This window comes from Streptosporangium nanhuense (assembly GCF_059358815.1).
Genome location: NZ_JCADBG010000033.1, coordinates 1 through 56369, shown reverse-complemented (window position 1 = coordinate 56369; position 56369 = coordinate 1). Strand labels below are relative to the sequence as shown.

Here is a 56369-nt window from a genome sequence, read left to right as displayed (position 1 = left end):
GATGTACTTCACCGATCGGGGCATCGAGGAGCTCGTCGCGCGCCGGGGCGAGGAGGAGGTCACCGTCGTGTGGCTGGCCGAGCGGCTGCGCGAGTTCGTCGACCTGAACCCGGACTTCGAGACGCCGGTGGAACGGCTGGCCACCTGGCTGGCCCGGCTGGACGACGAGGACGACTGAGAAAAACGCGATATATCTTGACCTTCCGGATGACGCGACATATCGTGTTCATTATAAGGAGGTCACTCACATGCGGCAATGGACGATCGAGAAGCCGGAGCAGCTCACCTTCGACTCCGTCAGGAAACTCAACGTACGCATCGTGGCGGGAAAGCTGGCGGTGCTGGCCAGCGACGGCCCTCCCAGGCTCGAGGTCACCGAGATCGACGACCCCCCGCTGCTCGTCACCCACGACGACGACGGCACGCTCACCGTCACCTACAAGGACCTCACCTGGGACGGCCTGCTGGGCTGGCTGCGCTCCGGCCGCCGCCGGGCCACGCTGACGCTGACCGTGCCGAAGGACTGCCCGGTCAACGTGGGGGTCGTCTCCGCGTCCGCGGTCGTCGCCGGGTTCGAGGGCCGCACCTCCGTCAGGAGCGTCTCGGGCGGGATCGTGCTCGACGGGGTGAGCGGCGAGATCGTCGCCGACACCGTCTCCGGCGCCGTGGAGAGCCGGGGCCTGGTCGGCGACCTGTCGTTCAAGAGCATCTCCGGTGATCTGACCGTCGCCCAGGGCACGCCCCGGCGGCTGAGCGTCACCACCGTCTCCGGCCGGATCACCGCCGACCTGGAACTCCCGCCGACCGGCCACGTCACGATGAACAGCGTCTCCGGCGACATCGTGCTCCGGCTCCCGCACGCGGTCGAGACCGACGTCAAGATCCGCTCCACCTCGGGCAGGATCGACGCGGCCTTCCCCGAGCTCGACCACTCCACCCAGCCCGGCGCGAAGACACTGGGTGGCCGGATCGGCGGCGGCATGGCGTCGCTGACGGCCAACACCGTCTCCGCCGACGTCACGCTACTGAAGGGAGCCCAGGCATGAGCCCGGTCTTCGGCCACGGAAGGCTCCGGCTCTATCTCCTGAAGCTGCTGGAGGAGAGTCCGCGCCACGGCTACGAGGTGATCCGGCTGCTCCAGGATCGCTTCCTCGGCGTCTACTCGCCCTCCCCCGGCACGATCTACCCGCGCCTGGCCCGCCTGGAGGAGGAGGGACTGGTGACCCACGAGGTCGTGGACGGCAAGAAGATCTTCACCATCAGCGACCGGGGCCGCGACGAGCTCAACGAGCGGCTCGACGAGCTCGCCGACCTGGAGCAGGAGATCTCCGACTCCGTCCGCGACATCGCCCGCGAGGTCAAGGAGGACGTGCGCGACACGGTCAAGTCGCTGCGCGAGGAGCTCACCCAGATGGCGCGCGACGTGCGCCAGGGGTCCGAGCAGGACGCGCGCAAAACCTGGCGCGAGCAGAAGACGGAGTGGCAGCGCCAGAAGCACGAGTGGCAGCGCCAGACCGACGAGTGGAAGGACGAGTGGAAGCGCGTCTGGGCGAACGGCTTCACCGGCGAGGGGTCACGCGCCGGAGACGCCCAGCTCGGGCAGATGCTGGCCGAGTTCGTCGAGGAGGTCCGCAGGGACGCGGCGGCCGCGCGGGTCAGCGAGGAGACCCTGGCGACCGCCCAGGACGCCCTGTACGACGCGGCCCGCCGCATCCGCGACGCGCTCCGGTGAGCCCGGCGATCCTGACCGACGCGCTCCGGTGACCCGGCGATCCCGATCGACGCGCTCCGGTGAGCCCGGCGTCCTGATCCTCCGTACGACGCCCGCCGGGCTCATCCCGGCAGGGTGAAGACGACCTTTCCGAAGAGCTCGCCCTCGCGCATGGCCGCGAAGCCCTCGCGAGCCTCGGCCAGCGGGAGGGAGCGGTCGATCAGCGGGCGAGTGCCGGTCTGCTCCAGGAAGCGGGCCAGTCTGCCCAGCTGGTCGCGGGTGCCCATGGTGGAGCCGATCACCGACAGCTGCAGGAAGAAGACGCGGTTGAGGTCGGCCGGTGGGACGGCGCCGCTGGTCGCACCGGAGATCACGATCCGGCCGCCGGGGCGCAGCGCCTTCAGCGAGTGCCCCCAGGTGGCCTGGCCCACGGTCTCCATCACCGCGTCGACCCGCTCGGGCAGCCGGGCACCGCTCTCGAAGACCTGGTCGGCCCCCAGTTCCAGGGCCCGTGCCCGCTTCTCCTCCGAGCGGCTGGTCGCCCAGACCCGGTATCCCCCGGCCCGGCCCAGCAGGATCAGCGCGGTGGCCACGCCGCCGCCCGCCCCCTGGACCAGCACGGTCGAGCCCGGCTCGAGCCCGGCCTTGTCGAACAGCATGCGGTAGGCGGTCAGCCAGGCCGTCGGCAGGCAGGCGGCCTCCTCGAAGCTGAGCGCGGCGGGCTTGGGCACGAGGTTGCGCCGGGGCACGACGACCCGCTCGGCGAAGGTGCCGTCGTGTTTCTCCGAGAGCAGCGAGCGTTTCGGATCGAGCGTCTCGTCGGCCCCGCTGCCGATCACCGAGTGCACGATGACCTCGTTCCCGTCCTCGTCGAGCCCGGCGGCGTCGGTGCCGAGCACCATCGGGAGCTGCTCCTGCCGGAGGCCCATCCCCCGCAGGCTGAACAGGTCGTGGTGGTTGAGCGAGGCGGCCCTCACCGTGACGGTGGTCCACCCTTCGGGAACCTCGGGCTCCGGGCGCTCACCGAGCGTGAGACCGTCGAGGGGGTTGTCGGGATCGATCCGCGTGGCGGTTACAGCGAACATGGCCGCACCCTACGCCGTCCACGCGACGATCACGGTAAGCGGGCCGCCTCACCGTCCACCGTCCGCGTGACGACCACGGTGAGCGGGCCGCCTCCTACGCCGTCCGTCTGACGGTCATGCCCGCCATGGTCCTCTCGACGTGGCCCCGCTCCCCGGAGGCCGCGACGTACACCCCGTCCTGGCAGCTCTCGGCGGAGAAGCGGCGCCGCTGCTCGATGACGGAGAGTTCGATCGACGCGACGTCGCAGCCCGACACCGGAGCCAGCACCAGCAGTGTCTCCCTGGCCCCGCCGAACCACAGCTGCGGCCCCAGCGGCTCGCCGTCGAGGATCTCCCCCTGCGTGGCCAGCCGTACCGGGGAGGTGGCGTCGAGCACGAGGTAGCCGCCCTTGGTGACCTTGCCGCGCAGGTTGCGCGCCCAGAGCATGCGCTGCTCGAAGGGCATGCCGTCCTTGAGGTCGCGCAGTGCCACGAACCACGGGTCGAACGCGAACAGCAGCACCTCTCCCTCGGCGGGGCTCATCGGGCGCCAGAGGGAGACCTGCTCGGTCAGCTTTCTGATCATCGGCTGTCCCCGGGCGACCCCCGCGGGACCTCCGGAGGGCACGGTCAGCTGCCGGTACGGACCGGAGTCCCCGTCGAGCCGGCCCGAGATCGCGGGCCGCAGCCCCAGCTCGGCCAGGCCCAGCTCCGCCGGGTAGCTCACCTCCGCGGCCGAGCCGTCGGGGAAGACCACGTCGAGGATCCGCCTGCCGCCCTTCTGGCGGTACTTCGGGTGGAGCACGTTCGGAACCTGCTCCGCGACGACCCCCGCCCGCGTGGGCACCGGCGGCGGGAACGACGGCGAGACCTCTTCCGGCCGTTCCCGGCCCGTCAGGTTCCACACCACGAGCGCCACCAGCGCGGCGACGCCGATCCAGCGCCACGGCCCCGTCCTGGACCTCGCCTCGATGATGTCGTGCTGACCACCGGCCACGTCTTCGGCCGCCTCTTGCAGAAGGTACGGTTCTCGGCCCCATCTTCGGGGTCCGGCGGTCTCGGCGCCCGCGTCAGTACCGTCACGAATCAGAATCGATGCCCGGGGAGCCCGGAACTCCCGCACGGCGGCGCCCGCGTTCCGGCCGGGTCCCGAGATCCGGGCCTCGGTGTCCTGTGGCGTCGCGGTGCGCGTGTTCCGAGGGTCGCGTCGCGGGGCCCGTGGTGCGGCGCTCACATCTCGGGACCGGTGTTCCGATATTCACCTCGCCATCCGCGATCACCCGTGACACTCTCGCGGAAAATGACCAAGGAATGCCCCGGAACAGCGCCGGGAAGGTCGGTTGACCCAACGGCCCAAAGGTGTCCGAGTTGCTTGAGGAACCCCCGGTAATCGCTGTTACCACTGATGACGGCGATGCCCCTGAGATCGCCCTACAGCCGCTATGAGCTGCGGAAATGCCTATTCGTTAAGCTATAACAAATTGCTATTCAAATAACAAGACAGCATCGGATGGAACCGTCTCAGACTTTTTCCCGTCAATTCCTGCCCGCCGCTCGAATCAGTCAGTAACGTTCCGATCGTTTTCCCGGCGAGGAGAAGTCCCGTCTCCACGCTGAGAACGAAAGGAGCTTCATGAATTCCCGAGCACGGCGCCTCACGATCCCCCTCACCGGCGTTCTCATGATCGCCGGAGTGATCGGCGCCACCACCGGTGCCAACGCCGGTACGGCCCCCAAGGACGTGGTCAGTTCCCAGGCCTCGGAGACGGCCAACCAGGCCACCTCCTTCTGGTCGCCCGAGCGGATGCGCAAGGCCACGGACGCCACCGGCGACCTCGACCTGAGCGTCAAGGGCGGCAAGGCCTCCACGGCCGCGGGCCCCGACGGCCCCGGCGGGTCGGTCCCGCCGATCGGCGCGGAGGGTGCCAAGTCCTCCAAGAGCAAGCAGGTGAACCTGCCCAACACCGTCGGGCGCGTCTTCTTCACCCTGCCCGGCGCCAACCCGTCGGACCCGAAGAGCTGGAAGTACTGCTCCGGCAGTTCGGTCCAGGGCAAGTACCGCAACGTGGTCGCCACCTCCGCGCACTGCGTCTACGACGTGAAGACCAACCAGTTCTACGACAACTGGATCTTCATCCCGTCCTACTGGGACGGCAACCAGGCGTGGGACGGCAAGAACCCCTACGGCATCTACGCGGCCAAGTGGTTCAACGCGCACGACGACTTCGTCGTGAAGGAGGACTACGACTACGACTACGCCTTCGTCAACGTCCACTCCGGGTTCAAGGTGAACTGGGAGAAGGACAAGGACAACAAGTGGAAGCCGGTCATCAAGAACGTCGGCCGTCTCGGCGACAACGTCGGCGGCCAGGGCTTCGCCTGGAACCAGAAGGTCAAGAACACGGTCTTCTCCTTCGGCTACCCGGCCGGCCTGCACCCCGACGGCGACAAGCCCTTCTCCGGCCGCACGATGAAGTGGTGCTACGGCAAGACCGGCGCCATGCCGGCCGCGCCGAAGTACAACGTCCAGGAGCACGTCGGCTTCAAGTGCGCCTTCACCGCGGGCGCGAGCGGCGGCCCCTGGCTCTACAAGTACAAGAGCTCCAGCCGGACCGGCTACCTGGTCGGCGTCAACAGCATCGCCTGGGACACCGACAAGAACGACCGGTACGACAAGATCTCCTCGCCGTACTTCAACAGTGACACCTACAAGGTCTACAAGGCCGCGGCCAACCGCTGGACCAGCTGACCCGTACGACCGGCCGACCGTAAGGCCATTCGGCCGGCCGGGGCGAACGAGCCCGGAGTGAACGAGCGGGGCCCGGTCCTGGGACCGGGCCCTTTCTCACAGGCGACCGCGAGGAACGGCGGTCAGGACCCCGGCCACTCCCGCGAAGGGTGGTGGCCACCGACCCGGCCGTTCTCGAAAAGGGCGTCAGGCTGCGAACCCTGCCGCCGGATCGTCCCCGGGAACGTTCCGGGAGGCGGTCCGGAAAGCACTCCGGGAGGGCCGGTCATCCCGTCGGGGACGTTCCATTCGGTTCCCGGCCCCCGGGGGGCGCCTCCCAGGGCGAAGACCCCGCCGGTGGCGGCCCTCAGCGCGCAGGGGTTGCCGTAGGTGCGTTCGAACCGGATGAAACGGCTGTTCCAGATCCCGCTGGCGGTCACCGTGACCGGGTCGTACTGCAACGTGCAGGCCACACCCGTCCTCGGCCTGAGCCTGGCGGGATCGCCCCGCACCTCGGCCAGCGCCTCGCAGGCGCGGACCGCGTCGGGGTGGGTGCCGCCGGGCCGGTCGCACAGCAGCAGGGCGTGGCCGGCCACGGGCAGGGGCTTGTCCCCCCGCGCGAGGCTCAGCACGAGCGCCCTGGCGCTGCGCGGGGGCCGGGCGCTGGGAAACGGTTCGATCGGCCCGTGCATGACAGGGGCGGGCCCGCCCGGATGAAGTGAGAGCGGCCCCGGGTCGCCGGAGCGGGGGTACGGCCTCGTCTCCTGCCACCTGGGGCCCGGATCGTGGAGCGGCTCCGTGGACGCCGCGGCCGTACCTGAGAGCTGGAAGAGGCCGACAACGGCCAGACAGAGAAGACGCCGCATGAGATCCCCCGATGACGTGTGACGCGGATGCCGGCTCAGCCTGCCCCCGGCCGCTCTCGCGGGACAACGACAAGCCTGGGTGTTTCCGCAGTTCATACGGTCACATGACTCGCACGGGAGTGCTCGATCAAGTTCAGGTAGATCAGACGGGCCCTGAGGATTCCTGGTTCCACGGATTTGATAACAAAAATATAACGGTCCGACCGCTTGCCCGATTTATAGCTTTTTAACCCATCTTTGCCGAGTACGGTCACCTCTTGTCTCTTTACGCATGCGTGGGTTGCGTCCCGAGTGACCCATGACAAAGAAGGAGCTCCATTGAACTCCCGAGCCAAGCGCCTCGCTCTCCCCCTCGGTGGCGTCCTCGCCGCCGCCACGATGGTCGGCGCCTCCCTCCCCGCCACCGCCCAGGCCAGCACGGCCGACCCCGACATCAAGTCGTCGGCGCTCACCCCCTCCGGTAACGCGAAGGCCATCGCGGGCTACTGGACCGCCTCGAAGCTGAAGTCGGCGACGACCTACCTCTCCGACTCCACCGTCTCCGCCAAGCTGAACAAGACCGGCGCCGCCAGGGCCGCCGCCGACGGCAAGCCCGGCGTCGTCGCCCCGACCGGCGAGGAGGGCAAGACCGCCGGCAAGTCGCGGAACGTGAACCTCCCGATCACCGTCGGCAAGGTCTTCTTCGTCGACGACAAGGGCAAGGAGCGTTGGTGCTCCGGCACCTCCGTGCAGTCGAAGTACCACAACCTGGTCGCCACCGCCGGCCACTGTGTCTACGACACCGACACGAACAAGCCCTTCAGCAACTTCGTGTTCATCCCCGGCTACTACCAGGGCAAGGCTCCCTGGGGCATCTACGTCGGCGCCAAGGTCAACACCCACGACGACTTCACGGTCTACGAGGACTACGACTACGACTACGCCTTCGTCAACGTCTACAACGGCATCAAGCAGGCCGGTGTCAAGGAAGTGACCGCGCCCACGTACGCGGCGACCAAGGGTCACAAGTACACCGAGGACAAGGAGATCTCCAAGTCCGAGTACGAGCTGGGGATCGAGAAGTACGGCGAGAACGGGCCGTACTGGAAGAAGACCCTCGACCCCAAGGTCGAAACCGTCGCCAAGCCCTCCGACGCCCAGCAGCACATCGAGCAGTACGTCAAGGACGGCCGCAACGGCGTCAAGCTGACCGCGGTCGAGGTTGTCGAGAGCGTCTACAAGGCCGCCCCCGACAACCTGGAGAACAACGCCAAGTTCACCCGCTTCAGCGACGACAAGGGCAAGGTCGCGATCAGCCAGGAGGAGTACAAGCAGCTCCTCAAGGAGAAGGCCGAGGGCAAGTTCCTCGGCAAGCTGGAAGCCACCAAGGACGCCAACGGCAACGAGATCGCCTGGTTCAAGACGCGGTACTTCATCAAGAAGTGGGTGAAGACCAGCGTCAAGGAGGTCTACTACTACACCCGGTTCTTCGTGGTTCTCCTCACCGACGCCGGCCGCCTGGGTGACAACGTCGGCGGCCAGGGCTTCAGCTGGAACCAGAAGCTGGGCAAGAAGGTCTTCACGTTCGGCTACCCGACCTCGGCCCACCTCGACGGTGACAAGCCCTACTCCGGTCACACCCAGAAGTGGTGCTACGGCACGACCGGCGCCGCGCCCGTCGTGTCGGCCTACAAGGCCGAGGAGCACCAGGCGATCAAGTGCGCCTTCACCCCGGGTGCCAGTGGCGGTCCCTTCCTGCTGCAGTACAAGAACAGCAAGCGGACCGGCTACCTCAACGGTGTCGTGAGCCTGACGGTCGACAGCGACGGCAACAAGCGCTACGACCGCGTCACCACCCCGTACTTCAACGGTGACACGTACGGCATCTACAAGCACGCCGCCAACCTCTGGACCGGGAAGCTCCCGGCCTAGACACGGGCTCCGTGAACGAGGAAGGGCCCGGTACGCACCGGGCCCTTTCTGGCCTTCACGGGGTGCTTATACACCTTCAGCCACACTGACCAGATAACAGAGTATGAGCGGATCGGTCCAACGAACTGCCCAAAACTAAGTTGATCTGGAAAAATCATCCCTTGCGCCTCCGCTAGCTCCCCGGTCCCCGAAAGGAACCCCCATGTCCTCCCGCGCCCGGCGCCTCACGGCCACACTCGGCGGGCTGATCGCCGCCTGTGTGACCATGACGTCCGTGTTCGCCGGGAGCGCCGCCGCCAGTCCGCTGGACGGGGTGCCCAACGGGATCACCTCGATCACCCTGACCAAGAGCGGCGCCGACATGAGGCGGATCGCCGAGTACTGGAGCCCGGCACGGCTCAAGCAGGCCATGGACAACGTGCCCGCCACGCCCGAGATGAAGAACGACGGCCCCCCGCCCTCCGCGTCTCCCACCTCGAAGGCCACCCCGGGAAGTGCCACCGCCACAACCGCCGCCGCGTCCACCTCCGGGGAGTCCACCGCGACGGCCGTGGCCGCGGAGACGGGCTCGGCCGCCGACGGTAAGGGCACCACCGCGTCGAAGGGCTCCGCACCGGTCGTCAAGCCGACCCTGCCGAAGAAGCGGGCCCAGGCCTCCGGCGGTTCACCGGTGACCGTGGGCAAGGTGTTCTTCAGGATCGGCGCCAAGGACTACTGGTGTTCCGCCTCCTCGGTGGCGGCGGCCAACCGCAACCTGGTCGCCACGGCCGGACACTGCGCCTACGACGCCAAGACCGGCAGCCCGGCCGAATACTGGATCTTCATCCCCGGCTACGACAAGGGCAACACCCCGTACGGCATCTACATCGGCCACTCGCTCAACCTGCACGAGGACTTCGTCGGCAGGGGCGACTACGACTACGACTACGCGTTCGTCACCGTGCACGACGGCTTCAGGTGGAAGGCCGGCAAGACGTCCGGCAGCTACGAGATGGAGAGCGTCGGAAGCCTGGAGGACAACGTCGGCGGGCAGGGCCTGGCGACCAACCGCGGTGCCGGCCTGTCCGCCCTCGCCTTCGGCTACCCCGCGGCCCCGCACCCCGACGGCAGCAGGCCCTACAACGGCCAGCAGCTGAAGTCGTGCCGCGGGCTCACCATCAAGGTGAAGTCCCCCACCCGTCTGGTCGAGCAGGGTGTCGCCCTGACCTGCGCGTTCACCAGCGGCGCGAGCGGCGGCCCCTGGCTGATCTTCTTCGACACCAAGAACTCCGTCGGCTATCTCAACGGCGTCAACAGCTTCGCCTGGGACGTCGACACCGACCGCAAGTACGACAGGATCTCCTCCCCGTACTTCATCGCGTCGACCTACGCCGTCTACCACTGGGCCGCGACCCAGCGGGCGCCCCGATCATAACGTCGCCTTAAGAGATCCTTAAGGAACCCTTATGAGGGGTTTGCTTCATCTCTCCCTGCATAGGTTCGTAGCTTGTCGTCCCGCAGTTCCCGGATGTCCGGGAACGTTGCAGCGCAAGGAGCTCCTGTTTATGAAGCACTCTCTTCTCCCCCTCGGTGGCGCCGCAGCAGCCACCGCCCTGCTCGCCACCGGCCTGACCGGAACGGCCCAGGCCGCTCCCGACTGGGCGACCGACCCCCTGGCCAGGAACAACTCCTCCGCGGTCTCGGTCATCGACTTCTGGGCCGCCTCGAACTTCGCCGCCCTGAAGAAGGCCACTGTCTACAACCCCGACCCCGGCGGCCCGAAGATGAAGGTCGGCGGCGGCTTCTCCCCTGACGGCAGGCCCGGCACCGTCGGCCCCACCGGCTCGGGGAAGGCTCCGACCGGCCGCGTCAAGAACGTCAACCTGCCCAGGACCATCGGCAAGGTGTTCTTCGTCGTGAACGGCCAGTACCGCTGGTGCTCGGCCACCTCGATCCAGGGCAAGTACCGCAACGTGGTCGCGACGGCCGGACACTGCGTCTACGACCCGGGCAGCAACAGCGACACCCTCGACAAGTGGGTCTTCGTCCCCGGCTACTACCAGGGCAAGGCCCCGTGGGGCATCTACGTCGGCAAGTCGGCGTGGACGCACTACGACTTCGCCAACTACGAGGACTACGACAAGGACTACGCCTTCGTCACGGTCTACAACGGCGTCGCCTTCAACGGGGTCAAGCAGGTCACCAGGCGCGAGTACAGCGGGTTCACCGGGCCCAAGTGGTCACGTGGCTCGCACTACTACATCCTGCTCTCCAAGGACGTCGGCCGCCTGGGCGACAACGTCGGCGGTCAGGGCTTCACCTGGAACCAGAGCACAGGCAAGACCGTCTACGTCTTCGGCTACCCCTCGGCCCCGCACCCCGACGGCGACAGGCCCTACAGCGGGGTGACGCCCAAGTACGTGTACGGCAAGACGTCGGGCAAGGAGTACGTCTCGGCCGCCGAGAAGGTGGAGGAGCACGTCGGCCTCAAGGGCGCCTTCACGCCGGGCGCCGACGGCGGCCCGTGGATCTCGCAGTACAGCAGTTCCAGGCGCCTGGGCTACGTCAACGGCGTCACCAGCCTCTTCGGCGACCAGGACCAGAACGACCGCTACGACCTGATCACCTCGCCGTACTTCGACGGCGAGACCGCCGACGTCTACCGCAAGGCCGCCGGCGTGTGGTCCGGCAGGATCGTCGGCCCGAACGGCGAGCTCTACAGGTAGTTCGCGGGCCCCGAGAGGGCCTTCCACCTTTGGATCACAGCGGGACCCGGCGCGCGGCGCCGGGTCCCGCACCTGTTTTCCGGGGTGTTCCCAGGACGTGGCGGGAGTGTTCCCGGGGCTTTCCCGGGCGAGACGCCGGTTTCCGGAAGGGTGGGAGGGCCTGTGGCGGGGCGGCGCGGAGGGCGATCCGGCAGGGGAAGGACGCGTTAGACGTGCCTACTCCGGAATCGGTGCCATCAAGTTGATGTGATCTGCATCACACAAGGCGTGTAACTCCCCGCAGTCGACCAAACACGCCACATCGGCCACTTTCGCCACAGGCTTTCATCCACCTGTGGAAACAGTCTTGGTCGACCCCGATCACAACATCAACACTAGATGCCTTCAAACATCACGAAACGGTCTCGCCCCACCAATCCCGCTTCTTCCTTCTCGAACCGGCTTCCGGTCACCAAGATCGGCGCTGTATGTTTCTGGCATTCCCTTTACTGACGCATGGGACGCAAGAAGCGTTCCACATCAGACCAAGGAGCTCCCCTTGAAGCGCATTCTCCTCCCCGCCGGTGGCGCCGTTCTGGCCACCGGTCTGCTGGCCGCCGGCCTGGCCGGCACCGCCAACGCCGTTCCGGACTGGGCCTACGACACGATGGCCAAGGACGCCCCGTCCGCGGTCGACGTCGCCGAGTACTGGACCAAGATCAACGGCGCCACGAACAACCTGGCCAAGGCCACCCCCTACACCTGGGAGGCCAAGGCCACGCCGAAGCTGAACGTCGGTGGCGGCTACACCGCCGACGGCAAGCCCGGCAGCGTCAAGCCGATCGGCGAAGAGGGCAAGGCCGCCGCGAAGGTCAAGAACATCAACCTGCCGCGCAGCATCGGCAAGGTGTTCTTCGTCGACGCCAAGGGCGACCTGAAGTGGTGCTCGGCCACCTCGATCCAGGGCAAGTACCGCAACCTGGTCGCGACCGCCGGTCACTGCGTCTACGACGACAAGGCTGACGCCAGCGTCATGGACAACTGGGTCTTCGTCCCCGGCTACTACCAGGGCAAGACCCCGTGGGGCATCTACGTCGGCAAGACCGCCTACACCCACTACGACTTCGCCAACTACGAGGACTACGACCGCGACTACGCGTTCGTGACCGTGTACAACGGTGTCCAGATCGGTGGCGGCAAGGCCACCCAGGTGACCCCGAAGGAATTCGCGGAGCACAAGGGCGCCAAGTACGTCGACGAGAAGGCGATCACCGCTGACGAGTACACCGCCGGCGTCGAGAAGTACGGCCAGGACGGCCCCTTCAAGTCGAAGCTGGTCGACCCCAAGGTCGAGACCGTCGCCAAGCCGGCTGACGCCAACTCTTGGGGCGCGGTCCAGAAGTACCTGGACGACGACGGCCACAACGGCGTCAAGCTCGTTGGTGCCGAGGTCGTCAAGTCGGCCTACCTCGCCGCGCCGCACTTCTCCAGCTTCGAGAACAACTCCCAGTTCTTCTCCCTCAGCGAGGTCGTGGACATCAGCCTTGAGGAGTACAACTCCCTCAAGGCCGCCAAGTCCGAGGGCAAGTTCCTGGGCGAGCTGCTCGAGGTCAAGAAGAACGACGTCGTCGTCGGCTGGACCAAGCAGCAGTTCTACATCAAGAAGTGGACGAAGAGCACCGCTCAGGTTAAGTACTGGGTGGAGTCCTACTTCATCGTCGACGGCTACATCAAGGACACCGGCAAGCTCGGTGACAACGTCGGTGGCCAGGGCTTCACCTGGAACCAGAAGCCGCAGCAGACGGTGTTCGTGTTCGGCTACCCGGCCGACGCGCACCCCGACGGCAACAAGGCCTACACCGGCGTTACGCCGAAGTGGACCTACGGCAAGACCACCACGAAGTCCTACGTGCAGGCTGCTTCCAAGGTCGAGGAGCACATCGGCCTGAAGAGCTCCTTCACCCCCGGCGCCGACGGTGGCCCCTGGCTCGCCAAGTACAGCAACGCCAAGCGTCTCGGCTACGTCAACGGTGTCACCAGCCTCTTCGGTGACCAGGACAGCAACGGCCGTTACGACCTCATCACCACCCCGTACTTCGACGGTGAGACCGCTGCGATCTACAGCAAGGCCTCCAACGTCTGGTCCGGCTCGATCGTCAAGTAGTAGTAGCTCCCTGACGATCACCCGAGCCTGAGCGTCCAAACCTCAGGCTCACAGCACCACCAAGCTTCACCAGCTCCACCCGAAGGGGCCCGGCACCAGCCGGGCCCCTTCGGCCGTTCGCACCGGTGTCACAAGGATCGCGATCGCACAGAAGACGATCGGTCACAAGAACGTGGAAGGGCCCGGCATCGGCCGGGCCCTTCCACGTTTCTCATTGCGGTGCCGCTCGCTCCACCGGGGCGTGGTCGCTCTTCGCGCCGGCGCGCAACATCGTCCTGTCATCGTCCTGTCGCGTGAGACGGAGCCTTCCAGCCGGGGGTATCGCCCTGGGCGTCACGGCGCCACAGCGGAAGAATCAAGCCTGCGAGAGAGGCGCGGAGCGATCACTGACGGCCGGCACCACGCGGCTCCGGCGCACCCACGCGCCTCGGACTCCGACTTGCCGGGTCTTTAGACGTGACGATCGCCGAAACGGTGCCATCAAGTTCGTGTGATCTACGTCACATATGATCGGTAACCCCGCGTGGCGGCCCACTCACAACACATCAGCCACTTTCGCCACAACCATACGCCTGCCTGCGCAAACACGACACTCGACCCTTGGGGCAGACAACCACTCCGAGAGGAACCAAACATCACAGAATCGCATCAAGGCGATCATGGGCGGTTTTGGCCCTGGAACCGGCTTCCGGTCACCAAGATCGGCGCTGTATGTTTCTGGCATTCCCTTTACTGACGCATGGGACGCAAGAAGCGTTCCACATCAGACCAAGGAGCTCCCCTTGAAGCGCATTCTCCTCCCCGCCGGTGGCGCCGTTCTGGCCACCGGTCTGCTGGCCGCCGGCCTGGCCGGCACCGCCAACGCCGTTCCGGACTGGGCCTACGACACGATGGCCAAGGACGCCCCGTCCGCGGTCGACGTCGCCGAGTACTGGACCAAGATCAACGGCGCCACGAACAACCTGGCCAAGGCCACCCCCTACACCTGGGAGGCCAAGGCCACGCCGAAGCTGAACGTCGGTGGCGGCTACACCGCCGACGGCAAGCCCGGCAGCGTCAAGCCGATCGGCGAAGAGGGCAAGGCCGCCGCGAAGGTCAAGAACATCAACCTGCCGCGCAGCATCGGCAAGGTGTTCTTCGTCGACGCCAAGGGCGACCTGAAGTGGTGCTCGGCCACCTCGATCCAGGGCAAGTACCGCAACCTGGTCGCGACCGCCGGTCACTGCGTCTACGACGACAAGGCTGACGCCAGCGTCATGGACAACTGGGTCTTCGTCCCCGGCTACTACCAGGGCAAGACCCCGTGGGGCATCTACGTCGGCAAGACCGCCTACACCCACTACGACTTCGCCAACTACGAGGACTACGACCGCGACTACGCGTTCGTGACCGTGTACAACGGTGTCCAGATCGGTGGCGGCAAGGCCACCCAGGTGACCCCGAAGGAATTCGCGGAGCACAAGGGCGCCAAGTACGTCGACGAGAAGGCGATCACCGCTGACGAGTACACCGCCGGCGTCGAGAAGTACGGCCAGGACGGCCCCTTCAAGTCGAAGCTGGTCGACCCCAAGGTCGAGACCGTCGCCAAGCCGGCTGACGCCAACTCTTGGGGCGCGGTCCAGAAGTACCTGGACGACGACGGCCACAACGGCGTCAAGCTCGTTGGTGCCGAGGTCGTCAAGTCGGCCTACCTCGCCGCGCCGCACTTCTCCAGCTTCGAGAACAACTCCCAGTTCTTCTCCCTCAGCGAGGTCGTGGACATCAGCCTTGAGGAGTACAACTCCCTCAAGGCCGCCAAGTCCGAGGGCAAGTTCCTGGGCGAGCTGCTCGAGGTCAAGAAGAACGACGTCGTCGTCGGCTGGACCAAGCAGCAGTTCTACATCAAGAAGTGGACGAAGAGCACCGCTCAGGTTAAGTACTGGGTGGAGTCCTACTTCATCGTCGACGGCTACATCAAGGACACCGGCAAGCTCGGTGACAACGTCGGTGGCCAGGGCTTCACCTGGAACCAGAAGCCGCAGCAGACGGTGTTCGTGTTCGGCTACCCGGCCGACGCGCACCCCGACGGCAACAAGGCCTACACCGGCGTTACGCCGAAGTGGACCTACGGCAAGACCACCACGAAGTCCTACGTGCAGGCTGCTTCCAAGGTCGAGGAGCACATCGGCCTGAAGAGCTCCTTCACCCCCGGCGCCGACGGTGGCCCCTGGCTCGCCAAGTACAGCAACGCCAAGCGTCTCGGCTACGTCAACGGTGTCACCAGCCTCTTCGGTGACCAGGACAGCAACGGCCGTTACGACCTCATCACCACCCCGTACTTCGACGGTGAGACCGCTGCGATCTACAGCAAGGCCTCCAACGTCTGGTCCGGCTCGATCGTCAAGTAGTAGTAGCTCCCTGACGATCACCCGAGCCTGAGCGTCCAAACCTCAGGCTCACAGCACCACCAAGCTTCACCAGCTCCACCCGAAGGGGCCCGGCACCAGCCGGGCCCCTTCGGCCGTTCCCGGCGAAACCTCACCGGAAACTCAGGCGGGATTGAGCTCCCCCACCCGCTCGTTCAGCTCCACCACCGGCCGCTCGGCCGCGTGGGGATGCAGCCGCCGCCGCAGATCCGCGACGTACGACCGGGTCCTGACCGATTCCAGGCCCCTCGCCAGCTCCAGCGCCTCCACCGCGACGGAACAGGCCTCCTCCAGCTCCCCCGAGGCGAGCAGCCCGGCCGAGAGCAGCGACAGGTTGAACATCCGCCCGCGCACGTAGCGCCCGTCCATCTCCAGCGAGCGCCTGGCGTGCCGTACCGTCCCCGGCCCGTCGCCCAGGTCGCGGAAGCAGTGCGCGAACTTCGCCGACAGATAGGCCTCGTCGAAGTAGGCGATCCAGTCGGGCTCCTGGCCGGTCCTGCGACGGTCGAAGGACAGCTCCGCCTCGTGCAGGGAGCTCGCGCACGCCGCGCGGTCGTCCAGTGCCGCGTGCGCGTGGGCCTCCAGCACGTGCGTCTCGGCCAGCAGGGCGAAGATCCCGGCCCGGCGGGCGGAGAGCTGGGCGGCCCTGGCCAGGTCGAGCGCGTGGGCGGGTTGTCCTATATATATGGCCTGATGGCTCATCCCGGCGAGGATCTCGCCGCCGAGCCCGTGGTCGCCCGCCCCGCGCGCCAGGCGCAGCGCCTGGATCAGGTAGCGCTGGGCCAGGCCGTGCTGCTCCAGGTCGTAGGCCATCCACCCGGCCAGCCGGGTCAGCTCGGCGGCGGCCGACGCCAGCGCCTTGCCGGTGTTCTCGGCGTACGAGCCGTCGGCGAGCAGCGGCCCCACCGCCGTGTCCAGATATTTCACGACAGCAGGACGGACCCTCCCGCCACCGAACCTGTTGTCCAGCTCGCCGAAGGACCGGGTGACCTCCCGGATCGCCGCGATGTCGTCCATGCCGACGCGCCGGGTGCCCCGCCCCTCGGGGCGGCCCTCCAGCGGGAGGGTCAGCCAGCGCACCGCCCCGGCGGACCCGGCCCCGATCGCGAAGGTGGAGTCGAGTAGGAATTTCCGTCTCTCCACGTCCCCGCGCCACAGTGCTGTCACGGTCGAGATTCCCTCCTGCCACGTGTGGTTGAACTCCTGCCCTAGGTCGAGAGGCGTCAGGACGGCCGGCAGGCCGAGATCCTCCGGACTCACGGCCCTGCCGAGCCGGAGCGCGAAGATCTCGGCGAGCAGCCCGGGGACCGGGTCTCTCGGCCGCTGGCCCGCGATCCAGCGCAGCACGGAGCTGTGGTCGTATCTCAGACCCGACAGGCCCCGAGCCGCGCCCAGCTCGTTGAGCCGGCGGGCCAGCCCCTTGTGGGTGAAGCCCGCCTCGGCGATGAGCTTCTGGAGTAGTCGGTTGGGCTCGCGTTTCATAGCTCCCCTCACCGCGAGAACCATCTGCGTGCCGGCAGCGCGCGCGATCCGGTCGTGCGCGCACTGTTGCCTGATGCACACCTTACGTACATAGGTAACTGAGGGCTCTTTTTATAGCACGATCCGTGACGAACATTGGGGTTTCCGGAAAGCACGGACGCCCCTCGCCGGTCGGGCGAGGGGCGTCCGTGGTCACATGCCTGGTGGGCACGGGATGAGTGTGGGGGCATACAGAGAGCCGGCGAGCCGGGAAGGTCTCCCCGAGGCGGCGGACGGCTAGAGGCGGGCGACCCCGTCGGCGCGGGCCTGCGCCGAGACGGCGGCGACGACCGCCGGTGCGACGCGCTCGTCGAACGGGCTGGGGATCACGCAGTCGGCCGACAGCTCGTCGTCCCCGACCACCCCGGCCAGCGCCTCGGCCGCGGCCACCTTCATGTTCTCGGTGATCGTGGTGGCGCGGACGTCGAACGCCCCGCGGAAGACGCCGGGGAAGGCCAGCACGTTGTTGATCTGGTTGGGGAAGTCGGAGCGGCCGGTCGCGACCACGCGGGCGTACTTGCGCGCGACGTCCGGGCGCACCTCGGGCGTCGGGTTGGACAGCGCGAAGACGATCGAGTCAGAGGCCATCGACGCGATGGCCTCCTCGGAGACCGTCGAGCCCGACAGCCCGACGAACACGTCGGCCCCCACCAGCGCCTGCTCGATGGAGCCGCGCAGGCCCGCCCTGTTGCTGTCGCGCGCCAGGGCCTCCTTCACCGGGTTGAGCCCGTCGCGGCCCTCGTGGATGAGGCCCTTGGAGTCGGCCACCGCGATGTCGCCGATGCCCGCGTTGAGCAGGATCCGGCTGACCGCGATCCCGGAGGCGCCGGCCCCGGCGACCACGACGCGCAGCTCGCCCAGCGAGCGGCCGGTCAGCCGCGCGGCGTTCCTCAGCGCGGCCAGCGTGACGATCGCGGTGCCGTGCTGGTCGTCGTGGAAGACGGGGATGTCGAGGAGCTCGCGCAGGCGCGCCTCGATCTCGAAGCAGCGGGGCGCGCTGATGTCCTCGAGGTTGATCCCCCCGAAGGAGGGGGCGAGCCGGACGACCGTCTCGACCAGCGCGTCCACGTCGGTGCAGTCGAGGCAGATGGGCACCGCGTCGACGTCGGCGAACTGCTTGAACAGCAGGGCCTTGCCCTCCATGACCGGCATGGCGGCGGCGGGCCCGATGTCTCCGAGGCCGAGCACGGCGGTGCCGTCGGAGACGACGGCGACCACGTTGGAGATCCAGGTGTAGTCCTTGGCCAGCTCGGGCTCCTCGGCGATCGCGCTGCAGACCCTGGCCACCCCCGGCGTGTAGGCGAGTGCCAGGTCGTCGGCGTCGCGGACCGGGACGGTGGAGCGGACCGCCAGCTTGCCCCCGCGGTGCAGGGCGAAGGCCGGATCCAGATCGAGGGCTTCGAGAGCCTCTGGGGAGATGGAGGATGGCGTGACAGCCACAGCGACCCCTGTAGTTCAGTCGAACAGACGGATGTTTCCTTCGGAGGCGGCCGGAGGAAGCGTGTCCCGGGCTTCGGTAGCCGCTCGGGACCTGCCCACTGAGCACGGTCGCCTGGAGGGGTACGGGGGTCACCCGTTGCTCGATTGTGCCACATGTTGAGACTGCCTCCACGAAAGGAAGTCGCTCACTTTCGCCGTCCCGGTGTTAACCTCACCGCATCGTGTAATACTCAAAATCCATGCCGCCTCTTACATCGACGGATCCCCAGATGGACCTGACCTCCTACGCGGAGCTGGCCGTACTACTGATCAACAGCCCCGACCGGCTGACCGGCCTCGAGGGGCTGCGCCTGCTCCTGGAAGAGGGCGGCCGCTACCGGCCCGGCTGCCGCATCACCAGGAGCGACCTGGAGGCCCTGCGCGACCTGCGCGAGGAGCTGATGATCGTGTTCGAGACCGCCGAGGCGGGCGACGAGGAGGCGGTGGTCGACCGGCTCAACTCGCTGCTGATCCACCACCCGGTCCAGCCGCAGATCTCCGGTCACGACGGCGAGCGCTGGCACCTGCACCTCACCGAGGGCGGCCGGATGGCCGACCAGTACGCGGTGGGCGCGGTGATGGGTCTCGCCACCATGATCACCGATCTCGGCGTCGACCGGCTCGGCCTCTGCCAGGCTCCGCCCTGCCGCAGGGCCTACCTCGACACCTCCTCCAACCGGTCGCGCCGCTACTGCTCGGAGCGGTGCGCCAGCCGGGCCAACGTCGCCGCCTACCGGGCCCGCCAGAAGGTCGTCCAGTAGGCCCGGCCGCACCCGGCGTCATGGAGCGCCATGGAGCAGGCCTACCGGACCCGCCGGAGACCCGGCCAGTAGCGCAGCACCACCCGGCCGACGATCGACGACGGCGGCAGCGCCCCGAAGTCCCAGCTGTCGCGCCGGCCGGAGGCGCGCTGGTTGTCGCTCTCCAGCCACCAGCCACCGTCCGCCTCCCACACGGCGCGCTTGACGATGAGCACGGCGGGATCGGACGGCAGCCGGGCGACGACCAGGTCCCCGGGCCGCACGGCCGCGCCGCGCCGCACCCAGAGCCAGTCGCCGGGCCGCAGCGCGGGCAGCATCGACTCGCCCGCGACACGGACTCTCATGGAGCGTAACCCCCTCCCACGCGGGCATTCGGAGACGAGTAAGGTCGTTAACCGGACCATACTGAACCCGGCATCAAGGAAGGATTTCCGATGCTCGCACGACTTATGCGCCCCAAGCACACCGTCTCGGCGCACTGCGACCTGCCCTGCGGCGTGTACGACCCGGCCCAGGCCCGCATCGAGGCCGAATCCGTCAAGGCCATCATGGAGAAGTACGCCGGAAACGAGGACCCGGTGTTCCGCGCCCGCGCGCTCAGCATCAAGGAGGAGCGGGCCGAGCTGGTCAAGCACCACCTGTGGGTGCTGTGGACCGACTACTTCAAGCCCCCGCACCTGGAGACCTACCCGCAGCTGCACCAGCTGTTCTGGGAGGCCACCAAGCTCGCGGGCGCGGCCGGCGGCAAGGGCACGGTCGACGTCGGCAAGGCGGACGAGCTCCTCGGCAAGATCGACGACATCTCCAAGATCTTCTGGGAGACCAAGGCCGCCTAAAACCCTCACAACGATCTCGTGATGGGGCACCGGTAGTCCGGATCAAGGAAACGTCGCCGCGACACTCCCTTGATCCGGATCGGGGGTCCGCGAGGACGCGCCGCGGCGGGCACGCCGTCCGGCCGCGACGCCTCGGTTCGCCTGCCAGGCCGGATCCCGGCGCGTCGGCGTCACCCGGCACGGACCGGATCGCGACGCGCCGGAGTCACCACAGGTACAGTGCCCCTTTTGCGTATCTTCAGGGGTTCTTGACGGTGGCAAATCGCCTCGATCGCGAGTCCAAGCGGGCCAACTACCGTCTCAGGGCTGTAGGTTGCAGTCAGCGACTCTGCGAGGAGGAACGTGACCGAACACACCGAGGCGCCCGCGGTCGGCATGGGCGGGATCCGTGACGTGGTGAGCGTCCGGCTGCCGGCGGCGAGTGCCTATCTGTCCGTGCTGCGTACGGCGACAGCCGCGCTTGCCGTACGGCTGGACTTCACGCTGGACGAGATCGAGGATCTTCGGATCGCGGTCGACGAGGCGTGTGCGATGCTGTTGTCCCAGGCCGTTCCCGGCACCGATCTGACCGCCGAGTTCGAGCTCACCGGGCAGCTGATGAAAGTGCGGGTCGAGGTCAGCACGGTGGGGAGCACCCCTCCGAAGCGCGACGACTTCGCATGGATGGTGCTCACCGCCCTGGCCGACGATGTGGATGCCGTAACCGACTCCCCCGACCGTATGGCGATCGTCCTCCGCAAGCGCCGAGGCGCGGCGAGGCCGGCGTGACGGAAAGGACTCGTGCCATGGCCGCCAGCGACCACGCGGTGCCCGACCGGGTGCGTGCGCGCCTGCTCTTCGCGGAACTGGTGGAGTTGACCTCCGACGACCCGCGACGCCAGCGCATCCGCGACGAGCTCGTCGAGCTCCACCTTCCCCTCGTCGAATACCTCGCCCGCCGGTTCCGCAACCGGGGCGAGTGGCTGGACGACCTCACCCAGGTCGCGACCATCGGACTGATCAAGTCGATCGACCGCTTCGATCTCGGCCGCGGGGTGGAGTTCTCCACCTACGCGACCCCGACGATCGTGGGCGAGATCAAGCGTCACTTCCGCGACAAGGGCTGGGCGGTCCGCGTGCCGCGCCGGCTGCAGGAGCTCAAGCTCTCGCTCACCAAGGCGATCAGCGAGCTCTCCCAGCGGGAGGGGCGCGCGCCGACCGTGGCCGAGCTGGCCGCGTTCCTGAAGATGAGCGAGGAGGAGGTGCTCGAGGGGCTGGAGTCGGCCAACGCCTACTCGACGGTCTCCCTCGACGCGCCCGACTCCGGCGACGACGACGCGCCGGCGGTGGCCGACTCCCTCGGCATCGTGGACGACTCCCTGGAGGGCGTCGAATACCGCGAGTCGCTCAAGCCCCTGCTGGAGCGGCTGCCACCACGGGAGAAGCGGATCCTGCTGCTGCGTTTCTTCGGCAACATGACACAGTCCCAGATCGCCACCGAGCTCGGCATCTCGCAGATGCACGTGTCCCGGTTGCTCGCCAGGACCCTCGCCCAGCTCCGTGAGGGCCTGACCGTCGACGACTAGCCGGACGGCTGGTCCTGGTCCCCGTAGAGGGCGCGAGTCGTCGGCGGGGACAGCAGCGTGACCAGTCCGACCACCGCGAGGGCGATCAGCGAGAAGCCGATCGCCCGCTGGTCGGACTGGATCAGCGTGACCGAGACCGGGATGGCGAAGATCTGCGTCAGCACGCCCGGGCTCCGGGACCACCGTTCCGACTGGATCATCCCCCAGCCGACCCAGAGCAGGGCGGCGCCGACGATGATCCCGAACGCGGCGACGGCGATCGAGCTCATCAGATCGGACGGCCGGCCGATCACCGTCTCCACGCCGGCGTAACCGCCGAGGAGCAGGGCGGTCACGCCTTCCAGCGCCATCACGGCGGCGGCGACGGTGAGGGTCATCGGGCGGTTCGACACGCGGCCAACCCTATCGCCGGGCACGTTCGCCCGCCTCTTCGCCGCCTCGGCCCGGTTTCCGGCGGATACGCTGAGGTCATGCGCGCGATGCTCCTGGTGAATCCGAAGGCGACGACGACCAATCAGCGGACCAGGGACGTTCTCATCAGGGCGCTGAGCGCGACGATGAACCTGACCGTCGAGGAGACGGAGTACCGCGGGCACGCGACGCAGCTCTCCCGCAAGGCGCACGCCTCCGGCTACGACGCGGTGGCCGTGCTGGGCGGCGACGGCACCATCAACGAGGCGGTGAACGGGCTGCTCGACCCGGTCGACGGCAAGGCGGGCGACGAGGGCAGCTCGGCCGACCGGCCCGCCCTGCTGGCGATCCCCGGCGGCAGCGCGAACGTCTTCGCGAGGGCCCTGGGCCTGCCGAACGACCCGGTCGAGGCGATGGGGGCGATCCTGGAGGCGATCCGCGACGGCCGCAGGCGGACCGTCGGGCTCGGCCAGGCCATCTGGGAGGACCACAGCAGATATTTCACGTTCTGTAGTGGCCTGGGGTACGACGCCGAGGTGATCAGGGCTGTCGAGGGGATGCGCGGCACCGGCCGCAAGGCGACGCCCACCCGTTATGTGAACACCGCGTTGCACCACTACCTGTCGACCGACAAGCGTCACCCGCCGATGACGGTCGAGGGACCGGAGGTGCCGCGGACCGGCGGGATCTTCATGGCCGTGATCTCCAACACCTCGCCGTGGTCGTTCATCGGCCCGCGGCCGGTCTCCCCGACCCCGTGGGCGAGCTTCGAGACCGGGCTCGACCTGCTGGGCCTGCAGCGCCTCGGCCTGCCCTCCATGCTCCAGCTGATGCCCCAGATCATCGGCGTCCGCGACACCCTGCCGACGGGCCGCCACCTGGTGCAGCTGCACGACGAGAAGGAGTTCACCCTGAGTTCCCGGCGCCCGGTGGCCTTCCAGCTGGACGGCGACTATCTGGGGGAGGTCGAGCGGATAACGTTCCGCTCTATCCCCGACGCGTTACAGGTCTTGGTCTAATCGGTTACGTGCGGCCTGTGTGACGCATCCGACATCCATTTCAGGTAAAACGTTCTCCCAAACCTCTTGCGTGTACTAAGCGTGGCTGACAATCTCGAGATTGACGTCGGAACGTAGGACCTTTGAGCGGCCACCTCGCTCCCAGGCCACCGACGATCAAGCGGACAGGCCCCCGACCCGAACCACGGACCGGGGAATCGTTCGCGCTGGTTAGTGAAACTCTTCACAAAGTGAGCCGCTGGAGCCGACGCAAAGGGCTCCTCATACGAAGGAGTGGACGCATGGACTGGCGCCACAGAGCTGCCTGCCGTGACGTGGACCCCGAGCTGTTCTTCCCGATCGGCAACACCGGCCCCGCCCTGATGCAGATCGAGGAAGCCAAGCAGGTCTGCAACACGTGCAGCATCAGCGAAGCGTGTCTGAAGTGGGCGCTGGAGTCCGGGCAGGACGCCGGTGTCTGGGGCGGTCTGAGCGAGGACGAGCGACGCGCGCTCAAGCGCCGCACGGCCCGCGCCCGCACCCGCACGAGCGTCTGACCCCCGCCACCGGCGACACGGACGCTGTCATCACGGCTCCCTCCTTGATGGAGAAGGGCCACTGCCGAGAAGAGCCGCTCTTTTCCCGCGCCCCTTCTCTCCCCGCTCAAATCGCGGGGACCCGCCGTCGTCTCCCCTCCCCCGCTCAGATCGCGGGGAGGGGAATGCTGAGGGTCACCTCGGTCCCGCCGCCCTGACGCGGCTCGATGGCCAGCCTCCCGGACAGCTCGCCCACCACGAGGGTCCGGACGATCTGCAGGCCGAGACTGGTGGTCCGGTCGAGATCGAAGTCCTCGGGCAGCCCGCTGCCGTCATCGGACACGATCACGTCCAGCCGCTCGGCCCCCCGTGACACGATCACCTGCAGCCTGCCCTGGCGCTGCGCCAGCCCGTGCTGGACCGCGTTCTGCAGCAACTCGGTGAGGACCATCGCCAGCGGCGTCGCGATCTCCGAGCGCAACACCCCGAACGTCCCGACGCGAAGGGGCACCACCTGCGTCTCCGGGGCCGCGACCTCTCCGGTCATCGCGATCACCCGGTCGGCGATGTCGTCGAAGTCGACCTGCTCCTCGGGTGTGTGCGAGAGCGTCTCGTGCACGATCGCGATCGACCCGACCCTGCGCACCGCCTCCTCCAGCGCCTCCCTGCCCTCCGGCAGCTGCATGCGCCGGGCCTGGAGCCGCAGCAGCGCGGCCACCGTCTGCAGGTTGTTCTTCACCCGATGGTGGATCTCCTTGATGGTGGCGTCCTTGGTCATCAGCTCCCGCTCGCGGCGCCGCAGCTCGGTCACGTCCCTGATGAGCACCAGCGCGCCGATCCTCCCGCCGCCGACGACCAGCGGGATCGCCCGCAGCTGCACGACCGTGCCGCCCGACTCCACCTCCGTCTCCCTGGGCTCCCTGCCGCTCGCGACGAGCATCAGGTTCTCGTTGATCGGCTCGTCGGAGTAGCAGAGCGTCGCGGTCGTACGGCCCAGCTCGGCGCCGACCAGGTCGGCGTTGAGGCCCAGCCGCCGGTAGGCCGACAGGGCGTTCGGCGAGGCGTACGTGACGCGGCCCGCCCGGTCGAGCCGGAGCAGGCCGTCGCCCACCCTCGGCGAGCGGACCAGGATCGGCTCGGCGCCGGAGAACGGGAAGCGGCCCTCGGCCACCATCTGGGCCAGGTCGGAGGCGCTCTGCAGGTAGGTCAGCTCCAGCCTGGAGGGGGTGCGCGCGGAGGACAGGTTCGTCGAGCGCTGGATGACGCCCAGGAAGTGGTCGGCCCGCCGTACCGGGATGGTCTCCTCGCGGACCGGCACCCCGCTCGACCAGTCCGGATCGCCCTCGCGGCAGATGCGCCGCTCGTTCCAGGCCGTCTCCAGGAGCGGCCGCTCCCCCTTGGACGCGGTCATCCCCACGATGTCGTCGTGGTAGACCGTCGGCCCCGTGGTGGGTCTCATCTGCGCGATCGCGATCCAGCCGGAGCCCTCCTTCAGGGGGATCCACAGGATCAGGTCCGCGAAGGAGAGGTCGGCGAGGAGCTGCCAGTCGGAGACCAGCGAGTGCATCCACTCCAGGTCCGCATCGTCGAGCGCGGTGTGACGAACCGCCAGGTCGCTTAGAGTCGGCACCCGTGCATCATGCGTTCTTTGCAGGCCCGAACGCGAATCGGGTGTGTCCGGCTGGAAAGATGCCGCCTATGGAGCAGACCCCCGACCCGCTGGCCCGGTTCCGCACGGCGGCGATCACGAGGGAGGCGGCGGGACTGCGGCGGGTCCTGCGCGCCCGCACCCCCGACGACGACGGCCTGATCGACCTGGCCTCCAACGACTACCTCGGGCTGGCCAGGGACGAGCGGCTGGCCGAGGCGGCCGTGGCGGCCACGCGCGAGTGGGGCACCGGCTCCACGGGTTCCCGTCTGGTCACGGGCTCCACGGCCCTCCACGCGCGCCTGGAGACGCGCCTGCGCGCCTTCGCCGGAGCCGAGGGCGCCCTGGTGTTCTCCTCCGGCTACCTGGCCAACCTGGCCGCCGTCGCGGCCCTGGGCAGGGGCGCCCTGGTGGTCTCGGACGCGGGCAACCACGCGTCGATCGTGGACGCCTGCCGGCTGTCGCGCTCGCGGGTCGCGGTCACCCCGCACGGGGACGTGGCGGCCGTGGACAGGGCACTGGCCGACCGGGAGGAGGAGCACGCGGTCGTGGTCACCGACGCGGTCTTCTCCGTGGACGGCGACCTGGCCCCGCTCGCGGAGCTGCACGCGGTGACGGCGCGGCGAGGCGCGCTGCTGGTCGTCGACGAGGCCCACTCGATCGGGGTCGTCGGCGCCCGCGGGCAGGGCGCGGTGCACGCCGCCGGCCTCGCGGCCGAACCGGGCGTTGTGAGAACGATCACACTGTCCAAATCCCTGGGATCGCAGGGCGGGGCCGTGCTGGGCGCGCCCGAGGTGATCCAGACACTCGTCGACACGGGACGCTCGTTCATCTTCGACACCGGACTGGCACCCGGCAGCGTTGCGGCGGCACTCGCCGCCGTCGATATCCTTCACCATCAGCCCGAACTGGCCGGACGCGTACGAACCAGGGCGAGGGAGCTGGCCGCGATGGCCCGCGATCTCGGCCTGGAGACCGGCGATCCGGCGGGTGCGGTCGTCCCCATCGTGCTCGGCCCGCCCGAGGCCGCGCTCCGGGCCGCCCTCATCTGCGCGGAACGCGGGGTGCGCGCCGGATGCTTCCGGCCGCCCTCGGTACCTGTCGGCCGCTCTTGCCTGCGGTTGACGGCACGGGCCAATCTGAGTTCCGATGATCTAGCGGTGATCCGGGGTGCACTCACCGCCGTGGCCGAGATGAAGGTGACCATGTGAGCGACGACTCCCCGAGGATCCCGAAGTACTACGACGTCAAACGCAGCCTGCTCGCGCTCACCAAGAGCCTGCCCGCGGGCAGCGCCCTGCCTCCGGAACGGGCCCTCGCGGTCCGCTTCGAGACGTCGCGCACGACCGTGCGCCAGGCTCTTTCCGAGCTCGTGGTCGAGGGCCGCCTGGTGCGCATCCAGGGCAAGGGGACGTTCGTCGCGCAGCCCAAGGTCGCCCAGGTCCTCCAGCTGACCTCCTACACCGGGAACCTGAGGACCGCCGGCCTCGAACCCGACACCAAGATCCTCGACACCAGTTACGTCACCGCCGACGAGCCGCTGGCCCGCCGCCTGGCCATCAACGCCGGCGGCCGCGTGCTGCGCATCCACCGGCTGCGCCTGGCCAACGGCGAGCCGATGTCGATCGACACCACCCACCTGTCGGCCAGGCGCTTCCCCCGCCTGCGGCGCGAGCTCGAGATGCACTCCTCGCTGTACGAGACGCTGTACAACGCCTACAACGTGCGGCTGACCGACGCCGAGGAGATCATCGAGACCGTGCTGGCCACGCCTTACGACGCGCAGGTGCTCGGCGTCGACGTCGGCCTGCCGATGCTCCTGCTCACCCGGCACGCCTTCGACGCGGACGGCAACCCGGTCGAGTGGGCCCAGTCCCTGTACCGGGGAGACCGCTACAAGTTCGTCACCCGCCTGCGCCGCCCCTGACACCCACGCCCCGCCGTCCCGAGGCGGCGTCCCCCTAAGGTGAGACGGGTGAGCATTCTCGTGGTCACCGGGACCGACACCGGGGTGGGCAAGACGGTCGTCACCGCGGCGGTGGCCGCGCTCGCCGGGGAGCGGGGCTCCTCGGTGGCGGTGGTGAAGCCCGCGCAGACCGGGGTGTCCGGCGCCGAACCGGGCGACGTGGACGACGTCATCCGGCTGTCCGGGCTGCGGACCACCTTCGAGCTGGCCAGGTATCCCGCCGCGCTGTCCCCGGCCGCGGCGGCGCGCCTGTCCGGCCTGCCGCCGGTCTCCGTCACACGGGCGGCGGCCCGGATCGGGGAGCTGGCCGACTCCCACCGGCTGGTGATCGTCGAGGGGGCCGGCGGGCTGCTCGTCCGCTTCGACGAGGAGGGCGCGACCCTGGCCGACCTCGCCCGGGCGCTCTCGGCCCCGGTGCTCCTGGTGACCAAAGCCGGGCTGGGCACGCTCAACCACACCGCGCTGACGCTGGAGGCGATGGCCCACCGTGGGCTGGAGCCCGCCGGAGTCGTGATCGGCTCCTGGCCGGCCGAACCCGGCCTCGCCGAGCGGAGCAACGTGGCGGACCTGGAGATGCTGGCCGCCCGGCCGCTGGCGGGCGCCCTCCCGGAGGGGGCCGGGTCGCTGGGGCGCGACGCCTTCGTCCTCGCGGCCCGCGCGGGGCTGGGCCCGGCACTGGGTGGCGGCTTCGACCCCGCCGCCTTCCGCGCCACCCTTAGGCTTTCCCCGTAGCCAAAGCCGCGGATCCTCTCCAATCCGGAGGTACTAGATGAGCGACATCCTCGAAACAGCCCGGGCACAGGTGCTGGAGGAGGGCCGCGGTCTCGACGCGGCGCAGGCGCTGCGCTGCCTGGAGCTGCCCGACGACCGCCTCGCCGACCTGCTGGCCCTGGCCCACGAGGTACGGATGAAGTGGTGCGGCCCGGAGGTGGAGGTCGAGGGGATCGTCTCCCTCAAGACCGGCGGCTGCCCGGAGGACTGCCACTTCTGCTCGCAGTCGGGGCAGTTCACCTCCCCGGTCCGCGCCGTCTGGCTGGACATCCCCTCGCTGGTCGAGGCCGCCAGGGAGACCGCGGCGACGGGAGCCACCGAGTTCTGCATCGTGGCCGCCGTACGGGGTCCCGACCAGCGGCTGATGGACCAGGTCCGCCAGGGTGTCAAGGCGATCCGCGAGGCCGTCGACATCAACGTCGCGTGCTCGCTGGGCATGCTCACCCAGGAGCAGGTGGACGAGCTCGCCGAGATGGGCGTGCACCGCTACAACCACAACCTGGAGACCGCGAGGTCGCACTTCGGGAAGGTCGTCACCACCCACTCCTGGGAGGAGCGCTGGGACACCTGCCTGATGGTGCGCGAGGCCGGGATGGAACTGTGCTGCGGCGGCATCGTGGGCATGGGCGAGTCGCGGGAGCAGCGCGCCGAGTTCGCCGGGCAGCTCGGCGAGCTGGCGCCCGACGAGGTCCCGCTGAACTTCCTCAACCCGCGTCCCGGCACCCCCTTCGCGTCCTTCCCGCTGCTGGAGGGGTCGGAGGCGCTGCGGACGATCGCCACCTTCAGGCTCGCGCTGCCCCGCACGATCCTGCGCTACGCCGGTGGCCGCGAGCTGACCCTGGGCGACCTGGGCACCCGCGACGGCATGCTCGGCGGCATCAACGCGATCATCGTGGGCAACTACCTCACCACCCTGGGCCGCGGGGCGGAGGCCGACCTCGGCCTGCTGGCGGACCTCAAGATGCCCATCAAGGCGCTCTCCGACACCCTCTGACCCCCGCGCGCGAGGCTCCTCGCCGGAGACGCGAGGAGCCCCGCGGGCCGGGTGCCACCCCGGCGGGTCCGCGCTGCGGCCCGTACCCGCCTCCCGCCGGTCCCGTACGGCCCGCGAGGGGCTCGCCACCAGGTGCTGGACGGCGTATTTCCAGACAGACACGACATGTCCCGGCCGCATTAGGCGAAGGGATCTGGGCAGGGAGAACAATCCCTGTCCGGCTAAGTGACTGACTGGTAGGTTGCGCGATATGGAGTCTCCCAAGCACGCAGGTGACATAGCGGTCGCCGTCTCCAAGGCATACGGCATCGAGACCATGTTCACCCTGTCCGGCGGGCACGTCTTCCCGCTCTACGACGGTGCGGTCCATGAGGGCATGCCCATCCTGGATGTCCGCCACGAGCAGAGTGCCGTCTTCGCCGCCGAGGCGACCGCCCGTCTGACGCGCAAACCCGGGCTGGCGGTGCTCACCGCGGGCCCCGGCATCACCAACGGCGTCAGCGGGGTGGCCACCGCGCACTTCAACGGGTCCCCCGTGGTGGTCATGGGAGGCCGCGCCCCGCAGTCGCGCTGGGGGTCGGGCGCGCTGCAGGAGATCGACCACCCGCCGCTGTTCGCGCCCATCACCAAGCTGGCCTTCACCGGCTCCGGCGCCGACTCCGTCGCGCAGGACGTGGAGATGGCCTTCCGCACCGCGCTCGCCCCGCACCGCGGCCCCGTCTTCCTCGACTTCCACATGGACCACCTCTTCTCGGCCGCGCCCGCGCTCGAGGAGGCCCCCGAGACGCTGACCCCGTCGCCGCTGGAGCCCGACCCCGAGGCGCTGGCCGCGATCGCCCAGCTGATCGCCGAGGCCCAGCACCCGGTGCTGGTGCTCGGCTCCGACGTGTGGATGGACCGCGCCGAGGAGGTCGCCAGGAGCTTCGTCGAGGAGTACCGCCTGCCGGTCATCCCCAACGGCCAGGGCCGCGGCATCCTGCCCGCCGGTCACGAGCTGCTGGTCACCCGGGCCAGGGGGATGGCGTTCTCGCAGGCCGACCTGGTGATCGTGGCGGGTGCCCCGATCGACTTCCGCCTCGGCTACGGCTGGTTCGGCGGCAAGGACGGCGCCCCGCTCGCCAAGGTCGTGCACCTGGCCGACGCGCCGTCACAGCTGACCACGCACATGGATCCCGCGGCCGTCGCCGCCGGCGACCTCTCGCTGCTCTTCTGGAGCCTCGGCGCGGCCTGCGCCAACGCGGGCGTCTCCCCCAAGACCTACGCGCCCTGGGTGACGCAGCTGTCCGAGGCCGCCTCGGCCGCCATCGCCGCCGACACCGCCCTGCTGCAGTCCGCCTCCGACCCGATCCACCCGATGCGGATCTACGGGGAGCTGGGCAAGATCCTCGCCGACGACGCCGTGGTGATCGGCGACGGCGGCGACTTCGTCTCGTACGCGGGCAAGTACGTCGAGCCCCGGCAGCCGGGCAACTGGCTCGACCCGGGCCCCTACGGCTGCCTGGGCACCGGCCTGGGCTACGCCATCGCCGCCAGGATCGCGCGTCCCTCCTCGCAGGTGGTGCTGCTGCTCGGCGACGGCGCGGCCGGCTTCTCGCTGATGGACGTCGACACGCTGGTGCGCCACCGCCTGCCCGTCGTGATGATCTGCGGCAACAACGGCATGTGGGGCCTGGAGAAGCACCCCATGCAGATGCTCTACGGTTACGACGTGGCCGCCGAGCTGCAGCCGCAGTGCCGCTACGACCAGGTGGTGACCGCCCTCGGCGGCGGCGGCGAGCTCGTCACCGACCCGTCGGAGATCGGCCCGGCCCTGCGCCGCGCGTTCGACTCCGGCATCCCCTACATGGTCAACATCGCCACCGACCCCTCGGTGGCCTACCCCCGGCACACCACGGGCGTCTAGGAGAGCCCCGCCGGGCTCGCGCACGGGGACCGCGAGGTCCGTGTGCGCGAGCCGGTCGTCACACCTGGCGAGACTAGGGCTTGCCGGTCGCCGTCGGCGTCTGGCTGGGCGACGGCGGGCAGTCGGTGATGGCGGCGATGATCTCCACCGGCTTGGACGGGTCCCACATCGTGCCCCCGCTCGGGTTCGACTCGACCACCTCGGTGCAGTGCTCCGGCAGGACGTCGGCGCTGTAGGAGACCGTCACCTTGAAACCCGCCTGCTTGAGCAACGCGCTCGCCGCCTCCGGCTTCATGCCGAGAGTGTTCGGAACGCTCTTCTTCGGCTTGGGCTTTGGGGTCAGGCTCGGTGTCGGGGTGGGCTTCGGCGTCTTCGTGGCCGTCGTCGGGGTGGGGGTCGGCGACCCCTTGGTCGGGGTGGCCTCCGGGGTGGGCCGGTCGTCCTGCTCCCCACGCGTCACCGACGGCCTGGGCGACGGCCTGTTGGTCGGCTTTCTTCCCGGCGGCTTCGTCGTCTTGCTGGCGATGGGCGTGGCCACGGGTTGCCTCATGGGATCGGTGGTCGAGGCCTCCTCGGAGGCCGCCATGCTGTTGATCGCCACCGCGACGAGGCCCGCGCACATCACGGCCGCGACCGCCGACGCCGCGACCAGCCCGCTCTTGCGCCGCGGCTTCTGCGCGGCGCGGCGCCGGCCCTGCGCGCCCGCCTCGACGGCCCCGGCTCCCACCGTCGGCGCGGTGGAGTGCTGCGAGCCCCCCTGCCAGCTGCCGGTCGGCTGCTGCGCCCCCTGCCAGTTCCCGGTCGGCGCCTGCGCGCCCTGCCAGTTGCCGGTGGGAGCCTGGGCGCCCTGCCAGCCCGTCTGCGGCGCGGCCGATCCCTGGCCCTGCCAGCCGGTCTGCCCCTGCGGCCCCCCTTGAGGGGCCTGCGTCTGCCAGCCGGTCTCCGGCGGCGTCGGCGGCGCTGCCTGCTGCGCGGACGACAGCGTGTCGTCGCCTCCCGCGCCGAAGGCGGCCTGCCTGGCGGCGGAGCTCATGGCCGCGGCACTGGGGAAGCGCCGGGCCGGGTCCTTGGCAAGGGAGCGCTCCACAAGCGCGCGAACCGCGGGCGGGACGTCCGGCGGCAGCGGCGGCGGCGCCTCGCGGATGTGCTTGAGCGCGATGGTGACGGGCGTGTCACCGTCGAACGGGCGCTGTCCGGCCAGGCACTCGTACGCCACCACGCCCAGCGCGTAGATGTCCACCGCGGGCGTGACGGGCGCGCCCTCGGCCTGCTCGGGCGCGCAGTAGGCGGCGGTGCCGAGCACCATGCCCGCGTCCGTCAGCCGGCTCGCGGTGTCGGACCTGGCGATGCCGAAGTCGGTGAGCACGAGCGTGCCGTCCGAACGCACCAGCAGGTTGCCCGGCTTGATGTCCCGGTGGACGATGCCCTGGTCGTGGACCGCCTGCAGTGCCGAGGCCGCCTGAGCGATGAGGTCCATCGCGGCCCCGGGGGCGATTCGCCGCAGCCGCCCGAGCAGGCGGTCGAGCGGCTCGCCGTCGACGAACTTCATCACCAGGTATGCCGTCGCCCCCGCGCCGGGCACCTCGTGAACCCCGTAGTCGTACACGTCGACGACCCCGGGATGGTTGATCGTCGCCATCGCCCGGGCCTCGCCCTGGAAGCGAACCAGGAAGCCCGGATCGTCCGTACGGCCCGGGAGCAGCACCTTTACGGCGACAGTGCGGGCCAGGACGATGTCCTCGCCCTTCCACACCTCGCCCATACCGCCGGCGCCGATGCGGGTGCTTAGGCGATACCGCCCCGCCAGCGTCGTGCCTTGGGCCACCATGACTCCCCCGTAACCCTCTCCACTCCTACCTCAGAGCTCTCCAACAAAGCGGATCCTCGTCGCGGCACCGTCACAGCGCTGTAACGAAACCCTGCATGCCCTGTGGCTCACAAACGAGACGCGTGCCGTAGCATCGCACAAAACCTGACACTTATGGGCGTACTTATGCACCTTGCAGGCCCTCGCGTCCAGGGACACTCGGGAGTCACTCAGGAAACAGCCAACCCGGATGCCACGGCGTCACCCCGCGATGTCCGCGGCAAACTCCGTAAAACCCTACAAGGGTAAGCAAAGAACACGTAAGCCGGGGTGAAACCGGCCGGTGTCAGCCGCTCGTCGTGCCGTGCTCGGCACAGCGCGCGGACCAGCCGCCGGGGGTCACCTGCACCACCATCCGGCGGCGGCAGCGAGAACAGTAACGGGGCGGCTCCATCGCACGGGCCGCCAGGCACGCGGCGTGGTCGGCCTCGCCCTCCGGGCGGCCGCAGTGGTCGCAGTACGGGGTCACGAGACCAGACCCTATGCTGGCGCGCATGACGCTCGCTCCCGGTCTGCAGGCACGGCTTCTCATCATGGTGGAAAGAGAGGACACCGCGACGAAGGTCGGCAGCGGCGACGTCCCGGTGCTGGCCACGCCCCGCCTGCTGGCCCTGGCCGAACAGGCCACCGTCCGGGCGATCGCGGACGCCCTCGCACCGGGCCAGACCTCCGTGGGCACCCGGGTCTCCCTGGAGCACCTGGAGGCCAGCCCGGTCGGCACGCACGTCGAGATCACCGTCGAGCTCACCGAGGTCGACGGGCGCCGCCTGGTCTTCGGCTTCACCGCCAGCGACCGGAAGGCCGTCGTCGCCTCGGGGACGATCGAGCGCGTGATCGTCGACCGCGAACGTTTCCTCGCGCGTCTCGCGCGCGACGGCGAAACTACTCGATGACGGCGATCAGGTCGCCCTCCTGGATGACGTCGCCCTCGGTGACCTGCAGCTTGGAGACCACGCCGCCGCCGTCCTCGACGAGGACCGGGATCTCCATCTTCATCGACTCGAGGATGACCAGGGTGTCGCCGTCCTCGACGGGGTCACCCTCGGCCACGAGGATCTTCCAGACGTTCGCCACCATCTCAGCGCGGATCTCAGACACCGGAAACTCCCATCCTTCGACGTTCCTCAACTGTGCCAGACAGAGCTGATCATGTCCGCATGCGAGCCACCAGACCTGTGTCGTAGTTGCCGCTGACGAACTCCGGTCGCTCCAGCAGCTCGGCACAGAACGGCAGGTTGTTCTTCGGGCCCTCCACGCGGAAACCCGCCACGGCCTCGCGGGCGCGCTCCAGCGCCTCGTCCCTCGTCTCCGCGAACACGCACAGCTTGGCCATGAGCGGATCGTAGAACGGCGTGACCGTGTTCCCCAGCGCGTATCCGGAGTCGACGCGGACCCCCTCGCCCGACGGCTCCTCCCACACGCCGATCCTCCCCGGCCCGGGGAGGAATCGCCTGGGGTCCTCCGCGTAGACGCGGAACTCGATCGCGTGTCCCCGGGGCGCAGGTGGCACCTCCGGCTTCTCCCCCGCGGCGATCAGCAGTTGCTGTTCCACCAGATCGACGCCGGTGACGAGTTCGGTGACCGGATGCTCGACCTGGAGCCGGGTGTTCATCTCCAGGAACACGAAGTCCTGCCTGTCGGCGTCGACCAGGCACTCGACGGTCCCGGCCCCCAGGTAGCCGACCGTCTCCCCCGCCCGTACGGCCGCCGCCAGCATGCGCTCGCGCAGTTCCGGGGTGATGCCGGGGGAGGGCGTCTCCTCCACGACCTTCTGGTGACGGCGCTGCACCGAGCAGTCCCGCTCGCCCAGCGCGACGACCGTGCCGTCGGCCAGGCCGAGGATCTGCACCTCGACGTGGCGGGCCCGCTCGACGTATCTCTCCAGCAGGATCGCGGGTGCCCCGCCGAAGCGGGCCGCGGCCCTGGAGGCCTGCTCGAAGGCCCTGGCGAGCCCGGCCTCGTCGCGGGCGACCCCCATGCCGATGCCGCCGCCCCCGCCGGCCGTCTTCACCATGACCGGGTAGCCGATCTCGGCCGCGGCCGCCACGGCCTGTTCCAGGTCGGTGACGGGCTCACGGGTGCCCACCGCGACGGGAACCCCCGCCGCCTCCATCAGGTTACGAGCGTTGATCTTGTCGCCCATGCGCTCGATCGCGTCGGGCGAGGGGCCGATCCAGACCAGGCCCGCCTCGGCGACGGCCCGGGCGAACGCGGCGTTCTCCGAGAGGAACCCATACCCCGGATGGATCGCCTGGGCGCCCGACGCGCGGGCGGCCGCCAGCACCTTTCCGGCGTCGAGATAGCTCCGCGCCGGGTCGGCCGGGCCGAGCGGGACGGCCTCGTCGGCCTCCGTCACGAACGGCAGGTCGGCGTCGGCCTCGGAGTACACCGCGACGGCCCGCACTCCCAGGCGCTGAACCGTGCGGATGATTCGCCGGGCGATTTCGCCACGGTTGGCGACCAGAACGGACTCGAACACGTTGGTGGACCCCTTTCGACCGCTTCACCCTATGGCCCGGGGCTCCACCGCACCCTCCACCCGAAACCACCGATCGCAACGCCGCGATCTGTGGACATCCCACAAATGCGAATGGCGAAAAACCCTCATAAAGCACGCAGAAATGTGCGTAAGGTCTAAAGACGGTGAATCGGGGCCAGCCTGTCGATCACCCGGGCCATCGCCTCGACGACCGTCGGGTCGTACTCCCGCCCCACGCCCAGCCTGAGCCGCTCCAGGGCGGCACCCGCCCGGTCGCGGTCGCTGGAACCACCGACGAGGTCGTCGTAGGCGTTGGCCGCCTTGATGATGCGGCTCGCCATCGGCGGCAGCTCCGCGCAGGTGTCGCACTGGCGGCGGACGATCTCGGCCACCCGGTCCAGCACCCCGGTCTGCCTGATCACCTCGGCGCCCAGCTCGGCGATGCGCCGCGCCTGCTCGGGGTCGGTGAGGACCGTGGCGCCGCCGGGAATGGGATCGCGCAACGACAGCTGGCCGATGTCGTGCATGAGCGCGGCGTACTCGAGTTCGAGCAGCTCGGGCTCCGCCGTGCCGAGCTCCCGCCCGACCGCCACCGACAGGCGGCTCACCCGGCGGGAGTGCCCCGGCTCGACGTACCCGCCGACCTCGGTGACCCGCGCGAGCGCCCGTACGGTCTGCAGGTAGGTGGCCCTGATCCCGGCGTACTTGCGGAAGGCGACCTGGGTCACCAGCAGCGGCGCGGCGAAGACCAGCAGCGCGGTCATGCCCATACTGTGCGAGGCGAGTGCGAGCAGGATGCCCGAGGCGGCGACGGCGGCCCCCAGCGGCGCGGCCATCCACAGCTCGTCGTGGACGGCCACCCTGAGGGCCGCCCGCACCTGCTCGGCCCGGATCACGGCGGCCATCAGCACGTCGACCACCACCGTGAGCAGGATGAACAGGGCCATCACGCCGAGCGCGGGCCACCAGCCGCTCTCCCCTTTCCTGGCCAGTTCGAACAGCGGCCCGGCCAGCGGCCGGTAGGCCAGCGCGAGCAGGGCACCGGTCAAGAGCCTGCGCGCCATCCCGTCCAGCTGGGGCGGGCGGCCCACCGCGAGGTGCGGCAGCGCCCCCGCCACCATGCCGACCGCCAGCACCGCGACGACCTGCATCGCGGGATGCTCCGCGGGGACGCCGCCCATGTCCAGCAGGAGCGTGTAACCGAGCGCGGCCGCCGCGCCGATCGGCGCCACCTCCCTGTTGCCGGGCATGGTGAGCCTGGCCAGCTCCCCGATCGCGATCAGCACGCCGAAGGCGACCGCGATCTGGGGGTCGCGCAGTTCGGTCGCGGCCGTGTGGGCCACCCCGGCCACCGCCAGGAGCCCCGCCGCGCAGATCAGCAGGAGCTGGCCCGAGTCGAGCGTCCGGAAAACCCGGTTGGCGCCGGAGCCGTTCATCGCTCGGACACCACCTGGATGGGCACGGTCGGGTCGTCGTGGTCCTTCGCGGTGGTCTCCGACACGTCGGCCGGGGGCGTGACGACCGTGCGCGGCGGCTCCCAGCCGTCACGCTCGACGGCCTTGACGAACGCGACCACCATCACCGGGTCGAACTGGGTGCCGGCCCCCTTGCGCAGCTCGTCCATCGCCACCTCGCGCGAGCGGGCGATGCGGTAGGAGCGGTCGGAGGTCATCGAGTCGAAGGCGTCGGCCACCGCGATGATCCTGGCGAACTCCGGGATCTCGTTGCCCGCCAGCCCCATAGGGTACCCCTTGCCGTCCTGCCGCTCGTGGTGGTGCATGATCCCGGCGAACGCCTCGTCCAGGAAGTCGATGCCGCGCACGATCTCCAGCCCGCGCATCGGGTGGAGCTGGATGGCCGCGAGCTCCTCCTCGCTGAGCGGGCCGTCCTTCTGCAGCACCTTGGTCGGCACGCCCAGCTTGCCCACGTCGTGGAGCATCCCGGCGTAGCGGATCGCGCGCAGCCGCTCGGGCCCCATGCCGATCTCCTCGGCGATCATGCCCGCGGCCAGGGAGACGCGGGTGCAGTGGCCGCGCGTGTAGTAGTCCTTGGTCTCCACGGCCTGGCAGAGCGCGGCGATCGTCGCGTCGTAGGAGCGCTGCTGCGCGAGGTACTGGCCGAAGGCCCAGCGGGCCACGAAGAGCGGGAGCAGCACGAGCACCGCGGAGATCGAGCTGACCGTGGCCCACAGTCCGGCGATCAGCAGGCCGAAGGTGGCGTAGCCGAAGTAGGAGAGCATGAACTGCGCCACGCCCCGCAGCGGCACCTGGTCGGCCTGGCCGGTGAGCTTCAGCACGATCGCGATCAGGACGAAGTTGAGGGGCACGAAGACGGCCGCCGCGCCCGCGAAGGGCACGATGATGTCGTCGAACCCGGCGATGGTCGGCACCCCCGACCGGCCGCCGAGCCACGCGTAGACCCGGCCCGCGACGTAACCGCAGATGGCGAACTGGGCGCTGTTGAACAGCCGCTTCACCAGCGGCAGGCCGGGCCGCACGCTGAACATGGCCGTCATGCCGACCAGCGCCGCCCCCTCGGGGCCGAGCAGCACCACCGCGGCGAGCACGGCGGAGAAACTGACCGACACCGCCGCCTGGCGGACGTGCAGCAGGGTGGGCACCGACTCGCACACCAGGAACAGCAGGGCCAGCACCATGAGGTTGGACCAGTCGAGCGGATCCAGCCGGCCGTCCTCGGCCACGTTGTATCCGAGCAGCGCGAACGCGGCTCCGATGACCAGGATCAAATAGACCTTGGCAAACCACGGCAGTCCACGCAAAGCGGCCACCCTAGTGTTCCTTCAAGGGCGCGTGCTCAGGTCCAGGAAATCCCAGGAAAGACCGGGGTGACCGTTTCCTTTAACATGCGCTGCCTCCACGTCGATTTCGCACCCAGGTTATCGAAGCGAACCTGCTCAGGAGAGCGAGACGACCAATCGCAAGCAAAGCGTAACCAAGCAATCACCGGCCGCCATCGACGGTCGGTGTTCGCGGTGTCACAGGCTCGCGAGCCTGGTCCTCGCCCAGTCGAGGGTGCTCTTCAGCCCGGCGGCCAGATCCGTCTGGGGACGCCAGCCGAGCCCTTCGAGCGCGGGGGCCGGGTCGACGGCCATCGCGGGGAGGTCACCCAGCCGGGTGGGGGCCGTGCCGGGCTCGTCGGGGACGCCCGCCGCCTCCGCGACCAGGGAGTGCAGCCTCCGGTCGGTGGTCTGGACACCGGTGCCCAGGTTGAAACGGCCGCCGCCGCCCTCGGTGCCGCAGGCGCGGGCGAAGCCGTCCACCACGTCGTCGACGAAGATGTAGTCGCGGGTCTGGTCGCCGTCGCCGTACACCACCGTGGGGGTGCCGTTGAGCAGCGCGTCGGTGAAGATGGCGACCACCCCCGCCTCGCCGTCGGGCGACTGGCGCGGGCCGTAGACGTTGGAGAGCACCAGCGTGGTGTAGTCGATGCCGTGCAGCGCCTTGAAGGTGGCAAGGTAGGTCTCCGCGCTCAGCTTGGAGGCCGCGTACGGGGAGCGCGGGTCGGTCGCCGCGCCGCCGGGGACCGGGATGACCGCCGGCCTGCCGTACACCGCGACCGAGGAGGCGAAGACGACCTTGCGGGTGCCTCCGTGGTGGGCGGCCTGCAGGACCGACGCGGTGCCCTCGACGTTGAGCCGGGCGTCGTGGACCGGGTCGGCCACGCTCTTGCGCACGCTGATCTGCGCGGCGAGGTGGCAGACGACCTCGGGCCTCCACTCGGCGGCCAGGCCGATCAGGGCCGGGTCGCGGATGTCCATCACGTGCAGGGCGAACAGGGGATTCCGCGCGGCGCGGGTCAGGTTCTCGCGGTCGCCCCCCGACAGGTCGTCCACCACGGCGACCTCGTGCCCGTCGGCCAGCAGCCGGTCGACGAGGGTGGATCCGATGAATCCCGCCCCGCCGGTCACGAGTATGCGCATGGTGAACCCCCATCGTCGTATGGCCAAGGCCGTACGAGAGATCCTAGGAGGTCAGCGGGCCAGCTCGGAGCGGACCTGGTCGATGCGGCCGAGCACCTTGGCCCGCAGGTCGGCGGAGACCTGGTCACAGCCGCAGTGCTTGGCCACGAGCTGCTTGACGACCTGCTCCAGGCCGTACTCCTCCAGGCAGGGGTGACACTCGTCGAGGTGCTCGCGGATGTCGGCGCAGTTGCCCTCGTCGAGCTCGCCGTCCAGGTAGGTGTAGACCTTGTCCAGAACCTCGCGACAGTCGGTGTCGTGGTGGTTGCCGCAGCTCATGCGATCACCCGGCCCCAGGAGCCCGCGCCGGTGGGCTCGTCGTTCCTGTCTCGCTCGCTCACTTCGCACCTTCCGCGGGAACCAGGCCACGCTCGCGGGCGTAGTCCTCGAGTTGGGTCCGCAGCTGGCGACGGCCACGGTGCAGCCGCGACATCACGGTCCCGATGGGGGTCCCCATGATGTCGGCGATCTCCTTGTACGGGAAGCCCTCGACGTCGGCGAGATAGACCGCGATGCGGAACTCCTCGGGAAGCGCGGCCAGCGCTCGTTTCACGTCGGTGTCGGGGAGGTGTTCGAGCGCCTCGATCTCCGCCGACTTCAGCCCGGCCGAGGTGTGGGACTCGGCCCTGGCGAGCTGCCAGTCCTCGATCTCCTCGGCGCCCGACTGCTTGGGCTCCCGCTGCTTCTTGCGGTAACTGTTGATGAAAGTGTTCGTCAGGATCCGGTAAAGCCACGCCTTGAGGTTCGTGCCTTGCTGGAACTGATGGAAGGACGCGAAGGCCTTCGCGAAGGTCTCCTGAAGAAGGTCCTCGGCGTCCGCGGGGTTGCGGGTCATCCGAAGCGCGGCGGAGTAGAGCTGGTCGAGATAGGGCATGACATCCCGCTCGAACCGTGTGCTCCGCTGCTCCAGAGTCTCCTCGTCTGTCGCAGGGACCTGACCCACCCCCTTAAGATCGCCGGAGTCCTGCTGACGCGGGACACCGTACTGAGCGGAGAATACCCGCTCAGCAGGGAGAGCCCGATCACCGGGGCGGGTGACGGATTCGATCAAGGCGAGCATCTGCTTGCCAACCTCCGAAAGGATCGTGCGTTGTCCGCTTGCAACACACCCGCACCGCCATCTGTTCCCGCAAGATAGAAGGTGACGAACGACCCGGTACGGGGAAAAAGAAGGTACGTACCGGTAGGTAATTGAACGACCACCGGATCCTCCCGACGCCAGGAGCTGCTTGTGCTGCCCATCCCGGCCGAAGAGCTGAACGGCTCAGGTGCGCTCGGGCCGTACTGGACCTTTTACCACGCGGTCGTGGCCGAGCAACTGAGCCGATGGCTGCCGGAAACCCCGTCCACCGTCCTCGACATGTCCTGCGGTGACGGCCGCTGGGCCGTCCAGGCGGCGAAGGCGGGACACCGGGTGGTCGAGGTGGTCGACTTCCGCAGGCCCGCGACCGGCCTGCCGCTGCACGACATCTCCAGGGTCAGCCAGGTACGCGCCGACGACCTGCGCTTCCTGCCCGACTGCAGCGTGGACGCCGTGCTCGCCGAGGAGCGCGCGATGTCGGTGGAGCTCATGGCCGAGTCCGCGATCGGCGACGTCGCCCGGGTCCTGCGTCCCGGCGGCCAGGCTCTGGTCTGCGTCGACTCCCTGGTGCTGGGGATGGCGATCCTCGCCGAGCAGAACTACTGGGCCCATCTGCGCCAGACCGGCGAGGTCATGCTCGTGCCCTGGCCCGACGGCAGCATCACCCGCTGCTTCAGCAGCGCCCAGCTCCGCGAGTTGCTCACCGACGCCGGGCTGGAGGTCGAGTGGATACGCCCCCGCACGGTGCTGTCCCCCTCGACGGTCGACCACGTGCTCGCCTCCGACTCCCGGGCGCTCGCCTGGCTGGTCAACACGGAGCTGGACACCCACCCGGACGACGACGACACGGTGGGCATCCACCTGGTGGCCAGCGCCCGGCGCCCCGGCTGACCGCGACCTCGATCGCGGGCTCCCGGGAGCCTCTCGGGAACTCGCGGGAGCCCGTGGGAACTCGCGGGAGCCCGTGGGAACTCGCGGGAACTCGCGGGAGCCCGTGGGAGCCCGTGGGAGCCCGTGGGAGCAGAGCACGGGCACGGTCTCGCGAGAAGGAGTCAGCGCCTGCGCTCGCGCCTGGACTGGCACGGCACGCAGCGGGCCGCCTCGGGCCGCGCCTCCAGCCTGCTCTCGGGGACCGGCGCGCCGCAGTCCGCACAGAGGCCGTACTCCCCCTCGTCCATCCGACTGAGCGCCTCCAGCACCGAACGGCGGTGCCGGGTGGCCACCTCCAGCAGGGCCCGGTTGCGATCGGAGTCGGTCAGGTCGGAGCCGCCGTCGGCCGGCGAGCGATCCCGTTCCCGTACGGCGGGGGAGTCCCCGCGGAGCACTCCGATGGACCGGTCGAGTTCGGCGAGCATGCTCTTCAGGCGCTCGCGCGCGGTCGCGACATCCACGAATCCGCACCTCCGGGAAGCCGGGGCGGCCTGTGAGAAGATCCCCGGCTCTCCCGCCAGGCGCAAAAAAAGGGGGCTCTGGGACGGCAGCCTCGCGACCTCGTCACCGTGGCCGGTACGCCACTCCGGTCACGAGACACCGCTTTCCTCACCGGATGCCCACTTGACGGAAGTTTTACACCGAATCACCCGGCACTTTAGGAAAAGCGCCCGGCCGTCACCCCGCCGGCGAACCCCGCCCCGAGGGGTGCCGGGCCCTACGCCTCCTTCAGCGGCTCGACGAGTTCCGGGCTGTTGTTCCGCACCGAGTTGACGGCGGTGGAGACCGGATGGATCTCCAGCCCCGTGGAGCCCGCAGGGATCAGGAACCCCTTCGCGTCGAGCACCCCGGGGTCGAGCCACTCGCCCCAGCGGTCGGGCTCGATCAGCATCGGCATCCGGTCGTGGACCACGCCCGCCTCGTCCACGGCGTCGGTCGTGATGATCGTGCAGGTCACCAGCCAGGAGAGCGGGTCGTCGTCGTCGCGGCCCCGGTCGCGCCAGAACTCGTACAGTCCCGCCATGGCCATCACGCCGCCGTCGGCGGGGCGGACGAAGTAGGGCTGCTTCTTCGGCTTCCCCTTGGCGTCCTTCTCGTCCAGCACGGCCCACTCGTAGTAGCCGTCGGCCGGGATCAGGCACCTGCGCTCGGCGAACGCCTTGCGGTAGGCGGGCTTCTCGGCCACCGTCTCCACCCGCGCGTTGATCATTTTTGAGCCGATGGACGGGTCCTTCGCCCAGGCCGGGACCAGCCCCCAGCGGACCACGCGGAGCTGCCTCACCGGCCCGCCGTCCGGCTCGGACTTCGGCACCCGGCTCATCACCGCGTACACCGGCTTGGTGGGCGCGACGTTGTAGTCGGGCCTGAGCTCGTCGTCGGCCGCCCCGTCGAGCTCGACCTGGAACTCCTCCAGCAACTCCTGCTTGCCTCGCGCAGACGCGTATCTTCCGCACATATCTCCACTTTCCCACGCCACGACACGCCGGGGAGTCTCCGACCCCATCTTCGATCTTGCCCCGCACCGCCGGTGGTGCCGCTGAGCGTCACGGTGACGACGCTTTTACCCGGCTCACCCGGATCCTCACCTCATCGATCACGCGAACCCCTCCGTACCCGGACATGAAAGGGGGACGGACCGGCACGGACGGGCGGCGCGGTGCGGGCACCGGTAGGCTTTTGACCATGTCCGCTCCGCTGTGGCCCGCGCCGACCGCGACCGAACCCGTCCGCGCGACCGTCCCCCTGCCCGGGTCGAAGTCCGTGACCAACCGCGCGCTGCTGCTCGCCGCGCTGGCCGAGGGACCCGGCACGGTACGCCTGGCGCTGCGCAGCCGCGACGCCGACCTGATGGCGGACGCGCTGCGGGCGCTGGGCACGACGATGGTCCCCTCCAACGAGAGCGCCTCCGGCGTCGACTGGGCGATCACGCCCGGCCCCGTCACCGGCGGGGCCCGCATCGACGTGGGGCTGGCGGGAACGGTCATGCGCTTCGTGCCGCCGATGGCGGCGCTGGCCAGGGGCGAGGTCTTCTTCGACGGCGACCCGCACGCCCGCAAGCGCCCGATGGGCCCGATCCTGGGCGCGCTGCGCGCCCTCGGCGCCGAGGTGACGGGTGACGCCCTGCCGTTCACGGTACGAGGACCGCTGACCGGCGGCGAGGTCAGGCTCGACGCGTCCGGGTCGTCGCAGTTCCTCTCCGGCCTGCTGCTGGCGGCGGCGCGCTTCGAGAAGGGCGTGACGGTGCGCCACGAGGGCCCGCCGATCCCCTCGCAGCCGCACATCCTGATGACCGTCCAGATGCTCCGCGAGTTCGGCGTCACGGTGGACGACTCCGAGCCCGACGTCTGGCGGGTCGAGCCCGGCCCCATCGGGGCGAGGGACTTCACGGTGGAGCCCGACCTGTCCAACGCGGCGCCCTTCCTGTGCGCCGCCATGGTGACCGGCGGCACGGTCACCATCCCCGACTGGCCCGAGCGGACGACCCAGCCGGGTGACCAGCTCCGCACCCTGCTGACCGGCATGGGCGCCTCGGTGCGGCACACGCCCGAGGGGCTGGAGGTCACCGGCACCGGGCGGATCACCGGCATCGAGGCCGACCTGCGCGACGTGGCCGAGCTGACCCCCACGATCGCCGCGCTGGCCGCCCTCGCGAGCACGCCCAGCAGGATCGGCGGCGTCGCCCACATCCGCGGGCACGAGACCGACCGGCTGGCCGCCCTGGTCGCCGAGATCAACGGCCTCGGCGGCGACGCGAACGAGACCGAGGACGGCCTGGAGATCAGGCCCCGCCCGCTCACCGGCGGGGTGTTCCACTCCTACGCCGACCACCGGATGGCCACCGCCGGAGCGGTGATCGGGTTGGCCGTGCCCGGCGTCGAGGTGGAGGACATCGCCACCACGGGTAAGACCCTCCCCGAGTTCGCCTCCATGTGGGCGGGCATGCTGCGCGGCGCGCGGTGAGGGGCGACCGGTCGGCAGGCGCCGCGGCCCCTCCCGGGGGCACACCGGGCCGGACAAGGCGGAGAAACTGAGAAAGCGCGAGTACGACGAGGACGACGTCAGGATCAGGCCCGGAAAGGGGTCTCGGCCCCGGACCAGGATCCGCCCTGCCCACGAGGACGCGATCCCGGCGTTCGTGGTCGCCGTCGACCGCGGGCGCTACACGTGCCTGGTCGAGTCGGCGGGCGAGAAGGGCCGTCGCCGCAAGAAGGACCAGGCGGAGGGCGCCGCGATGAGCGGCCGGGTCGTGGTCGCCATGAAGGCGCGCGAGCTGGGCCGCAAGGGCATCGTGGTCGGCGACCGGGTGGCCCTGGTGGGCGACGTCTCCGGCCTGGCCGACACGCTGGCCCGCGTCGTGCGGGTGGAGCCCCGCACCTCCATGCTCCGCCGCTCGGCGGACGACACCGACAACACCGACGGCATCGAGCGTCCGGTGGTCGCCAACGCCGACCAGCTCGTCATCGTGACGGCCCTGGCCGATCCGCCGCCCCGGCCCCGCATGATCGACCGGATGCTCGTCGCGGCCTTCGACGCCGACATCGACCCGATGCTCTGCCTCACCAAGTCCGACCTCGCCTCGCCCGGCGAGCTGGTCTCGCTGTACGACCCCCTCGGGGTGCCGTACGTGGTGGTCCAGAAGGGGGGCGGCCTGGAGGAGGTGCGAGAGCGCCTGAAGGGCCGGATCAGCGTGCTCGTCGGCCATTCGGGGGTGGGCAAGTCGACGCTGGTCAACGCCCTGGTACCGGATGCCAACCGCGCCGTCTCCCACGTGAACGCGGTGACCGGCCGGGGCCGGCACACCTCCACGTCGGCCGTCGCCCTGGAGCTGCCGGAGGGCGGCTGGATCATCGACACCCCCGGCGTGCGCAGCTTCGGGCTGGCCCACGTGTCGGTGGAGACGGTCCTGGCGGGCTTCCCCGACCTGATCGAGGGCACCGTCCAGTGCCCGAAGGGCTGCACCCACCTGTCCGAGGAGTGCGCCCTGGACGCCTGGGTGGCCGCCGGACAGGCCGAACCGGCCCGGCTCGCCTCCCTGCGCCGCCTGCTCGCCAGCCGCGAGGGCGCCTCCGACGACGATCAGTCGTAAGGGCGCCCCGGGACCGGGAAGCGGCGAAGTGGATGAGCGGCAAGCAAAGTTCGCCGCCCCCGGCGTCGCCAGGTCGTCACCGTCGTCACCGCCTTCACCGCCGTCGCCGCCCTCGCCGCCCTCGCCGTACGTGGAGCGTCGGCGGTTCGAGGCGGTGTCAGGGGTTCGGCCGGAAGGACCAGGCGATGGTCATCTCGGACACGAGGGTGCCGTCGGCGGTCCTGATCTCGACGGCGACGTCGAACTCGGGACGCTCTCCCGCGTCCAGCGTGGCCACGACCTCCTCGCGGGACGCCCGCAGCCGGGCCTCCGCGACGACCTCGCCCTTCGCGAGCTTCAGGTAGCGGATCGTCGCGCTCTTGGCCAGCGGGGTGGCCCGTGACAGCTGGTCGCCGAAGGTGGAGAGCATGGCGGCACCGGAGGCCGTCTCCGCCACGCTGAACAGGGCTCCGGCGTGCGGACCTCCCACGTGGTTGTGCAGCTCGTCCCGGTCGGCCATCCGGGCGACGGCCAGGCCCGGCTCCACCTTGTCGAACGAGATGCCCAGCGTCCTGGCGAACGGGACGCTCTGCAGCATGAGGTCACCCACGTCAAAGGTCATACCGGAATGCTACTCGTCAGTAACACCGATGCCAACGGATGTTTCACGCGCTGTCCGAGCCTTGTAGGACGCGACACGATTGTTCCGCTTGCTCCCCGATCTCCGCCATTCGGCCGTCGACGCGATACCGTTGGCCCCCGTGACGGGTTACAACGACGATCTTCGCCTCGCGCACGTCATGGCCGACGCCGCCGACGATCTGACGATGCGCAGGTTCAAGGCCATGGACCTGCGGGTGGAGACCAAACCCGACCTCACACCGGTGAGCGACGCCGACCAGGCCGCCGAGGAGGCGATCCGCGGAGCCCTCGGCCGGGCCCGGCCGCGCGACGCCGTCATCGGCGAGGAGTTCGGCGCGAGCGGCCACGGCGACCGCTCGTGGATCATCGACCCGATCGACGGCACCAAGAACTACGTGCGCGGAGTGCCCGTCTGGGCCACGCTCATCGCCCTGATGGACCAGGGACGCGTCGTCGTGGGCCTGGTCTCCGCCCCCGCCCTCGGCCGCCGCTGGTGGGCCGCCCGCGACAGCGGCGCCTGGAGCGGCAAGAGCCTCACCAAGGCCACGCGGTGCCAGGTCTCCTCCGTCACCAAGATCGAGGATGCCTCGTTCTCCTACTCCAGCATCGGCGGCTGGGAGGAGGCCGGACGGCTCGACGCGTTCCTCGACCTGAACCGCTCCGTCTGGCGCAGCCGCGCCTACGGCGACTTCTGGTCGCACATGCTGGTCGCCGAGGGCGCGGCCGACGTGTCGGCGGAACCCGAGCTCTCCCCCTGGGACATCGCGGCGCTGACCGTGATCGTCGAGGAGGCGGGCGGCATCTGGACCGACCTGTCGGGTGTCCCCGACGTCGACGGCGGCAGCCTGCTGTGCAGCAACGGCGCCCTGCACGGCGAGGTCCTCAAACGCCTCGGCAGCGGACCGCTGACCCTCCCCGCCTGACGCCCCGTCACCCGCCCGGCCCGAGAGAGCCCTGACATCAGTCCGAGGGCCGCCTCATCGCGCCAGGGGACTGTCTTGCCTCGAATGGCCTCTCCTGAGGACCGTTCCCCCGCACCCGCTCAACGACCTGCCCCCGCCCCCGGTTCGAGGGCTTGAGGGCTTGGGGAATTGAGAGCTCGGGGGATCCCCCGGGGCGTCCACACGCGGTTCCGCGCCGGAGCGCCACACCGGCGAATCGCGCCAGGGATCCGGCCCGTTACCTTCCGCCGGATGTCGGGAAGATGAACACATCGGCACGTCCACGAGGACGCGGCCGGAGACGGGAACGTTCCGATCGGAGGGCTCCCGCACCGGGCCCCTCCCACACCTGGGAATCTTCGAAGCCCCGCTCAGCGGGCGTGCCGAACCGTAAACCGGACTCAAAATCTCGTCGAAGTTCCGGTATTCACATCCGTGGGCCTACCTCTTCCGGCCCCGGTCATGGCTCGTTTCACTTCCGTTCACTTTGCCCCACTTTCATCGGAGGCATCGAGAACAGATCTCACTACGGAGAAGGAACATACCGTGACCAGTGGACAGCGCCGCCTCAGCGCGGTGGCGACGGCCGCGCTCGTCGTATCGCTCGCGGCCGCTTGCGGTGGCGACGCCAAGCCCAGCAGTGACGGCAGCACCCCCGCCGCGTCCTCCGCCGAGGCGGGCGCCGGCGCGGCCCTGAGCGGCGAGATCAAGATCGACGGTTCCAGCACCGTGGCCCCCCTCACCCAGGCCGCCTCCGAGCTCTTCGGCGAGGAGCAGCCGCAGGTCAAGGTGCCGGTCGGCACCTCGGGCACCGGCGGCGGCTTCGAGAAGTTCTGCGCCGGCGAGACGGACATCTCGAACGCCTCCCGTGCGATCAAGGACGAGGAGAAGGCGGCCTGCGACGCCAAGGGCATCAAGTTCACCGAGCTCACGGTGGCCGTCGACGCGCTGACCGTGGTGGTTCCCAAGGAGAACGACTGGGTCACCTGCCTCACCACCGACCAGCTCAAGAAGATGTGGGAGCCGGCGGCCGAGGGCAAGGTCAAGACCTGGAAGGACGTCGACGCCAAGTTCCCGGCCGAGGAGCTCAAGCTCTACGGCCCCGGCACCGACTCCGGCACCTTCGACTACTTCACCGACGAGATCAACGGTGAGGAGGGTGCCAGCCGCAAGGACTACAGCCCGAGCGAGAACGACAACGACATCGTCACCGGCGTCGAGGGCGCCAAGGGCGGCCTGGGCTACTTCGGCTTCACCTACTTCGAGGAGAACGCCGACAAGCTGAAGGCCGTGGAGATCGACTCCGGCAGCGGCTGCGTGGCCCCGAGCGTCGAGGCGGCCCAGGGCGGCAAGTACACCCCGCTCGCCCGCCCGCTGTTCGTCTACCCCTCCGCCGCCGCGGTGAAGCGGCCCGAGGTCGCGGCCTTCCTCGACTACTACGCGGCCAACATCAACGCGATCGCCAAGGACGCGAAGTTCATCCCGCTCAACCCCGAGCAGGAGGCCAAGCTCAAGGCTGACATCACCACGCTGAAGAGCGCCGGCTGATGTCGGCTCAGCACCGCACGACCGTTCCAGGGGCCCAGGGGTCCCTGGCGCGGTCGCGCCCGCGTTACGGCGAGTTCGTCATCAAGGCCGTTCTCCTGGCCGCGGCGATGGTGTCGGTGGCGACCACCATCGGCATCGTCATCGCGCTCCTCGAACCGACCGTCGAGTTCTTCGCCTCGGTGAGCATCGGAGAGTTCTTCGGCTCCACCAGCTGGGGACCGCTGTTCAACCCGCCGTCGTTCGGCGTGTGGCCGCTCATCGTGGCCACCCTGGAGATCACCCTCATCGCCATCGTGGTCGCCGTGCCGCTCGGCCTGGCCGCCGCGATCTACCTGTCGGAGTACGCCTCCGCCAGGACCCGCAAGATCTTCAAGCCGGTGCTGGAGGTCCTCGCGGGCGTCCCCACCGTCGTCTTCGGCTTCTTCGCCCTCACCTTCGTCACCCCGCTGCTGAGGGACGTCTTCCCCTTCCTGGACCTGGACGGCAAGAACGCGCTCGCCGCCGGTCTCCTGGTCGGCGTGATGATCATCCCGATCGTCGCGTCGCTGTCGGAGGACTCGATGGCCGCGGTGCCCAACGGCCTGCGCGAGGGCTCCTACGCCCTCGGTGCCTCCAAGATGCTCACCTCGGTGCGCGTCGTCGTCCCCGCCGCGTTCTCCGGCATCGTCGCCGCCATCATCCTGGCGGTCTCCCGGGCCGCGGGCGAGACGATGATCGTCGCGATCGCGGGCGGTTTCAAGTCCGTCTTCACGCTGTACCCGGGCAACGAGATGGCCACGATGGCGGCCTTCATCGCCCAGGCCGGCTCCGGCGACGCCTCGGTCGGCTCGATCGCCTACAAGACCATCTTCGCGGTGGGTTCCCTGCTCTTCGTGATCACCTTCGCGATGAACTACCTCAGCGCCCGCATGGTCCAGAAGTATCGCGAGGTCTACGACTGATGGCCATCCTCTCCACCCCCCGCTCGGCCGTACAGCTGGCCGGCAAGGGACGCCCTCTCAAGGAACACCTCTTCCGCATCGCGTTGCTGGCCAGCCTCGCGATCGCTCTCCTGTTCCTGGCCATGCTGCTGGTCTACGTCGTCGAGGAGGGGTGGCCCCGGCTCAACTCGATGCTGTGGGAGAACCAGCCCTCGATCCGCCGCCCGGAGACGTCCGGTATCCAGTCGGGCATCTTCGGCACCCTGTGGATCATCGGCCTGACCGCGATCATGGCCCTGCCCACCGGCATCCTCGCGGCGATCTACCTTGAGGAGTACGCCGACAGGACCAAGTGGTACAACAAGCTGATCGAGCTGAACATCTCCAACCTGGCGGCCGTTCCCTCGATCGTCTACGGCATCCTCGGCCTGGGGATCATCGCCCGCTGGATGCAGTTCGGCTTCACCGTCATGACCGGCGCGGTCACCATCTCGCTGCTCGTGCTTCCCATCGTGATCATCTCCGCCCGCGAGGCCATCCGCGCGGTGCCGCCGTCGATCCGCGAGGGCTCGCTGGCGCTGGGCGCGACCCAGTGGCAGACCATCTACCGCCAGGTGCTCCCCGCGTCGATCCCGGGCATCGCGACGGGCTCGATCCTGGCGCTCTCGCGGGCGATCGGTGAGGCCGCCCCGTTCCTGATGCTGGGTGCCGCGACGCTGGTCCGGTTCAACCCCGAGGGTGTCTGGAGCAGCTTCACCGTCCTGCCGCTGCAGATCTACAGCTTCATCAGCCGCCCCCAGGAGGAGTTCGCCATCCTCGCCGCCGCGGCGATCGTGATCCTGCTGGCGATCCTGCTCCTGATGAACTCCGTCGCCATCTGGCTCCGTAACCGCTATCAGAAGCGCTGGTGAGGTAAGAAATGTCCGAGATTGGAATTTCCGTGCCGAACGTGAACGTGCGCGGCCCCGAAGTCCCCCGCACCATCGAAGCCCTCGACCCGGTCTTCACCGTTTCCAACCTCAGCGTCTTCTACGGCGACTACGAGGCGGTGCGCGGGGTCAACCTGACCATCGGCAACCGTGAGATCACGGCCATGATCGGCCCGTCCGGCTGCGGCAAGAGCACCGTGCTGCGCTGCTTCAACCGGATGAACGACCTGATCCCCGGCGCCCGCGCGGCCGGCGAGATCATGTACCACGACGAGAACCTGTACGGCGACCACGTGGACCCGATCGAGGTCCGCCGCCGCATCGGCATGGTCTTCCAGAAGCCGAACCCCTTCCCCAAGTCGATCTACGACAACATCGCCTACGGTCCCCGGGTCAACGGGGTCAAGGGCAACATGGACGAGATCGTCGAGGAGGCGCTGACCAAGGCGGCGCTCTGGGACGAGGTCAAGGACAAGATCAAGCAGAACGCGCTCTCCCTGTCCGGCGGGCAGCAGCAGCGCCTGTGCATCGCCCGGGCGATCGCGGTGAAGCCCGACGTCATCCTGATGGACGAGCCCTGCTCTGCCCTGGACCCGATCGCGACCACCAAGATCGAAGACCTGATGCAGGAACTGACGCGCGACTACACGATCGTCATCGTCACCCACAACATGCAGCAGGCCGCCCGCGTCTCGGACCGCACGGCCTTCTTCACCGCCGAGGTGGACGAGGACGGCGTGCGGCACGGCCGCCTGGTGGAGTTCGACGAGACCAGCCGCATCTTCACCAATCCCAGCGACAAGCGGACCGAGGATTACATCACCGGGCGCTTCGGCTAAACCGCATTGGAGGATCCGGGTGATCCAGCCGCAGACGGCACCAGAGGTGGACGGGGACACACGGACGGCGCCCATGCTGCTGGTGGCCGATCCGGAGGCGGCCATGGTCCACGACCTGGCCGCGGCCCTGGAACGCGAGGGGGTGCAGGTCATGGGCGTCGTCGACGGCGCCCAAGCCCTGTTGCAGGCCGGGGCGCTCCGCCCCGACGTCGTTCTCGTCAGCGCCTCGCTGCCGGTCATAGGGGCGGTGGAGTTCGTCCGCGCGGTACGGCTGACGCGGGCGATGCCCGTCCTGCTGGGCGTGGGCGAGGGTCACGCCCAGCAGGCCGTCCAGGCTCTGACGGCCGGAGCCACCGCGTGCGTGGCCCGGCCCTACCGGGTTCCCGAGCTGCTGCCGCTGATCCACGCCGCGTTCACCGGCGAGGCGGGGACCCGCAGGGCGCTCGTGGTCGGCACGGTGGAGCTCGACGTCAACGCGTACCAGGTGAGGGTCGGCGGCAGGGTCGTGCACCTGCCGCTGCGCGAGTTCGAGCTGCTGCACTACCTGATGCGCAACGCGCACCGCACGGTGACGCGGGAGCAGATCATGCGGCATGTCTGGAACTCCACCGACACGACCTCGACCAACACCATCGCGGTACACGTCAAGCGTCTCCGCGCCCGCCTGGGCGACAACGACGACCAGCTGATCCAGACCGTGCGGGGGGTGGGCTACCGGCTGGTCGACAGGACGACGTGACGCGCGGTTCCAGTGGGCGCGCTCAAGGAACGCGCTCCCGAAGGGCGCAGGACTCCCGGGGAACGTGATTCCAGGGAGCGCACTCCCGAGGGGCACACTGCCCATGGGCGCCGTTCCAGGAGCCCGCCGGTTCCGCGAGCCCACCGCCCCGCGGACCGCTCAGTTCGCGACCGCGTCGCAGCCGTGCCCGCCCCTGAAGGCGTTCATGAGGCGCTCGGTCACGCCCTCGATCCTGGCGATGCCGCTCTCCATGCTCGGGCTGTCCTCGGTGAGCACGGCCACCGCGTAGTCGTGCCCGTGCCCGCGGATCAGCCCGGCGCTGGCGACCGCCCAGCGGCCGTTCGCCATGTGCCGCAGCCAGCCGTTCTTCAGCGCCACCTGGTCGTTCTCGCACGCCCCCGCGCTGATCCCCCACTTCTGCTCGGGGGCCACACTCGCCATCAGCCCCAGCGCCCTGCGGCGTTCCGGGAGGGCCAGGGGGCTCTCACCGGTGGCCAGCGCCTTGACCAGCCGGATCTGGTCCTCGGCGGTGGTCTGCACGACGCTCCAGCAGTACAGCTCCACGCACCGCCTGCCGGGAGCGTAGGTGCGCTTGAGGCCGAACCTGCGGTTCGCGCTGGCCAGGCCGGACCTCAGCCCGATCCGCTCGTACAGCCGGTCGGCCGCCTCGTTGTCGCTGAAGCGGATCATGTTCTTCGCGTCGGACCTGGCCCGCTCGCCGAGCTCGCGCCACCGCGTCCCGAGCAGCAGTGCCGTCAGGATGCTCACCTTGGAGGTGTTGGCCGACGGCAGCTGCAGGGTGTGGTGGTAGCTGTAGCGCCGGCCGGTGTCCAGGTCGTGCACCGAGGCGGCGGTCCGGCCCCCGTACGTCGCGAGAAACACGTCGAGGGTGTGCCCGAGCTCCTTGGGGAGGATCTTCGGTGAGCCTGCGGCCCGCACCCGTCCGGATGCCCGGGGTGCCCCGGCGCCGGGGAAGACGGGCGCCGGGACCGCGGCCACGAACGGTGTGAGGGGCGGCGTACCGGAGACCGGAACGACCGGCGCCGCCTGCCGGAGGGGGGCCGAGGTCGGCATGCTCACCGGCGTCAGGCCCTGACACGTGCTACAGGCGGTGGCCTGCGCGGTGACCAGCAGGACGACGGCCGCGGCCACCCGTTTCCTTGCCCTCATCTCCACCCCAACCGTCTCCCCCATTACGTGACGATCGGGATATATCCCACAACACGTAACAATAAGACGATGAAGCGAAATCTAGCCTGAAACAGGGCGTGCGCTATAAAATCTTCCGCCGAACCGATGTCCGGTCTTAGCGAACGCCCGCGATTAGCCGGGCGATGCCCTCGTCGTCGCAGTTCGCCCAGAAGTCCCCGACGGTGTCCTCAAGGTGCTCCAGCGACTCCGCCCGGAAGAGCACATCCTGATATTTCGTGATGTCGTAGTGCGTGGTCCCCATGGAGGCGACGTCCAGCGGACGGATGTCCATCCCCCGGAACTCCTCGATCTCCCCGTACGAGGACAGGATGCCCGCCCCGTACGCCCGCAGCTCACCCTGGTCCGTCATCACGCCGAACTCCATCGTGAACCAGAAGATCTTCGAGATGAACTCCAGCGCCTCCTTGCCCTCGACCCGCCGGGCCGCCTCCCCCGCCAGCCGGTAGAGGCGCGAGTAGCGGTCGGAGGCCAGCGCGTTGGCGTGGCCGATCACCTCGTGGATCACGTCGGGCTCCGGCGTGTACAGCGGCGTGGAGTGGTGCCGGATGTACTGCGTGGAGTGGAAGAGCCCGTCCGCCAGGACACCGTAGAACTCCCTGAGCGGCACCAGCCCCGCGGCCGGGACGTAGCGGAACCCGGTCAGCGGCTCCAGCAGCTCGCCGACCTCCTGGAGCTGCGGGATGCGCTCGGCGGGCAGCCCGAGCCGCTCGGTCGCGCGCGAATACTCGGCGGTCGCGTACTTGCGGTGCTTGAGGCCGAGCTCCCGGCTGACCAGGGCCCACACCTCGTGCTCCTGGTCGGTGTACTCGGCCGTCGGGATCGGCGTGCCGGGCACGTACCCCACCGCGAGCGCGGCGATCGCGTTGCGGCGTGCGCGGTAGACCGGGTCGGCGAAACCGGGGTGGCCGGCGCCGAGCTCGACCTCGATCGAGCCGTCATCTCGCGTCGCCACCGGTGCGAAGTACTGCGCTTCCTCGAACATAAATGAAATGACAGCAATATCCGGAAACGTTGGCAAGAGCAGCCAGTTCAGCTGGACGATCCGCACAGAAACGTACCGTGGTACCTCGTCTATGCTGGTCGAATCGCCCAATCTGACGGGATCCTGAGGAGATGTCGATCGACGAGCTGGACGGCCGCCTCCTGGTCACCATGCGCGCCAACCCGCGCATCGGCCTGACCGAGCTGGCCCGCCTGCTCGGCGTGGCCCGGGGCACCGTGCAGGCCCGCGTCGAGAAACTGATCGCCCGAGGCGTCATCGCCGACTTCGGCCCCACCGTGACCCCCGAGGGCGCCGGATACCCGATCCTCGCGTTCGTCTCCCTGCAGATCGCCCAGGGCCGCCTGGACGAGGCCGTACAGGCCCTGGAGTCCCTCCCCGAGATCCTGGAGGTGTACGGCACCAGCGGCCAGGCGGACCTGCTCTGCCGCGTGGTGGCCCGCAGCACCCCCGACCTCCAGGAGATCATCGCCCGCATCCTGGCCTCCCCCGCGGTCCAGCGGACGGACACCACGATCGCCCTCTCCATCCAGGTTCCCTACCGGATCGAACCCCTGCTCCGCGCCGCCTCCCGCGCCTGACCGCGACCTTTCCCCGCAGTCGAGCCCCTGTGGTCGAGTCCCTGTGGCCGAGTCCCCGCAGTCGGGCCCCTGTGGTCGAGGGACGTCATGAGCCGGTCAGTGGCCCTCAGGAGCCCGGAGACCGGCAAAAACGATCGCCAGCGTACGACGCCGCAGATCGTCGTCCCAGCCCGCGTGGAGCGCCCCCTGGCAGACGCCGGTGAGCAGGGCGATCACCTCGTCGAGACGAACGTCCTCACGGACCGTACCGGCCTCCTGGGAACGGGCGAGAAGCGTCTCGATCCCCTCGCGCAACATCCGCACCGAACTCGCGACCTGGAGATCGACACCCGTCTCGGCCAGGAGACCGACGACGGTCCTCTTGCGCGCCGCCTGCTCGACCATGCGGTCGATGAAGGTGAACAGCGCCTCCCCGGGAACGCCGTCGGCGAGCTCGGCCATTTCCCCGTCCAGCCTGCCCAGCAGACCCTTCATGATGGCCTGCAGCAGGGCCTGCTTGGTCGGGAAGTGCTTGAAGACCGTGCCGATGGCCACTCCCGCACGGACGGCGACCTCCTCGGTCGACGCCGAAGGGCCTTTCTCGGCGAAGACGGCCTCCGCCGCGGCGAGAATGCGCTCCCGATTGCGCTGGGCGTCCGCACGCAGCGGCTTGGCGTCCCCGGGATCGTCCGTCCCGCCTGACGCGTGATTCGTGGGGGTCATATCAGTTCCCGTTCCTCGTCGTTCCTTGTCGCGGTTCCCGCATGCCCGCCAAGTGCGATGTCTCCACGTACGAGGCTCCACGTACGAGGCTCCACGTACGAGGCGGCATTGACAAAGTGAGTCTCGACTCACGATCATAAAGATGAGTTTCCACTCATCTTAGTGAACGTCATGGAGGAGATCCACCATGCCCGAATCCACTGTCGCCCCCGGCCCTCGCGAGATCTTCGAGCGCGTGCGGAGGCACTGGCTCGAGAACCTTGGCGGCTTCGGAAGCGAGCTGGCCGAGGATGCCGTCATCGAGGTCCCCTTCGCTCCGCCGGGCAGGACCAGCAGGCACGAGGGAAAGGAGGCGTTCCTGCTCTTCGCCGGCCCCGAGCAGGCCGCCTTCGCCCAGCGGTTCGCCCTGGACGAGGTCCGCGACGTGGTCGTCCACGAGACCACCGACCCGGAGGTCATCGTCGTCGAGTACGAGATCGCAGGAAGGGTCCTCGCCACCGGCCGCCAGGCCTCCTCCCGCTTCATCGGCGTCCTCAGGGCGCGGAACGGGAAGATCGTCAACTGGCGGGAGTATCAGAACACCCTGGCCATGATCGGGATCATGGGGCAACCGGAGCGAACCTGACGAACGCCTCCGAACCACTGCCGGAAAGGACCTGGAACGCTGCCAAAAAGGTCCTGAAAAGCATGAGGGCCCCCACCAAACCTGGTGGGGGCCCTCACAAAAAGATTGTCCGGCGGTGACCTACTCTCCCACACCGTCCCCGGTGCAGTACCATCGGCGCTGAAGAGCTTAACTTCCGGGTTCGGAATGTAACCGGGTGTTTCCCCTTCGCCATAACCGCCGTAACCCTATGAAACACACAAACACTACTGTTTGTTGTCTCAGAATTGCGTAGTGGACGCGAGCAAAAGTTGCTTTGTGGTCAAGTCCTCGGCCTATTAGTACTGGTCAGCTCCACACATTACTGCGCTTCCACTTCCAGCCTATC

At 69.2% G+C, this 56369-nt stretch carries 55 protein-coding genes and 1 rRNA gene; 32 read left to right on the top strand and 24 right to left on the bottom strand.

The window, feature by feature from the left end; genetic code table 11:
• Position 1: 1 nt before the first annotated feature.
• The 3 genes from AC5L38_RS39905 to AC5L38_RS39895 all read left to right on the top strand — a co-directional run bounded on the left by AC5L38_RS39905 (position 2) and on the right by AC5L38_RS39895 (position 1732).
• Positions 2 to 178: a DUF6104 family protein gene (locus AC5L38_RS39905; protein ID WP_329094229.1), complete on the top strand. Its 177-nt coding sequence runs from the start codon at positions 2 to 4 to the stop codon at positions 176 to 178.
• Positions 179 to 248: 70 nt separating this feature from the next.
• Complete coding sequence (locus tag AC5L38_RS39900; protein WP_495248002.1) at positions 249 to 1046, top strand: DUF4097 family beta strand repeat-containing protein; 798 nt, start codon at positions 249 to 251, stop codon at positions 1044 to 1046.
• Positions 1043 to 1732: a PadR family transcriptional regulator gene (locus AC5L38_RS39895; protein WP_495248001.1), complete on the top strand. Its 690-nt coding sequence runs from the start codon at positions 1043 to 1045 to the stop codon at positions 1730 to 1732. Before AC5L38_RS39900 ends, AC5L38_RS39895 begins: the two co-directional genes overlap by 4 nt.
• A gap of 101 nt (positions 1733 to 1833) precedes the next feature.
• Here AC5L38_RS39895 and AC5L38_RS39890 read toward each other — a convergent pair whose 3' ends face one another.
• A complete protein-coding gene (locus AC5L38_RS39890; protein WP_495248000.1) occupies positions 1834 to 2796 on the bottom strand; it encodes a zinc-binding dehydrogenase in 963 nt (320 codons plus the stop codon).
• Between the two features lie 94 nt (positions 2797 to 2890).
• Positions 2891 to 3772, bottom strand: coding sequence for a hypothetical protein (locus AC5L38_RS39885; protein WP_495247999.1), 882 nt, complete (start codon positions 3770 to 3772; stop codon positions 2891 to 2893).
• A 636-nt stretch (positions 3773 to 4408) separates the two neighbouring features.
• On the opposite strand from AC5L38_RS39885, the gene AC5L38_RS39880 reads away from it, so the two are divergent.
• Positions 4409 to 5524 (top strand): trypsin-like serine peptidase, encoded by a 1116-nt coding sequence (locus AC5L38_RS39880; RefSeq protein WP_495247998.1) that lies wholly within the window; start codon positions 4409 to 4411, stop codon positions 5522 to 5524.
• Between the two features lie 122 nt (positions 5525 to 5646).
• On the opposite strand, the gene AC5L38_RS39875 is transcribed toward AC5L38_RS39880, so the two are convergent.
• Positions 5647 to 6195, bottom strand: a complete 549-nt coding sequence (locus tag AC5L38_RS39875) for an SSI family serine proteinase inhibitor (protein WP_495247997.1) — start codon at positions 6193 to 6195, stop codon at positions 5647 to 5649.
• Positions 6196 to 6687: 492 nt separating this feature from the next.
• On the opposite strand from AC5L38_RS39875, the gene AC5L38_RS39870 reads away from it, so the two are divergent.
• From AC5L38_RS39870 to AC5L38_RS39850, 5 genes are all read left to right on the top strand, one after another.
• Positions 6688 to 8280 carry a trypsin-like serine peptidase gene (locus AC5L38_RS39870; RefSeq protein ID WP_495247996.1) on the top strand — a complete coding sequence of 531 codons (1593 nt, stop codon included), beginning with the start codon at positions 6688 to 6690 and terminating at the stop codon, positions 8278 to 8280.
• Positions 8281 to 8482: 202 nt separating this feature from the next.
• Positions 8483 to 9694: a trypsin-like serine peptidase gene (locus AC5L38_RS39865; protein WP_495247995.1), complete on the top strand. Its 1212-nt coding sequence runs from the start codon at positions 8483 to 8485 to the stop codon at positions 9692 to 9694.
• A 130-nt stretch (positions 9695 to 9824) separates the two neighbouring features.
• On the top strand, positions 9825 to 10985 hold the full coding sequence (locus tag AC5L38_RS39860; RefSeq protein WP_495247994.1) for a trypsin-like serine peptidase: 1161 nt from the start codon (positions 9825 to 9827) through the stop codon (positions 10983 to 10985).
• A 538-nt stretch (positions 10986 to 11523) separates the two neighbouring features.
• Positions 11524 to 13128, top strand: coding sequence for a trypsin-like serine peptidase (locus AC5L38_RS39855; protein ID WP_495247993.1), 1605 nt, complete (start codon positions 11524 to 11526; stop codon positions 13126 to 13128).
• A 782-nt stretch (positions 13129 to 13910) separates the two neighbouring features.
• Entirely contained in the window at positions 13911 to 15515 is a 1605-nt protein-coding gene (locus AC5L38_RS39850; protein ID WP_495247993.1) for a trypsin-like serine peptidase, read from the top strand.
• A gap of 141 nt (positions 15516 to 15656) precedes the next feature.
• On the opposite strand, the gene AC5L38_RS39845 is transcribed toward AC5L38_RS39850, so the two are convergent.
• Positions 15657 to 17015: an NsdA family TPR-like regulatory protein gene (locus AC5L38_RS39845; RefSeq protein WP_495247992.1), complete on the bottom strand. Its 1359-nt coding sequence runs from the start codon at positions 17013 to 17015 to the stop codon at positions 15657 to 15659.
• 276 nt (positions 17016 to 17291) lie between these two features.
• Positions 17292 to 18494, bottom strand: coding sequence for an NAD(P)-dependent malic enzyme (locus AC5L38_RS39840; RefSeq protein ID WP_495247991.1), 1203 nt, complete (start codon positions 18492 to 18494; stop codon positions 17292 to 17294).
• 269 nt (positions 18495 to 18763) lie between these two features.
• On the opposite strand from AC5L38_RS39840, the gene AC5L38_RS39835 reads away from it, so the two are divergent.
• Positions 18764 to 19294, top strand: a complete 531-nt coding sequence (locus AC5L38_RS39835; protein WP_344923357.1) for a CGNR zinc finger domain-containing protein — start codon at positions 18764 to 18766, stop codon at positions 19292 to 19294.
• A 41-nt stretch (positions 19295 to 19335) separates the two neighbouring features.
• Here the strand turns inward: AC5L38_RS39835 and sodX are convergent, their stop codons facing one another.
• Positions 19336 to 19638, bottom strand: coding sequence for a nickel-type superoxide dismutase maturation protease (gene sodX, locus AC5L38_RS39830; protein ID WP_495247990.1), 303 nt, complete (start codon positions 19636 to 19638; stop codon positions 19336 to 19338).
• 90 nt (positions 19639 to 19728) lie between these two features.
• On the opposite strand from sodX, the gene sodN reads away from it, so the two are divergent.
• The 3 genes from sodN (at position 19729) to AC5L38_RS39815 (ending at position 21695) form a co-directional block, all read left to right on the top strand.
• Complete coding sequence (gene sodN, locus AC5L38_RS39825; protein WP_495247989.1) at positions 19729 to 20130, top strand: superoxide dismutase, Ni; 402 nt, start codon at positions 19729 to 19731, stop codon at positions 20128 to 20130.
• Positions 20131 to 20472: 342 nt separating this feature from the next.
• Positions 20473 to 20898, top strand: coding sequence for an ATP-binding protein (locus AC5L38_RS39820; protein WP_389926963.1), 426 nt, complete (start codon positions 20473 to 20475; stop codon positions 20896 to 20898).
• Positions 20899 to 20915: 17 nt separating this feature from the next.
• On the top strand, positions 20916 to 21695 hold the full coding sequence (locus AC5L38_RS39815) for an RNA polymerase sigma factor SigF (RefSeq protein WP_344893659.1): 780 nt from the start codon (positions 20916 to 20918) through the stop codon (positions 21693 to 21695).
• Here AC5L38_RS39815 and AC5L38_RS39810 read toward each other — a convergent pair.
• On the bottom strand, positions 21692 to 22087 hold the full coding sequence (locus AC5L38_RS39810) for a hypothetical protein (RefSeq protein WP_495247988.1): 396 nt from the start codon (positions 22085 to 22087) through the stop codon (positions 21692 to 21694). The two genes, AC5L38_RS39815 and AC5L38_RS39810, sit on opposite strands and share 4 nt — an antisense overlap.
• Before the next feature lie 78 nt (positions 22088 to 22165).
• On the opposite strand from AC5L38_RS39810, the gene AC5L38_RS39805 reads away from it, so the two are divergent.
• Both AC5L38_RS39805 and AC5L38_RS39800 read left to right on the top strand, forming a co-directional pair.
• The gene (locus AC5L38_RS39805) at positions 22166 to 23125 is read left to right on the top strand and encodes a diacylglycerol/lipid kinase family protein (RefSeq protein WP_495247987.1); all 960 of its coding nucleotides are present in this window, start codon (positions 22166 to 22168) and stop codon (positions 23123 to 23125) included.
• A gap of 281 nt (positions 23126 to 23406) precedes the next feature.
• A complete protein-coding gene (locus AC5L38_RS39800; protein WP_350976887.1) occupies positions 23407 to 23661 on the top strand; it encodes a WhiB family transcriptional regulator in 255 nt (84 codons plus the stop codon).
• Between the two features lie 145 nt (positions 23662 to 23806).
• Here AC5L38_RS39800 and AC5L38_RS39795 read toward each other — a convergent pair whose 3' ends face one another.
• The gene (locus tag AC5L38_RS39795) at positions 23807 to 25270 is read right to left on the bottom strand and encodes a sensor histidine kinase (protein WP_389926954.1); all 1464 of its coding nucleotides are present in this window, start codon (positions 25268 to 25270) and stop codon (positions 23807 to 23809) included.
• Positions 25271 to 25338: 68 nt separating this feature from the next.
• Here AC5L38_RS39795 and AC5L38_RS39790 point away from each other — a divergent pair, with 68 nt between their 5' ends.
• The 5 genes from AC5L38_RS39790 (at position 25339) to AC5L38_RS39770 (ending at position 30922) form a co-directional block, all read left to right on the top strand.
• On the top strand, positions 25339 to 26499 hold the full coding sequence (locus AC5L38_RS39790) for an 8-amino-7-oxononanoate synthase (protein ID WP_495247986.1): 1161 nt from the start codon (positions 25339 to 25341) through the stop codon (positions 26497 to 26499).
• Entirely contained in the window at positions 26496 to 27215 is a 720-nt protein-coding gene (locus AC5L38_RS39785) for a GntR family transcriptional regulator (RefSeq protein ID WP_362864176.1), read from the top strand. The genes AC5L38_RS39790 and AC5L38_RS39785 overlap by 4 nt, the downstream gene beginning before the upstream one ends.
• A 48-nt stretch (positions 27216 to 27263) precedes the next feature.
• Complete coding sequence (bioD, locus tag AC5L38_RS39780; protein WP_495247985.1) at positions 27264 to 27986, top strand: dethiobiotin synthase; 723 nt, start codon at positions 27264 to 27266, stop codon at positions 27984 to 27986.
• 37 nt (positions 27987 to 28023) lie between these two features.
• Positions 28024 to 29019, top strand: a complete 996-nt coding sequence (bioB, locus tag AC5L38_RS39775) for a biotin synthase BioB (protein ID WP_495247984.1) — start codon at positions 28024 to 28026, stop codon at positions 29017 to 29019.
• A 250-nt stretch (positions 29020 to 29269) separates the two neighbouring features.
• Positions 29270 to 30922 (top strand): acetolactate synthase, encoded by a 1653-nt coding sequence (locus tag AC5L38_RS39770; protein WP_495247983.1) that lies wholly within the window; start codon positions 29270 to 29272, stop codon positions 30920 to 30922.
• A 73-nt stretch (positions 30923 to 30995) separates the two neighbouring features.
• On the opposite strand, the gene AC5L38_RS39765 is transcribed toward AC5L38_RS39770, so the two are convergent.
• The gene (locus AC5L38_RS39765; RefSeq protein WP_495247982.1) at positions 30996 to 32750 is read right to left on the bottom strand and encodes a serine/threonine protein kinase; all 1755 of its coding nucleotides are present in this window, start codon (positions 32748 to 32750) and stop codon (positions 30996 to 30998) included.
• Positions 32751 to 33075: 325 nt separating this feature from the next.
• A complete protein-coding gene (bsaP, locus tag AC5L38_RS39760) occupies positions 33076 to 33285 on the bottom strand; it encodes a biotin synthase auxiliary protein BsaP (protein WP_495247981.1) in 210 nt (69 codons plus the stop codon).
• Between bsaP and AC5L38_RS39755 the strand changes: the two genes are divergently transcribed.
• Positions 33284 to 33682: a thioesterase family protein gene (locus AC5L38_RS39755; RefSeq protein ID WP_495247980.1), complete on the top strand. Its 399-nt coding sequence runs from the start codon at positions 33284 to 33286 to the stop codon at positions 33680 to 33682. The genes bsaP and AC5L38_RS39755 overlap by 2 nt on opposite strands.
• Here AC5L38_RS39755 and AC5L38_RS39750 read toward each other — a convergent pair.
• The 7 genes from AC5L38_RS39750 to AC5L38_RS39720 all read right to left on the bottom strand — a co-directional run bounded on the left by AC5L38_RS39750 (position 33672) and on the right by AC5L38_RS39720 (position 40307).
• Positions 33672 to 33887 (bottom strand): biotin/lipoyl-binding carrier protein, encoded by a 216-nt coding sequence (locus AC5L38_RS39750; protein WP_495247979.1) that lies wholly within the window; start codon positions 33885 to 33887, stop codon positions 33672 to 33674. The genes AC5L38_RS39755 and AC5L38_RS39750 overlap by 11 nt on opposite strands.
• A 49-nt stretch (positions 33888 to 33936) precedes the next feature.
• A complete protein-coding gene (locus AC5L38_RS39745; protein ID WP_495247978.1) occupies positions 33937 to 35268 on the bottom strand; it encodes an acetyl-CoA carboxylase biotin carboxylase subunit in 1332 nt (443 codons plus the stop codon).
• Between the two features lie 155 nt (positions 35269 to 35423).
• Positions 35424 to 36704, bottom strand: coding sequence for an HD-GYP domain-containing protein (locus AC5L38_RS39740; RefSeq protein WP_495247977.1), 1281 nt, complete (start codon positions 36702 to 36704; stop codon positions 35424 to 35426).
• The gene (locus tag AC5L38_RS39735) at positions 36701 to 38056 is read right to left on the bottom strand and encodes an HD-GYP domain-containing protein (protein WP_495247976.1); all 1356 of its coding nucleotides are present in this window, start codon (positions 38054 to 38056) and stop codon (positions 36701 to 36703) included. Before AC5L38_RS39735 ends, AC5L38_RS39740 begins: the two co-directional genes overlap by 4 nt.
• Positions 38057 to 38263: 207 nt before the next feature.
• On the bottom strand, positions 38264 to 39208 hold the full coding sequence (locus AC5L38_RS39730) for an NAD-dependent epimerase/dehydratase family protein (RefSeq protein WP_495247975.1): 945 nt from the start codon (positions 39206 to 39208) through the stop codon (positions 38264 to 38266).
• 51 nt (positions 39209 to 39259) lie between these two features.
• A complete protein-coding gene (gene rsrA / locus AC5L38_RS39725) occupies positions 39260 to 39526 on the bottom strand; it encodes a mycothiol system anti-sigma-R factor (RefSeq protein WP_495247974.1) in 267 nt (88 codons plus the stop codon).
• Positions 39527 to 39584: 58 nt separating this feature from the next.
• Complete coding sequence (locus tag AC5L38_RS39720) at positions 39585 to 40307, bottom strand: sigma-70 family RNA polymerase sigma factor (RefSeq protein ID WP_495247973.1); 723 nt, start codon at positions 40305 to 40307, stop codon at positions 39585 to 39587.
• Positions 40308 to 40478: 171 nt separating this feature from the next.
• Here AC5L38_RS39720 and AC5L38_RS39715 point away from each other — a divergent pair, with 171 nt between their 5' ends.
• Complete coding sequence (locus AC5L38_RS39715) at positions 40479 to 41219, top strand: class I SAM-dependent methyltransferase (RefSeq protein WP_495247972.1); 741 nt, start codon at positions 40479 to 40481, stop codon at positions 41217 to 41219.
• A gap of 161 nt (positions 41220 to 41380) precedes the next feature.
• Here AC5L38_RS39715 and AC5L38_RS39710 read toward each other — a convergent pair whose 3' ends face one another.
• Together AC5L38_RS39710 and AC5L38_RS39705 are read right to left on the bottom strand one after the other, a co-directional pair.
• A complete protein-coding gene (locus tag AC5L38_RS39710) occupies positions 41381 to 41719 on the bottom strand; it encodes a TraR/DksA family transcriptional regulator (protein ID WP_495247971.1) in 339 nt (112 codons plus the stop codon).
• Positions 41720 to 41976: 257 nt separating this feature from the next.
• On the bottom strand, positions 41977 to 42714 hold the full coding sequence (locus AC5L38_RS39705; RefSeq protein ID WP_495247970.1) for an SOS response-associated peptidase: 738 nt from the start codon (positions 42712 to 42714) through the stop codon (positions 41977 to 41979).
• Between the two features lie 227 nt (positions 42715 to 42941).
• On the opposite strand from AC5L38_RS39705, the gene aroA reads away from it, so the two are divergent.
• Both aroA and rsgA read left to right on the top strand, forming a co-directional pair.
• A complete protein-coding gene (gene aroA, locus AC5L38_RS39700) occupies positions 42942 to 44219 on the top strand; it encodes a 3-phosphoshikimate 1-carboxyvinyltransferase (RefSeq protein ID WP_495247969.1) in 1278 nt (425 codons plus the stop codon).
• A gap of 67 nt (positions 44220 to 44286) precedes the next feature.
• The gene (gene rsgA / locus AC5L38_RS39695) at positions 44287 to 45345 is read left to right on the top strand and encodes a ribosome small subunit-dependent GTPase A (protein WP_495248016.1); all 1059 of its coding nucleotides are present in this window, start codon (positions 44287 to 44289) and stop codon (positions 45343 to 45345) included.
• A 157-nt stretch (positions 45346 to 45502) separates the two neighbouring features.
• Here rsgA and AC5L38_RS39690 read toward each other — a convergent pair whose 3' ends face one another.
• Positions 45503 to 45946, bottom strand: coding sequence for a DUF4442 domain-containing protein (locus AC5L38_RS39690; protein WP_495247968.1), 444 nt, complete (start codon positions 45944 to 45946; stop codon positions 45503 to 45505).
• Between the two features lie 139 nt (positions 45947 to 46085).
• Between AC5L38_RS39690 and hisN the strand changes: the two genes are divergently transcribed.
• The 6 genes from hisN to AC5L38_RS39660 all read left to right on the top strand — a co-directional run bounded on the left by hisN (position 46086) and on the right by AC5L38_RS39660 (position 51882).
• Complete coding sequence (hisN, locus tag AC5L38_RS39685) at positions 46086 to 46889, top strand: histidinol-phosphatase (RefSeq protein WP_495247967.1); 804 nt, start codon at positions 46086 to 46088, stop codon at positions 46887 to 46889.
• A 564-nt stretch (positions 46890 to 47453) separates the two neighbouring features.
• Positions 47454 to 48455 carry a PstS family phosphate ABC transporter substrate-binding protein gene (locus AC5L38_RS39680; protein WP_495247966.1) on the top strand — a complete coding sequence of 334 codons (1002 nt, stop codon included), beginning with the start codon at positions 47454 to 47456 and terminating at the stop codon, positions 48453 to 48455.
• A complete protein-coding gene (gene pstC, locus AC5L38_RS39675) occupies positions 48455 to 49396 on the top strand; it encodes a phosphate ABC transporter permease subunit PstC (protein ID WP_495247965.1) in 942 nt (313 codons plus the stop codon). Before AC5L38_RS39680 ends, pstC begins: the two co-directional genes overlap by 1 nt.
• Positions 49396 to 50286, top strand: coding sequence for a phosphate ABC transporter permease PstA (gene pstA, locus AC5L38_RS39670; RefSeq protein ID WP_389926889.1), 891 nt, complete (start codon positions 49396 to 49398; stop codon positions 50284 to 50286). Before pstC ends, pstA begins: the two co-directional genes overlap by 1 nt.
• A gap of 29 nt (positions 50287 to 50315) precedes the next feature.
• Positions 50316 to 51143: a phosphate ABC transporter ATP-binding protein PstB gene (gene pstB / locus AC5L38_RS39665; protein WP_495247964.1), complete on the top strand. Its 828-nt coding sequence runs from the start codon at positions 50316 to 50318 to the stop codon at positions 51141 to 51143.
• A gap of 19 nt (positions 51144 to 51162) precedes the next feature.
• Positions 51163 to 51882, top strand: a complete 720-nt coding sequence (locus tag AC5L38_RS39660) for a response regulator transcription factor (RefSeq protein ID WP_495247963.1) — start codon at positions 51163 to 51165, stop codon at positions 51880 to 51882.
• A gap of 159 nt (positions 51883 to 52041) precedes the next feature.
• Here the strand turns inward: AC5L38_RS39660 and AC5L38_RS39655 are convergent, their stop codons facing one another.
• Both AC5L38_RS39655 and AC5L38_RS39650 read right to left on the bottom strand, forming a co-directional pair.
• Complete coding sequence (locus AC5L38_RS39655; RefSeq protein WP_495247962.1) at positions 52042 to 53076, bottom strand: serine hydrolase; 1035 nt, start codon at positions 53074 to 53076, stop codon at positions 52042 to 52044.
• Between the two features lie 112 nt (positions 53077 to 53188).
• Positions 53189 to 54076 (bottom strand): phenylalanine 4-monooxygenase, encoded by an 888-nt coding sequence (locus AC5L38_RS39650; RefSeq protein WP_495247961.1) that lies wholly within the window; start codon positions 54074 to 54076, stop codon positions 53189 to 53191.
• A 131-nt stretch (positions 54077 to 54207) separates the two neighbouring features.
• Here AC5L38_RS39650 and AC5L38_RS39645 point away from each other — a divergent pair, with 131 nt between their 5' ends.
• A complete protein-coding gene (locus AC5L38_RS39645; protein WP_495247960.1) occupies positions 54208 to 54675 on the top strand; it encodes an Lrp/AsnC family transcriptional regulator in 468 nt (155 codons plus the stop codon).
• Positions 54676 to 54771: 96 nt separating this feature from the next.
• Here AC5L38_RS39645 and AC5L38_RS39640 read toward each other — a convergent pair whose 3' ends face one another.
• On the bottom strand, positions 54772 to 55377 hold the full coding sequence (locus AC5L38_RS39640) for a TetR/AcrR family transcriptional regulator (protein WP_495247959.1): 606 nt from the start codon (positions 55375 to 55377) through the stop codon (positions 54772 to 54774).
• A gap of 187 nt (positions 55378 to 55564) precedes the next feature.
• Between AC5L38_RS39640 and AC5L38_RS39635 the strand changes: the two genes are divergently transcribed.
• Positions 55565 to 56002 carry a nuclear transport factor 2 family protein gene (locus AC5L38_RS39635; protein ID WP_495247958.1) on the top strand — a complete coding sequence of 146 codons (438 nt, stop codon included), beginning with the start codon at positions 55565 to 55567 and terminating at the stop codon, positions 56000 to 56002.
• Positions 56003 to 56109: 107 nt separating this feature from the next.
• On the opposite strand, the gene rrf is transcribed toward AC5L38_RS39635, so the two are convergent.
• Positions 56110 to 56226 (bottom strand): 5S ribosomal RNA (gene rrf / locus AC5L38_RS39630).
• Positions 56227 to 56369 lie beyond the last annotated feature (143 nt).

Bases quoted from the DNA above. Each gene is read 5' to 3' on its own strand.
- AC5L38_RS39905 (WP_329094229.1), top strand. From the start codon at position 2: ATGTACTTCACCGATCGGGGCATCGAGGAGCTCGTCGCGCGCCGGGGC.
- AC5L38_RS39900 (WP_495248002.1), top strand. From the start codon at position 249: ATGCGGCAATGGACGATCGAGAAGCCGGAGCAGCTCACCTTCGACTCC.
- AC5L38_RS39895 (WP_495248001.1), top strand. From the start codon at position 1,043: ATGAGCCCGGTCTTCGGCCACGGAAGGCTCCGGCTCTATCTCCTGAAG.
- AC5L38_RS39890 (WP_495248000.1), bottom strand. From the start codon at position 2,796: ATGTTCGCTGTAACCGCCACGCGGATCGATCCCGACAACCCCCTCGAC.
- AC5L38_RS39880 (WP_495247998.1), top strand. From the start codon at position 4,409: ATGAATTCCCGAGCACGGCGCCTCACGATCCCCCTCACCGGCGTTCTC.
- AC5L38_RS39875 (WP_495247997.1), bottom strand. From the start codon at position 6,195: ATGCACGGGCCGATCGAACCGTTTCCCAGCGCCCGGCCCCCGCGCAGC.
- AC5L38_RS39865 (WP_495247995.1), top strand. From the start codon at position 8,483: ATGTCCTCCCGCGCCCGGCGCCTCACGGCCACACTCGGCGGGCTGATC.
- AC5L38_RS39860 (WP_495247994.1), top strand. From the start codon at position 9,825: ATGAAGCACTCTCTTCTCCCCCTCGGTGGCGCCGCAGCAGCCACCGCC.
- AC5L38_RS39845 (WP_495247992.1), bottom strand. From the start codon at position 17,015: ATGAAACGCGAGCCCAACCGACTACTCCAGAAGCTCATCGCCGAGGCG.
- AC5L38_RS39835 (WP_344923357.1), top strand. From the start codon at position 18,764: ATGGACCTGACCTCCTACGCGGAGCTGGCCGTACTACTGATCAACAGC.
- sodX (WP_495247990.1), bottom strand. From the start codon at position 19,638: ATGAGAGTCCGTGTCGCGGGCGAGTCGATGCTGCCCGCGCTGCGGCCC.
- sodN (WP_495247989.1), top strand. From the start codon at position 19,729: ATGCTCGCACGACTTATGCGCCCCAAGCACACCGTCTCGGCGCACTGC.
- AC5L38_RS39815 (WP_344893659.1), top strand. From the start codon at position 20,916: ATGGCCGCCAGCGACCACGCGGTGCCCGACCGGGTGCGTGCGCGCCTG.
- AC5L38_RS39805 (WP_495247987.1), top strand. From the start codon at position 22,166: ATGCGCGCGATGCTCCTGGTGAATCCGAAGGCGACGACGACCAATCAG.
- AC5L38_RS39800 (WP_350976887.1), top strand. From the start codon at position 23,407: ATGGACTGGCGCCACAGAGCTGCCTGCCGTGACGTGGACCCCGAGCTG.
- AC5L38_RS39790 (WP_495247986.1), top strand. From the start codon at position 25,339: ATGGAGCAGACCCCCGACCCGCTGGCCCGGTTCCGCACGGCGGCGATC.
- bioB (WP_495247984.1), top strand. From the start codon at position 28,024: ATGAGCGACATCCTCGAAACAGCCCGGGCACAGGTGCTGGAGGAGGGC.
- AC5L38_RS39770 (WP_495247983.1), top strand. From the start codon at position 29,270: ATGGAGTCTCCCAAGCACGCAGGTGACATAGCGGTCGCCGTCTCCAAG.
- AC5L38_RS39765 (WP_495247982.1), bottom strand. From the start codon at position 32,750: ATGGTGGCCCAAGGCACGACGCTGGCGGGGCGGTATCGCCTAAGCACC.
- AC5L38_RS39755 (WP_495247980.1), top strand. From the start codon at position 33,284: ATGACGCTCGCTCCCGGTCTGCAGGCACGGCTTCTCATCATGGTGGAA.
- bsaP (WP_495247981.1), bottom strand. From the start codon at position 33,285: ATGCGCGCCAGCATAGGGTCTGGTCTCGTGACCCCGTACTGCGACCAC.
- AC5L38_RS39740 (WP_495247977.1), bottom strand. From the start codon at position 36,704: ATGAACGGCTCCGGCGCCAACCGGGTTTTCCGGACGCTCGACTCGGGC.
- AC5L38_RS39730 (WP_495247975.1), bottom strand. From the start codon at position 39,208: ATGCGCATACTCGTGACCGGCGGGGCGGGATTCATCGGATCCACCCTC.
- rsrA (WP_495247974.1), bottom strand. From the start codon at position 39,526: ATGAGCTGCGGCAACCACCACGACACCGACTGTCGCGAGGTTCTGGAC.
- AC5L38_RS39720 (WP_495247973.1), bottom strand. From the start codon at position 40,307: ATGCTCGCCTTGATCGAATCCGTCACCCGCCCCGGTGATCGGGCTCTC.
- AC5L38_RS39705 (WP_495247970.1), bottom strand. From the start codon at position 42,714: ATGTGCGGAAGATACGCGTCTGCGCGAGGCAAGCAGGAGTTGCTGGAG.
- aroA (WP_495247969.1), top strand. From the start codon at position 42,942: ATGTCCGCTCCGCTGTGGCCCGCGCCGACCGCGACCGAACCCGTCCGC.
- AC5L38_RS39690 (WP_495247968.1), bottom strand. From the start codon at position 45,946: ATGACCTTTGACGTGGGTGACCTCATGCTGCAGAGCGTCCCGTTCGCC.
- pstC (WP_495247965.1), top strand. From the start codon at position 48,455: ATGTCGGCTCAGCACCGCACGACCGTTCCAGGGGCCCAGGGGTCCCTG.
- pstA (WP_389926889.1), top strand. From the start codon at position 49,396: ATGGCCATCCTCTCCACCCCCCGCTCGGCCGTACAGCTGGCCGGCAAG.
- AC5L38_RS39655 (WP_495247962.1), bottom strand. From the start codon at position 53,076: ATGGGGGAGACGGTTGGGGTGGAGATGAGGGCAAGGAAACGGGTGGCC.
- AC5L38_RS39650 (WP_495247961.1), bottom strand. From the start codon at position 54,076: ATGTTCGAGGAAGCGCAGTACTTCGCACCGGTGGCGACGCGAGATGAC.
- AC5L38_RS39645 (WP_495247960.1), top strand. From the start codon at position 54,208: ATGTCGATCGACGAGCTGGACGGCCGCCTCCTGGTCACCATGCGCGCC.
- AC5L38_RS39640 (WP_495247959.1), bottom strand. From the start codon at position 55,377: ATGACCCCCACGAATCACGCGTCAGGCGGGACGGACGATCCCGGGGAC.
- AC5L38_RS39635 (WP_495247958.1), top strand. From the start codon at position 55,565: ATGCCCGAATCCACTGTCGCCCCCGGCCCTCGCGAGATCTTCGAGCGC.